Source organism: Erwinia persicina, assembly GCF_014838825.1.
Classification (GTDB): domain Bacteria; phylum Pseudomonadota; class Gammaproteobacteria; order Enterobacterales; family Enterobacteriaceae; genus Erwinia; species Erwinia persicina_A.
On sequence record NZ_JACYMO010000004.1, the window covers coordinates 343,504 to 401,174 of the forward strand.

General features: G+C 54.9%; 53 protein-coding genes (2 of these 53 only partly in view). 10 read left to right on the top strand and 43 right to left on the bottom strand.

The annotated features are described in order from the left end of the window. The 11 genes from IFU29_RS13090 to pmbA all read right to left on the bottom strand — a co-directional run. Nucleotides 1-1,138 carry the 5' portion of a PRD domain-containing protein gene (locus IFU29_RS13090; RefSeq protein ID WP_191934304.1) on the bottom strand. The gene continues 773 nt to the left of window position 1, outside the view, so 1,138 of the gene's 1,911 nt are visible here — the first part of the coding sequence; its start codon is at nt 1,136-1,138; the stop codon falls past the left edge of the window. A gap of 98 nt (nt 1,139-1,236) precedes the next feature. Next, nucleotides 1,237-1,977 carry a 2-dehydro-3-deoxy-phosphogluconate aldolase gene (gene dagF / locus IFU29_RS13095; protein ID WP_191934305.1) on the bottom strand — a complete coding sequence of 247 codons (741 nt, stop codon included), beginning with the start codon at nt 1,975-1,977 and terminating at the stop codon, nt 1,237-1,239. A 2-nt stretch (nt 1,978-1,979) separates the two neighbouring features. Beyond that, entirely contained in the window at nt 1,980-3,095 is a 1,116-nt protein-coding gene (locus tag IFU29_RS13100) for a DgaE family pyridoxal phosphate-dependent ammonia lyase (RefSeq protein WP_191934380.1), read from the bottom strand. Then, on the bottom strand, nt 3,079-4,212 hold the full coding sequence (locus tag IFU29_RS13105) for an amidohydrolase/deacetylase family metallohydrolase (RefSeq protein ID WP_191934306.1): 1,134 nt from the start codon (nt 4,210-4,212) through the stop codon (nt 3,079-3,081). The genes IFU29_RS13100 and IFU29_RS13105 overlap by 17 nt, the downstream gene beginning before the upstream one ends. Nucleotides 4,213-4,257: 45 nt before the next feature. After that, nucleotides 4,258-4,902, bottom strand: coding sequence for a DUF4310 family protein (locus IFU29_RS13110; protein WP_191934307.1), 645 nt, complete (start codon nt 4,900-4,902; stop codon nt 4,258-4,260). Between the two features lie 13 nt (nt 4,903-4,915). After that, on the bottom strand, nt 4,916-5,692 hold the full coding sequence (locus IFU29_RS13115; RefSeq protein ID WP_191934308.1) for a DUF4311 domain-containing protein: 777 nt from the start codon (nt 5,690-5,692) through the stop codon (nt 4,916-4,918). A 91-nt stretch (nt 5,693-5,783) separates the two neighbouring features. Next, nucleotides 5,784-6,083: a DUF4312 family protein gene (locus IFU29_RS13120; RefSeq protein WP_191934309.1), complete on the bottom strand. Its 300-nt coding sequence runs from the start codon at nt 6,081-6,083 to the stop codon at nt 5,784-5,786. Next, nucleotides 6,083-6,442, bottom strand: coding sequence for an SFCGS family glycine-rich protein (locus IFU29_RS13125; RefSeq protein ID WP_062745593.1), 360 nt, complete (start codon nt 6,440-6,442; stop codon nt 6,083-6,085). Before IFU29_RS13125 ends, IFU29_RS13120 begins: the two co-directional genes overlap by 1 nt. Before the next feature lie 83 nt (nt 6,443-6,525). Continuing rightward, nucleotides 6,526-6,867, bottom strand: coding sequence for a glycine dehydrogenase (locus IFU29_RS13130; protein WP_342214472.1), 342 nt, complete (start codon nt 6,865-6,867; stop codon nt 6,526-6,528). Nucleotides 6,868-7,552: 685 nt separating this feature from the next. Beyond that, nucleotides 7,553-7,936: a cytochrome b562 gene (gene cybC / locus IFU29_RS13135; protein ID WP_191934310.1), complete on the bottom strand. Its 384-nt coding sequence runs from the start codon at nt 7,934-7,936 to the stop codon at nt 7,553-7,555. Nucleotides 7,937-8,030: 94 nt separating this feature from the next. Next, nucleotides 8,031-9,371 (bottom strand): metalloprotease PmbA, encoded by a 1,341-nt coding sequence (gene pmbA / locus IFU29_RS13140; RefSeq protein ID WP_191934311.1) that lies wholly within the window; start codon nt 9,369-9,371, stop codon nt 8,031-8,033. 150 nt (nt 9,372-9,521) lie between these two features. Here pmbA and yjgA point away from each other — a divergent pair, with 150 nt between their 5' ends. Further along, entirely contained in the window at nt 9,522-10,067 is a 546-nt protein-coding gene (gene yjgA, locus IFU29_RS13145; RefSeq protein ID WP_191934312.1) for a ribosome biogenesis factor YjgA, read from the top strand. 98 nt (nt 10,068-10,165) lie between these two features. Here the strand turns inward: yjgA and mpl are convergent, their stop codons facing one another. Further along, the gene (mpl, locus tag IFU29_RS13150) at nt 10,166-11,518 is read right to left on the bottom strand and encodes a UDP-N-acetylmuramate:L-alanyl-gamma-D-glutamyl-meso-diaminopimelate ligase (protein ID WP_187509348.1); all 1,353 of its coding nucleotides are present in this window, start codon (nt 11,516-11,518) and stop codon (nt 10,166-10,168) included. A gap of 166 nt (nt 11,519-11,684) precedes the next feature. Between mpl and fbp the strand changes: the two genes are divergently transcribed. Continuing rightward, on the top strand, nt 11,685-12,683 hold the full coding sequence (fbp, locus tag IFU29_RS13155; protein WP_062745606.1) for a class 1 fructose-bisphosphatase: 999 nt from the start codon (nt 11,685-11,687) through the stop codon (nt 12,681-12,683). 69 nt (nt 12,684-12,752) lie between these two features. Here the strand turns inward: fbp and IFU29_RS13160 are convergent, their stop codons facing one another. After that, the gene (locus IFU29_RS13160) at nt 12,753-13,553 is read right to left on the bottom strand and encodes a MoaF C-terminal domain-containing protein (RefSeq protein ID WP_191934313.1); all 801 of its coding nucleotides are present in this window, start codon (nt 13,551-13,553) and stop codon (nt 12,753-12,755) included. 145 nt (nt 13,554-13,698) lie between these two features. On the opposite strand from IFU29_RS13160, the gene IFU29_RS13165 reads away from it, so the two are divergent. Continuing rightward, entirely contained in the window at nt 13,699-14,823 is a 1,125-nt protein-coding gene (locus IFU29_RS13165; RefSeq protein ID WP_191934314.1) for a class II histone deacetylase, read from the top strand. A 19-nt stretch (nt 14,824-14,842) separates the two neighbouring features. Here IFU29_RS13165 and IFU29_RS13170 read toward each other — a convergent pair whose 3' ends face one another. Continuing rightward, nucleotides 14,843-16,408, bottom strand: coding sequence for a methyl-accepting chemotaxis protein (locus IFU29_RS13170; protein ID WP_191934315.1), 1,566 nt, complete (start codon nt 16,406-16,408; stop codon nt 14,843-14,845). A gap of 971 nt (nt 16,409-17,379) precedes the next feature. On the opposite strand from IFU29_RS13170, the gene ppa reads away from it, so the two are divergent. Then, nucleotides 17,380-17,910 carry an inorganic diphosphatase gene (ppa, locus tag IFU29_RS13175; RefSeq protein ID WP_133842529.1) on the top strand — a complete coding sequence of 177 codons (531 nt, stop codon included), beginning with the start codon at nt 17,380-17,382 and terminating at the stop codon, nt 17,908-17,910. A 92-nt stretch (nt 17,911-18,002) separates the two neighbouring features. Here ppa and IFU29_RS13180 read toward each other — a convergent pair whose 3' ends face one another. From IFU29_RS13180 to tamA, 9 genes are all read right to left on the bottom strand, one after another. Further along, the gene (locus IFU29_RS13180) at nt 18,003-18,572 is read right to left on the bottom strand and encodes a hypothetical protein (RefSeq protein ID WP_191934316.1); all 570 of its coding nucleotides are present in this window, start codon (nt 18,570-18,572) and stop codon (nt 18,003-18,005) included. A 37-nt stretch (nt 18,573-18,609) separates the two neighbouring features. Continuing rightward, nucleotides 18,610-19,341 carry a fimbria/pilus chaperone family protein gene (locus IFU29_RS13185; protein ID WP_191934317.1) on the bottom strand — a complete coding sequence of 244 codons (732 nt, stop codon included), beginning with the start codon at nt 19,339-19,341 and terminating at the stop codon, nt 18,610-18,612. Further along, nucleotides 19,341-20,009, bottom strand: a complete 669-nt coding sequence (locus IFU29_RS13190) for a DUF1120 domain-containing protein (RefSeq protein ID WP_191934318.1) — start codon at nt 20,007-20,009, stop codon at nt 19,341-19,343. Before IFU29_RS13190 ends, IFU29_RS13185 begins: the two co-directional genes overlap by 1 nt. Before the next feature lie 33 nt (nt 20,010-20,042). Beyond that, entirely contained in the window at nt 20,043-22,529 is a 2,487-nt protein-coding gene (locus IFU29_RS13195) for a fimbria/pilus outer membrane usher protein (RefSeq protein WP_191934319.1), read from the bottom strand. A gap of 3 nt (nt 22,530-22,532) precedes the next feature. Next, the gene (locus tag IFU29_RS13200) at nt 22,533-23,234 is read right to left on the bottom strand and encodes a fimbria/pilus chaperone family protein (RefSeq protein ID WP_191934320.1); all 702 of its coding nucleotides are present in this window, start codon (nt 23,232-23,234) and stop codon (nt 22,533-22,535) included. 89 nt (nt 23,235-23,323) lie between these two features. Then, nucleotides 23,324-24,010 (bottom strand): hypothetical protein, encoded by a 687-nt coding sequence (locus IFU29_RS13205; protein ID WP_191934321.1) that lies wholly within the window; start codon nt 24,008-24,010, stop codon nt 23,324-23,326. Between the two features lie 594 nt (nt 24,011-24,604). Further along, a complete protein-coding gene (locus tag IFU29_RS13210) occupies nt 24,605-24,949 on the bottom strand; it encodes a gamma-glutamylcyclotransferase family protein (protein WP_191934322.1) in 345 nt (114 codons plus the stop codon). A 2-nt stretch (nt 24,950-24,951) separates the two neighbouring features. Next, nucleotides 24,952-28,725: an autotransporter assembly complex protein TamB gene (tamB, locus tag IFU29_RS13215; RefSeq protein ID WP_191934323.1), complete on the bottom strand. Its 3,774-nt coding sequence runs from the start codon at nt 28,723-28,725 to the stop codon at nt 24,952-24,954. Further along, the gene (tamA, locus tag IFU29_RS13220; RefSeq protein ID WP_191934382.1) at nt 28,722-30,437 is read right to left on the bottom strand and encodes an autotransporter assembly complex protein TamA; all 1,716 of its coding nucleotides are present in this window, start codon (nt 30,435-30,437) and stop codon (nt 28,722-28,724) included. Before tamA ends, tamB begins: the two co-directional genes overlap by 4 nt. 681 nt (nt 30,438-31,118) lie before the next feature. Here tamA and IFU29_RS13225 point away from each other — a divergent pair. Beyond that, nucleotides 31,119-32,447, top strand: a complete 1,329-nt coding sequence (locus IFU29_RS13225) for a hemolysin family protein (protein WP_191934324.1) — start codon at nt 31,119-31,121, stop codon at nt 32,445-32,447. A 62-nt stretch (nt 32,448-32,509) separates the two neighbouring features. Here IFU29_RS13225 and IFU29_RS13230 read toward each other — a convergent pair whose 3' ends face one another. Further along, entirely contained in the window at nt 32,510-32,716 is a 207-nt protein-coding gene (locus tag IFU29_RS13230; protein ID WP_062745632.1) for a DUF1107 domain-containing protein, read from the bottom strand. A gap of 317 nt (nt 32,717-33,033) precedes the next feature. Here IFU29_RS13230 and IFU29_RS13235 point away from each other — a divergent pair, with 317 nt between their 5' ends. After that, nucleotides 33,034-33,594 carry a YtfJ family protein gene (locus IFU29_RS13235; protein ID WP_191934325.1) on the top strand — a complete coding sequence of 187 codons (561 nt, stop codon included), beginning with the start codon at nt 33,034-33,036 and terminating at the stop codon, nt 33,592-33,594. Nucleotides 33,595-33,686: 92 nt separating this feature from the next. On the opposite strand, the gene cysQ is transcribed toward IFU29_RS13235, so the two are convergent. Beyond that, entirely contained in the window at nt 33,687-34,433 is a 747-nt protein-coding gene (cysQ, locus tag IFU29_RS13240) for a 3'(2'),5'-bisphosphate nucleotidase CysQ (RefSeq protein ID WP_191934326.1), read from the bottom strand. 337 nt (nt 34,434-34,770) lie between these two features. Between cysQ and IFU29_RS13245 the strand changes: the two genes are divergently transcribed. After that, on the top strand, nt 34,771-36,705 hold the full coding sequence (locus IFU29_RS13245) for a bifunctional 2',3'-cyclic-nucleotide 2'-phosphodiesterase/3'-nucleotidase (protein WP_191934327.1): 1,935 nt from the start codon (nt 34,771-34,773) through the stop codon (nt 36,703-36,705). Between the two features lie 47 nt (nt 36,706-36,752). Here the strand turns inward: IFU29_RS13245 and fklB are convergent, their stop codons facing one another. After that, on the bottom strand, nt 36,753-37,373 hold the full coding sequence (fklB, locus tag IFU29_RS13250; protein ID WP_191934328.1) for an FKBP-type peptidyl-prolyl cis-trans isomerase: 621 nt from the start codon (nt 37,371-37,373) through the stop codon (nt 36,753-36,755). A 345-nt stretch (nt 37,374-37,718) separates the two neighbouring features. Here fklB and IFU29_RS13255 point away from each other — a divergent pair, with 345 nt between their 5' ends. Continuing rightward, a complete protein-coding gene (locus IFU29_RS13255; protein WP_244633690.1) occupies nt 37,719-38,273 on the top strand; it encodes an OapA family protein in 555 nt (184 codons plus the stop codon). A 102-nt stretch (nt 38,274-38,375) separates the two neighbouring features. Here the strand turns inward: IFU29_RS13255 and rplI are convergent, their stop codons facing one another. The 5 genes from rplI to yjfP form a co-directional block, all read right to left on the bottom strand. Next, complete coding sequence (gene rplI, locus IFU29_RS13260; RefSeq protein WP_191934330.1) at nt 38,376-38,828, bottom strand: 50S ribosomal protein L9; 453 nt, start codon at nt 38,826-38,828, stop codon at nt 38,376-38,378. A 38-nt stretch (nt 38,829-38,866) separates the two neighbouring features. Beyond that, a complete protein-coding gene (rpsR, locus tag IFU29_RS13265) occupies nt 38,867-39,094 on the bottom strand; it encodes a 30S ribosomal protein S18 (protein ID WP_062745644.1) in 228 nt (75 codons plus the stop codon). 4 nt (nt 39,095-39,098) lie between these two features. Beyond that, nucleotides 39,099-39,416: a primosomal replication protein N gene (priB, locus tag IFU29_RS13270; RefSeq protein WP_072277455.1), complete on the bottom strand. Its 318-nt coding sequence runs from the start codon at nt 39,414-39,416 to the stop codon at nt 39,099-39,101. A 5-nt stretch (nt 39,417-39,421) separates the two neighbouring features. Then, nucleotides 39,422-39,817 (bottom strand): 30S ribosomal protein S6, encoded by a 396-nt coding sequence (gene rpsF / locus IFU29_RS13275; protein ID WP_004160104.1) that lies wholly within the window; start codon nt 39,815-39,817, stop codon nt 39,422-39,424. A gap of 245 nt (nt 39,818-40,062) precedes the next feature. Beyond that, nucleotides 40,063-40,812 (bottom strand): esterase, encoded by a 750-nt coding sequence (gene yjfP / locus IFU29_RS13280; RefSeq protein ID WP_191934331.1) that lies wholly within the window; start codon nt 40,810-40,812, stop codon nt 40,063-40,065. 152 nt (nt 40,813-40,964) lie between these two features. Here yjfP and IFU29_RS13285 point away from each other — a divergent pair, with 152 nt between their 5' ends. Further along, nucleotides 40,965-42,902: a methyl-accepting chemotaxis protein gene (locus IFU29_RS13285; RefSeq protein ID WP_191934332.1), complete on the top strand. Its 1,938-nt coding sequence runs from the start codon at nt 40,965-40,967 to the stop codon at nt 42,900-42,902. Between the two features lie 42 nt (nt 42,903-42,944). After that, nucleotides 42,945-43,265 carry a biofilm peroxide resistance protein BsmA gene (gene bsmA / locus IFU29_RS13290; protein WP_191934333.1) on the top strand — a complete coding sequence of 107 codons (321 nt, stop codon included), beginning with the start codon at nt 42,945-42,947 and terminating at the stop codon, nt 43,263-43,265. A 109-nt stretch (nt 43,266-43,374) separates the two neighbouring features. Here the strand turns inward: bsmA and rlmB are convergent, their stop codons facing one another. From rlmB to amiB, 12 genes are all read right to left on the bottom strand, one after another. Further along, nucleotides 43,375-44,112 carry a 23S rRNA (guanosine(2251)-2'-O)-methyltransferase RlmB gene (gene rlmB, locus IFU29_RS13295; RefSeq protein WP_062745656.1) on the bottom strand — a complete coding sequence of 246 codons (738 nt, stop codon included), beginning with the start codon at nt 44,110-44,112 and terminating at the stop codon, nt 43,375-43,377. Between the two features lie 185 nt (nt 44,113-44,297). Further along, nucleotides 44,298-46,745: a ribonuclease R gene (gene rnr / locus IFU29_RS13300; protein ID WP_191934334.1), complete on the bottom strand. Its 2,448-nt coding sequence runs from the start codon at nt 46,743-46,745 to the stop codon at nt 44,298-44,300. Nucleotides 46,746-46,761: 16 nt separating this feature from the next. Beyond that, nucleotides 46,762-47,205 carry a nitric oxide-sensing transcriptional repressor NsrR gene (nsrR, locus tag IFU29_RS13305; RefSeq protein ID WP_191927710.1) on the bottom strand — a complete coding sequence of 148 codons (444 nt, stop codon included), beginning with the start codon at nt 47,203-47,205 and terminating at the stop codon, nt 46,762-46,764. A gap of 186 nt (nt 47,206-47,391) precedes the next feature. Beyond that, nucleotides 47,392-48,690, bottom strand: coding sequence for an adenylosuccinate synthase (locus IFU29_RS13310; protein ID WP_191934335.1), 1,299 nt, complete (start codon nt 48,688-48,690; stop codon nt 47,392-47,394). A gap of 134 nt (nt 48,691-48,824) precedes the next feature. Beyond that, nucleotides 48,825-49,025: a DUF2065 domain-containing protein gene (locus IFU29_RS13315; protein ID WP_062745790.1), complete on the bottom strand. Its 201-nt coding sequence runs from the start codon at nt 49,023-49,025 to the stop codon at nt 48,825-48,827. Between the two features lie 84 nt (nt 49,026-49,109). Beyond that, on the bottom strand, nt 49,110-50,114 hold the full coding sequence (gene hflC / locus IFU29_RS13320) for a protease modulator HflC (protein WP_062745665.1): 1,005 nt from the start codon (nt 50,112-50,114) through the stop codon (nt 49,110-49,112). A gap of 3 nt (nt 50,115-50,117) precedes the next feature. Further along, nucleotides 50,118-51,380, bottom strand: a complete 1,263-nt coding sequence (gene hflK / locus IFU29_RS13325; RefSeq protein ID WP_191934336.1) for an FtsH protease activity modulator HflK — start codon at nt 51,378-51,380, stop codon at nt 50,118-50,120. 54 nt (nt 51,381-51,434) lie between these two features. Then, nucleotides 51,435-52,718, bottom strand: a complete 1,284-nt coding sequence (gene hflX / locus IFU29_RS13330; protein ID WP_191934337.1) for a ribosome rescue GTPase HflX — start codon at nt 52,716-52,718, stop codon at nt 51,435-51,437. Between the two features lie 229 nt (nt 52,719-52,947). Next, nucleotides 52,948-53,259, bottom strand: coding sequence for an RNA chaperone Hfq (hfq, locus tag IFU29_RS13335; RefSeq protein WP_191934338.1), 312 nt, complete (start codon nt 53,257-53,259; stop codon nt 52,948-52,950). Between the two features lie 102 nt (nt 53,260-53,361). Further along, a complete protein-coding gene (gene miaA, locus IFU29_RS13340) occupies nt 53,362-54,312 on the bottom strand; it encodes a tRNA (adenosine(37)-N6)-dimethylallyltransferase MiaA (protein WP_191934339.1) in 951 nt (316 codons plus the stop codon). Further along, nucleotides 54,305-56,173, bottom strand: coding sequence for a DNA mismatch repair endonuclease MutL (mutL, locus tag IFU29_RS13345; protein ID WP_191934340.1), 1,869 nt, complete (start codon nt 56,171-56,173; stop codon nt 54,305-54,307). The genes miaA and mutL overlap by 8 nt, the downstream gene beginning before the upstream one ends. A 93-nt stretch (nt 56,174-56,266) precedes the next feature. After that, nucleotides 56,267-57,671: the 3' portion of an N-acetylmuramoyl-L-alanine amidase AmiB gene (amiB, locus tag IFU29_RS13350; protein WP_191934341.1), read on the bottom strand. It continues 260 nt past the right edge of the window; the window shows 1,405 of its 1,665 coding nt (coding positions 261-1,665); its start codon lies off the right edge, out of view; it ends in the stop codon at nt 56,267-56,269.

Sequence of the window (57,671 nt, forward strand, 5' to 3'; positions counted from 1 at the left end):
AACCGATCTCATTTTCGCTGATGGCATAGGGCGTATATTTCCCCCAGCTGGAGACTGCAGCCAGCGTCACATCCCAGGCCATTGGATAGTGCTGCTTGATGTTGGACAGCAGCGGGTTTGGGATCTGGATCTGATAACGCACCCGGGTGATCATCGTTTTAATATGCGTCAACAGGTCGGCATGGAGTTGGGGATCATCCTGGAGGTTGAAATTATAGTGGGTGTTGATATAGCTGAGGATGTAGTTCACCAGCGAGTCGCCGTCATCGGGGCTGATCACACTGGCCGCGCTGTCCTCCACTCTGCGCGCGGCAATATTAACGCACAGATAAGCCTCCTCTGCCGGTGAGATAGCTTTCCCGGTGATCGGCCTCATCAGGTTAACAATATGACGGGCGGCGCTTCGCACCTCTTCAGCCACATCTTCCGCAGCAAAATCCGTCAGCGGGTAGCCTTCAGTCATGCGGCGTACCGCAACGGCGCAGTAAAGCCGCAGATAGAACTCGCCCTCGTCGGTCAGGCGAATATTAAAACGAGAAAGGCAGTGCTGCAGCAGCGGTTGCAGCGTCTCGAGCATGCCGTGGTTCAGTGCTTCCAGCCGCAGCAGGGGACTGTCGCCGTCCTCTTGTGCGATCTGATACAGCAGGTCAGTGAGGCAGGTACGCATCGCCACTTCCGTGCCAAACAGTTTCATGCCGTAGCGTGGCTTGGTCTCAATCGCCAGCTGATAACGCGCCAGCCATTCTCTGACCTCGGCCATATCGCTTTGCAACGTGGTGCGACTGACAAACCACTCGTCTGCCAGATCTTCCAGTTTCAGGGAAAAAGCCGAGGTAAGAAAACGGGTCAGCAGGTAATGCACCCGCTCGGGCGAAGTGCGCGGCACACGTAAATGGGAGGGCGACTGTTGCAGCAGCAGGGTATAGCGCAGCGCGTCGCTAATTTTTAACTGATAACCAGCCCCGCGGTTTAGCACCAGGCTGGCACCATGATCGGCCAGCAGCTCGTTGAGGACGGTAATGTCAGTACGTACCGTGCGCGTGGAGACGTCAAAACGACGCGCCAGCTCATCCTGCGGCAGCGTTTCGTTTTGCAACAGATCAAACAGCTGCGCCAGGCGTTGGTTAGGGAATCTCACAGGGCACCCTTTTTTAAGCAATTATCCAGAGGAAAACGTAACTTATTTTTTAATGAAAAAATAGTACACCCCGGCATCGCCGGGGTGCAGGGACAACATTAACCCACTAACTTTTTCGTCATGGCCAGCAGCGTTGCCACATCCTCTGGCCGGGTCAGCCCGGATGCGTCATCAATGATTGAGCTGTAAATATGCGGAATAATTTTACTGACGCCCGCATCCAGCGCGATCTGCAGGATCGTTTCAAAATTATCCAGATCGATACCGCCCGTTGGTTCCAGCCAGAAATCATGTTCGGCGCAGGCCTTCGCAACGGCTTTGAACTCGTCAATAAACGTCAGACCGTCCATCGGGAAATATTTAATGGAGCTGCCGCCCATATCTTTCAGCATAGCAATGGCGGTGGCGACCGGAACCACCCCGTCAGCGGCCCGCGAACTCAGTGGCCCGGTGGAGATCTTCACCTGGCCGATCTGACCGCTGGGTGATACCAGCGCATTGACGACGCTCTGAGCCTGTCCAAGCAGCGCCCGGCTGGCTCCCACGCCAGTAAATACCTGGTTAACGTGCTGTGGCTGAACCTGGCCACAAATCGCGCTAACCATATCAGACTGGTTCGGATCGCCCGCGCCCAGCCCGACCGAGAGCGCGTTGTCGATCAGGGCGGCGTATTCACGCATATCCGCGACGGCGCTCGCCACATCGACATAGTTTTTAGATAGCACGCCGACCAGTACGTGGCCCTCTGCGGCTTCCCAGATATCGCGGGCGTTCTGCTTGGACCCGGCAAGCACGTTGAGGCATACCCGGTCGCGGTAAAATTTTGGTGTCAGCGTCATGCTTATTTCTCCTTGGTTAACAGTGCCTGAATACAGACAAATATGGTGTGCAGCTGGTCGGCTGAAACGCTGCGTACATCCACTTCAACAATACCTTCGTTGGCTTTATAGCCGCGGAAATAGATCGCGATGTCACCGGTTTTCAGCGCCTGTACGATCGCTCCGGTGGTATGCCCGATGACGGCTTCATCAAAGTGAATTTCGGCACGGGCAATATCCCGGCCGGCGGCATCCCACACCGTGCGCGCCTGAATGCCCGGCAGCTGGTTAAGGCTGTCGATAAACGGCGTCATTTTTTCCACCATCTGCGCGCCGGTCACCTTCTCCATGCGCAGGTAGTTTTCAATCGCGTGAGTCAGACCGAGGATCCCCTCTTTGCCGACTTTCATCGCACGGCCAATGCCGTTCGACTGGCGTTTGACCCACTCAACGTACTGGGTTTTACCCGTTACCAGCCCGCTGGTCGGGCCTTCAATGGCTTTCGCGCCGCTGTAAATCACCAGATCAGCGCCATAGCCGTAATACACCTGCAAATCTTCCTCAGCGGCGGCATCAACAATCAGCGGCACGCCGTGTTTACGCGCCACCACGGCAGCCTGTTCCACGCTCAGATGGCTCTTCTGCACACTGTGATGGGATTTGATGTAGAGGATCGCCGCCGTTTGCGGGGTGATGGCTGCCGCAAGCTGGTCCGGCGAACACTCGTTGGCGTAGCCCGCCTCCACCAGCCTGCCGCCACCCATCGCTACCATTGTCCCCACCGGGGCACCGTAATTGACGTTGTGCCCCTTCGGCAGGACGATATCATGAGGAACCGTCAGCGGGGCCACATGCAGATTTTCCAGCAGCCAGTCGTTGTCTTTTACGATCACCGCCGCCACCGACTGTGCGATACCGGCTGAGGCGCAGGACACCACCACCGCCGCCTCACAGCCGAGTAGCCCGGCGATGTAGGCACCGGTTTTATTGACCAGATCTTTCATCTCAAAGTAGTGATTCAGGCCATAACTCACCGTATCAACCACATCCGCGCTCGGGGTGGACACACCGAGAATGGTCATGCGGCCGGAGGCATTTATGACCTGCTTTAAGCCATATTTTTCATACACTAAAGTCATCACGTTTTTTCCCTTCGTTAGTCACGAATATGCGGCCATTCACCACGGCGGCCAGCGGTATCAGCTGCGTTTCTCCAGACAGCGTTTGGCCGTCTGAATCACTGAACAGGCAGGTTTCCTGCTTCACGTCAAACAGGGTAAGGTCGGCATCCTGCCCCGGAACAAGCCGCCCTTTGCCCTTCAGACGCAGCCCGTCAGCGGCGTGACGGGTCACGCAGTCAATCACCTGCGGCAGGGTCATACCGATCGATAAAAATTTCGACATCACATGCGCCAGGGAATACACCGGGCCGTTAAGCCGGTTACGGCAGTAGATGTCTGAACTGATGGTTTGCGGAAGAATGCCAAGGGCAATCGCTACCCGGGCGACCTCAAAGCTGAAGCTGGCCGAGCCATGCCCGACGTCGAGGCGGACTCCTCGCTCGAGCGCACGGGTAACAGACGCCCTGAGCTGCCCCTGCGGGGTGAGAATGCGGTTGGGTTTGCCGTTAAAGCAGTGGGTAATGATATCGCCAGAGGTGAGTAAATCTGCGATTTCATCCAGATTCGGCGGATTATTACCAATATGCACCATCAGCGGCAGACCGCCGTTTTCCCGCTGCATCGCCTTAGCGCGCACCAGCGGTTTAATACCGTTTTGTTCCACGACGCTGCTACTGATACGTGCTTTGAGGCCCAGAATAAAATCTGGCAGGCGCTGTACCGCTGCGCTCACCGCTCCGGCGTCAATACGCGCCATATCTGCCAGTTCGTTCTGCGTCAGAATGCCGCTGCGGGCGATATTCAGCAGGGCGTAAACCCGGGTGCTGGCACGGCGGGTCAGCTGGTAAAAATCATCAATATCATCGGCCCCGGTGCTGCCGGCATCCACAACCGTGGTCACCCCGGTCTCCACGCCGATGCGGTCGGCATCATCATGGTAAATGGGCGATTTCGGGTAGCAGTGAACGTGTGAGTCAATCCAGCCCGCACTGAGCCAGTAACGACCCGCCAGATCCCATTCCTGTTTTGCCGGGCCCGCCACCTGGCCTGTCGCAGCAATTTTACCGTTGCTGATGGCAACATCATTCAGCGTCCCGTCGCTAAGACGGGCCTGCCGGATAATCAAATCAAACATTGCAGACTCCTCTGCGTGGCGACGTCCTGCCGCCACGAAAGTCAGTTACAGCGCCACAGGGAACATCGCCCCCAGCGCCATCGCACCCAGAATGGCCCCGCCGGTAATCGGCTTGTTCCACAGATAAAACAGCAGGGAACCGACCAGCGATCCGAGGCCAATCGGAATGGACGCTGCCATAGCAGACAGGATAATCAACGGTCCCAGGAAGCGGCCGGAGGTGTTACCCGCGCCCATCATGACGTCGGCACCGTACGTGGAGTCGCTGTTGCTGATGGTGAATTTGCGTGCGAGGATAATCAGGTATCCCACTGCCAGGCCCAGCGCCAGTCCGGTGACCAGTGAGGCCGCGAAGTTCGCAACCGGGAAGATAAACCCCGCCCCCAACAGCAGCGCCGGCACGCCCAGGCCAATCCCGGTCTGGATCGCCCCACCAATATCAAGGATCCCCACCAGCGAACCTTCAATAATGCGTGCAAACAGGAAGCTGGCACCAAAGGCTGCTACCGCACCGTACACGCCCGTTTCCATCCCCGCACGCAGCATGGAGACAAAGGCCACTTCGTTAAATGCCCCCAGTCCGTACACGTAATACATATGCGTACCGGCAAAGACGCCCGAAGAGAGCAGGCCGACAAAGATTGGAAATGACCAGTCGGCATACCAGAAACCACTTTTTGACTCTTCCATTACCCTCGTCCTCTTATTTGCCACTCAGGGAGTTGTGGATCATTTCCAGCCAGCCAGGCACACCCAGCTGGAAGGATTCCAGGAGCTTCATATCAAAGCCACGGAAGAAGCCGCTGAGAACGAACAGCAGGACGATGGCCACCATCATCACTTTCGTTACCCGGTTCCAGCCCGCTTCCTCTACGCCCTTACCAATCAGGATTCCCAGCACCAGACCCGGTACGGCGTTCCCCATAATCAACTGCGCCAGACCGCCAAAAATGGTCGCCCAGAAACCCGATTTCTTACCGGCATCGATCGCTGCCAGCCAGAAGATCACCGGCATCACGGTATTCACCAGCAGGTTAGCCGCCGGTACCAGCACTTTTACCGCCGTCACCTGCAGGGCTGCCGGTACGGCAGATGCGGTGGAGTTGAGAAATGCGACCACGATCATGCCGATGATGCCGCAGGCAATCGCCATCTTCTTCGGGTTATGCAGCGTGTCGGCGACATTACGGTTTTTCACCATCAGGGCCGCTGCGCCCCAGTTGGGGATAATGCGGTGGTCTACGTCCTGAGTGAATGACCCCGCCGCCACGGAGGAAGCCCAGGCGTTAAAGAAGAAGCCAAGGCCGAAGGAGAAGTGAGAGGCCGGATCGCCCTCACAGGAGTTCAGTTCACCCAGTGTACGAAATGCGCCCATGCCCTGCGTGGTGGGTGCATGGAACATACGTGCTGCCCCGGCCCCCACACCGACGCCAACCAGACCGCCAATAATCAATGATTTAAATAAGATGATTAGGAACATCAGCCTTTCCTTTTGTTATAACCTCTGCGTCTTTCAGACGACGGAAGCATCGCTGCTGCCCGAGGGCGTGGAGGTCTGTCCCCGACGATTTTTATCCGGAAACAGTGAAATCCACTTTATCGGTATCCACCACCACGACGTTGACGGTGATCTCCAGGTCGACGCTGTACAACCGTCTTTCACGCGCCAGAAAAAAGAACAGAAACTTTTCCGTTTTGACCCGCACGTTCGCCCGCAGCACCTTGACCTCAACGGGCTCAATACGCAGGAGAATTTTGCTGGTGGATTTCAGCACGGTGTTCTGCACCCGGCTCAGGGCATCGGCAAAGGCTTTGCCTTTACTGTCGCCTTTTCCGCTCACGCTCACCGTGGTGGTGAATTGTTCTTTCATCAGCCGTGCTTCTTCTGCCACGCCTGCACCAGACGCTCACCCAGTTCTTCTTTATCCATAAAGCCGAATCCAAGCACGTTAGCCCCTTCATTGATGGCGGTAACACCTTCATCAATTGAGCGCATACCGTGTTTTGCTTTATAGCCATATTTGTTCTGCGCGGTAATCGCACCGGCACCGCCGCTGCCACAGAAAGAGATACCGAAGCTGGCATTTTCTGCTTTCATCACATCACCCAATTTCATATCTGCCGCCACGCCCGGCACCACGATAGCCTTACCGCCGGCTTTCTCAATCCCTGCTGCGACTTTCTGGCCTTTACCTAAACGATCGCCAATGACTACGATAATTTGAGACATGTTGTTTTCCTTTTTTAATGGCTTCAGACGGGACATGTCCCGCTCCTGGGTATTTTGTCGGGGTCGGGCAAGCCGACCCGAATTTAGGCATTTTCTTTTGCGACTTCGAAATGAACAGAGAGCAGCCAGGCCTCTTCTTTCGGCAGATTGCCAAACAGGTCGACAACCTGCTGCGCCAGCGTCATCGACTGTGACGAAATATCCTCAAACAGTTCGGCCTCGACGTCAGGTAAGCCCTCGCCAGTGACCGAGCGGAGCGCCATCGCCCGCACATGCGAGGTCAGCATCTGTTGCTGTACAGGGTTAGGATGAATATTTCTGGCGGAAAACAGATGGGCAATCTTCCCCATAACCTGCGCAGCCAGCGCCTGAATCGCGTCATCCTGTTGTGTTGCCGCGCCCGCTGGCGCTGTCCCGTTACTCACATTCGTCCCCTTTTAATAAGCTCAGGAGTAAACTACCTGCCCCCTGCCTTTCTGTGTAGAACGACTTTTTCCACATGGAAGTGGAAATAAACGCACAGCGCTGGTTTGATGTCGCAAAAACGTTGAAACGCGCACGCTGGGTTTTAAAATGAGAGATAAATCACATACAGATGGAGTATTTGCATAAAAGACGCAGCGGGGGTGAAATAGAAGGAAAATTTTGGCCCGGGTAATGACGAAAATAGAAGTAAAGCTTATGACCCGCTCCCCAAAGCAGAGGGAAATAGTTTTTCAGAAAACAGAGAAGCCCGTTTTTTATCACGGGCTGATTTATCGCCATGCGATCGTTCTGCTGGGTGAGTAACAACAAGAGTGAACCTAAAAATAACGTCAATGACATACGAAAAATGGCTGCTACACGGGATTTCGTCAGAGTAAAATGGCCGTTGAGACAAAGAAAAATACCACAACCACTAATTGAAAATATTATAGATCACTGCCTGTGGTGATAACTGTCGCTTTTATTTGTATTACCCAAAAGGTCAGATAAACACGCCAGAAAAATTTAAGGTTGCGATATATTATAATTTCTCTGCCGCATCACCAGAACGCTGTTAAAAGAGGCGATCGCACTGCTATCGCCTCCCACGTTCAGGCCAACCAACTGCCAAACTGGCCGGGTCGGTCAGCGAAACTTTTTATGCCCCTCATCACGTGTCGCAGCAAACTTCTTCGCTTCTTCTTTTGCCCCTGACAGATCCCCTCCGTTTGCCAGCTTCAGGCTGGTATCAATCTGGCCGATCAGTTTATCCAGCTGCGCATGGTAATCCTTCATTTCCGCACTCCCCGCGGCCTGACCTTCCAGCTTGTCTGGGGTCTGGGTTTTGGCGTTTTCCGCCGCAGAGCGCATATCGGTTAATGCTTTAACCATTTCGGCTTTATCGTCGGTTTTCTGCACCGTGCGATATGCGCCTTTCAGGATATCCATATCCCCTTCCAGGCCCTGTGCCAGCAGCGTGGAACTAAACAACAGGGTAGAGCTCAACATTGCAATCAATAATTTACGCATCTCAGATCCTATTTTTATAAATGGGTATCGTTCAGGCATGAAAAAGGCGGCTGTTTTCACCGCCGCCTTTTCAGCATACGCGTAAATCCGGAAATTACTGCCCGGCGATCTTCATTTCTGGTAACAAAACGGATCCGCACTGGATATTGCTGCGCGTTTCAATATCGCTGCCGATGCTGACCATGTTGCGCCACATATCTTTCAGATTACCGGCAATAGTGATCTCACTGACCGGATACTGGATCACGCCATTCTCCACCCAGAAACCGGACGCGCCACGGGAATAATCACCGGTGATCCCGCTCACGCCCTGCCCCATCAGTTCCGTGACCAGCAGTCCGGTTCCCAGCTGTTTCAGCATCTCTTCAAAGCTGTGTCCCTGACCGGCAATGCGCCAGTTGTGAATGCCGCCAGCATGTCCGGTACTCTGCAGACCAAGCTTGCGCGCGGAGTAGCTGGTCAGCAGCCAGGTCTGCAATACACCGTCTTTAATGATGTCGCGGCGCTGGGTGCGGATGCCTTCGCTGTCGAAGGGCGTGGAAGCCAGTCCTTTCAGTAAATGCGGGTGCTCTTCAATGGTCAGCCATTCCGGCAGGATCTGCTGTCCGAGCGAGTCGAGCAGGAACGTGGATTTACGGTACACGCTGCCGCCGCTGATGGCGCCGACCAGGTGGCCAAACAGGCCGGTCGCGACCTCGGCGGCAAACATCACCGGCGCTTTCATCGTGGACAGCTTACGCGGAGAGAGGCGCGACAGCGTGCGGCGTGCGCACGCTTCACCTACGGCTTCCGGAGAGTCGAGATCGCCAATAGCGCGGCCAATGGTGTAAGCGTAATCGCGCTCCATACCGCCGTTCTCTTCCGCGATCACACAGCTGGAAAGGGAGTGCCGGCTGGAGCAGTAGCCCTGAAGCATGCCGTGACTGTTACCGAACACTTTAATCCCTACGTGGCTGTTAAAGCTGCCGCCTTCGGTATTAGTGATGCGCTTATCGGCCTTCAGTGAGGCCTGTTCGGCGCGCGCGGCCAGCTCAATAGCACGATCGGCGTCGATCTCAGCCGGGTGAAACAGATCGAGATCCGGCGCATCAAACGCCAGCAGTTCACGATCCGCCACGCCCGCGTAAGGATCCGGTGAGGTGTAGCGGGCAATGTCTACCGCCGCCTGCACGGTACGCTTAATCGCATCCGGGCTGAGGTCGGTTGAGGAGGCGCTGCCTTTACGGTCCTGGTAGTAAACGGTGATGCCCAGGGCACCATCGCTGTTGAATTCGACATTTTCCACTTCACCATAGCGTGTGCTGACGCTGATGCCAGTGGTTTTGCTTACCGCGACTTCTGCTCCGTCGCTGCTGGCCTTTGCCAGTTCGAGTGCCGTCGCTATCGCCTGTTCCAGGGTTTTACGCTGTTCTGCAACTTGGGAGAGTAATTTCATCGACCTGCCGTATAATAAGTTGATAAATACCTGCTGAGAAAACCGTTCTCAAGGTGGTAAAGATTATTTTGAGTCTAACAGACTCAGAGAACAATTTCGCAGTAGCCTCGTAACCTGATAGCATTAGCCTCTTTTTCAGGAGCCGTACCAATGACCAAGCAGCCCGACGACTGGCTCGATGATGTACCCGATAACGAAGAAGAAGAAGATGATGAGATTATCTGGGTCAGTAAAAGTGAAATAAAACGTGATGCCGAGGAGCTTAAGCGCCTTGGGGGTGAACTGGTGGAACTGGGGAAAAACTCCCTGGACAAGATCCCACTGGATGAAGATCTGCGTGCCGCGATTGAGCTGGCGCAGAAGATTAAGAAAGAAGGCCGCCGTCGCCAGATGCAGCTGATCGGTAAAATGCTGCGTTCGCGTGATGAAGAGCCGATCCGTACGGCACTGGATAAGCTGAAAAACCGTCACAACCAGCAGGTTGCGCTGTTCCACAAGCTGGAAGTGTTGCGTGACCGCCTGGTTGAACAGGGTGATGACGCGATCCCTGAGGTGCTGAACCTCTATCCGGATGCCGACCGCCAGCAGCTGCGTGCCATGATCCGTAACGCACAGAAAGAGAAAGCCACCAACAAGCCACCGAAAGCGTACCGCCAGATTTTCCAGTATCTGCGTGAGCTGGCCACCGCGTTGTAATGACGCACGATCAGGGCAGCCCGAAAAAACGGGTCTGCCCCTGCGCTCAGGGGCCAGTCGTTTTCCGGTCGGCCCTTTCAATCACGCTACAACACGTCTTACGCCAGGCGATCTAACAGCTTCTGATGTATCCCACCAAAACCGCCGTTGCTCATCACCAGGATAGAATCCCCCGGCTGGGCTTTTTTGGCGATCATTTCTACCAGCGTATCAATATCCGCACTCCACTGTGCTGGCTGGATGCAGGCATCAGCCACTTCGGCAACCTGCCAGGGAATATGATGCGGCTGATAGAGGAACACTTCATCTGCACGTCCCAGTGCCGGTGCCAGATCGTCCTTACTGACCCCCATTTTCATGGTGTTCGAGCGAGGCTCCAGCACGGCAAGAATACGTGCCGTACCGCCGACTTTTCCGCGAAGCGCCGCAAGCGTGGCAAGAATAGCCGTCGGGTGATGGGCAAAGTCATCGTACACCTTGATGCCATTGCTCTCCCCACGCAGTTCCAGGCGACGCCGGGCATTAATAAAGTCGTTCAGCGCCCGGCCCGCGTCCTCAGGCTTCACGCCCACGTGACGCGCCGCGGCAATCGCCATCATGCCGTTATGCATGTTGTGTTCACCGACCAGCGACCAGTTCACTTCGGCCACACGCTCACCGTCCAGTAAAACTTCCCAGTGGGAGGCATCCGGTGACAGCTTCTTTGCCAGCCAGTGACCGTTCTCGCCGACGGTTTCCTGCTCGCTCCAGCAGCCCATCGCCATCACCTGCTTAATGTTCGCGTCGTGCTCAGGCAGGATAATTTTGCCCTGCCCCGGTACGATGCGCACCAGATGGTGGAACTGCTTCTGCACGGCGCGCAGATCATCAAAAATATCCGCGTGATCAAATTCGAGATTGTTGAGGATCAGTGTGCGCGGGCAGTAATGTACAAACTTGGAACGTTTGTCGAAGAACGCACAGTCATACTCATCGGCCTCAATAACGAAGAATGGGCTTTTTCCTAAAGTTGCCGATACCTCGAAATTTCCCGGTACGCCACCGATCACATAGCCCGGCTCATAGCCGCAGGCCTGTAAAATCCACGCTGCCATGCCTGCCGTCGTGGTTTTTCCGTGGGTGCCCGCCACCGCCAGCACCCAACGGTCGCGCAGCACAAAATCGTGCAGCCACTGGGGGCCGGACAGATAGGGAATGTTGCGCTCCAGCACGGCTTCCACGCACGGGTTACCCCGGGTCATCGCATTGCCAATGATCACCAAATCCGGGGCGGGGTCGAGCTGTGAAGCGTCATAACCCTGAATTAAATCAATACCCTGCTTTTCAAGCAGCGTACTCATTGGCGGATAAACGTTAGCATCTGAGCCGGTCACTTCATGGCCAAGCTCACGGGCCAGCATCGCCAGTCCACCCATAAAGGTGCCGCAGATACCGAGGATATGAATACGCATAAAAGGTCCGTTTCGTAAAAGTTCTGCCCTAGTGTACCGCCCCCAACGTGCGGAAGAAACGGATTTGCCCTATGTTCTTTCGCGTTCAATCGGCTAAACTGCGTACGCATACGTTGGCAGTTTGTGAATCAAGCTGCTGCTCAACCGCAGATTCAGGGATTGTGTTATGAAAACGTTAGGCGAATTTATCGTCGAGAAACAGCACGACTTTCCGCACGCCACAGGTGAACTGACCGCATTGATCTCCGCGATCAAGCTGGGTGCCAAGATCATCCACCGCGATATCAACAAGGCTGGCCTGGTCGATATTCTGGGTGCCAGCGGCGCTGAGAACATTCAGGGCGAAGAGCAGATGAAGCTCGATCTCTTCGCCAATGAAAAGCTGAAAGCCGCACTGAAGGCACGTGGCATTGTCGCGGGTATCGCGTCTGAAGAAGAAGATGAGATCGTCATCTTCGAAGGCGTAGAAAACGGCAAGTACGTGGTGCTGATGGACCCTCTCGACGGCTCCTCAAACATTGATGTAAACGTTTCTGTCGGAACTATTTTCTCTATCTACCGCCGTATTACCCCACCAGGTACGCCGGTCACGGAAGAAGACTTCCTGCAGCCAGGCAGCCAGCAGGTTGCTGCGGGTTATGTGGTGTATGGTTCATCGACCATGCTGGTTTATACCACCGGCTGTGGCGTACATGCCTTCACCTATGATCCGTCGCTGGGCGTTTTCTGCCTGAGTGCGGAACGTATGACCTTCCCGGAAAAGGGTTACACCTACTCCATCAACGAAGGTAACTACATTCGCTTCCCACAGGGGGTGAAAAAGTACCTGAAATTCTGTCAGGAAGAGGATGCCGCCACGCGCCGTCCTTATACCTCACGCTATATCGGATCGCTGGTGGCTGACTTCCACCGCAACCTGCTGAAAGGCGGGATCTATCTCTATCCAAGCACGGCCAGCCACCCTAAGGGCAAACTGCGCCTGCTGTATGAGTGCAACCCGATGGCATTCCTGGCGGAGCAGGCAGGCGGTAAAGCCTCTGACGGTAAAAACCGTATTCTGGACCTGGTGCCGCAAAGCCTGCATGAGCGCTCGCCGTTCTTTGTCGGCAACGACCACATGGTGGAAGATACCGAACGCTTCCTGCGTGAGTTCCCGGATAACTGATAGCCACGCGCGCGGAGGCCCATCGGCTGTTCAGATGGGCCTTTGAGCAGAACTCGCTGAAAAAAGACGTCATTCCGCAGAACGGGGAGTGACATTTATCACTTTCAGCGCCGCACCCATGGCGAAATTGCTCAACCGCTTAAAATCGTCCTGCTGGTAGCCGAAGATCTTGCCGTCGGTCCGTGCGGCTTGCAGATCAATCAGCACCACGCCCAGCGTGGGTACCACCTTTTCCTGCCAGATAAACAGATACAGACGGTCGTCTATTTTCACGGTCTGACAGCGATCAACATCGGCCAGTCCTTGTTCCCCCCCCTGCAGACAGTGCCAGGCGTAACAGTCAGCGTTCAGATAAAGATGCTCGTAACACTCGTTCGGACTGTAACGATACTGGTTGCGCATCCCGGTCAGTTCATCGCTAAAGGTGTGGCGCACGTTCATATCGCTCCCTCCCTTAAACCAGCCAAAACGCACCTCCGCCTTGACTCCGGTTAGCGGCAAACCCAGTTTGATGCGCTGGAGTGCAGACAGGTGCGCCTGCTGCTGCGTGGGTAACTGACCGCGAACTTCGGTAAAACAGCCGCGATGATGGTCGCAGATCAGCGTCAGCGTCGATGCCGCCCGGCGGTGGTCGATAAAGTCGATAAACTCAATACCGTCACGTAATGAAGTCAGCCGGAACGCGACCGCTGGCTGACTTCCCCACGTCAGCGTTCCGTCCGGATAAAACTGGCACAGCACTTCTTCATCATGATGAAAACAAAACGTCAGTTTGCTCTGCCCGGGCGATGCCGCTGGCAACGTATCGCCGTCCGGGGCGAAGCAGGTGGCCAACTCGCCTACCGGAATATATTTCGCGTTATGACTCATGGGGTACTCCCTGTGCGTGATCAGATCCCCTGAGTGTTAACCGCAGCCGTTGCTGAACACCATCGTTCTTCCGGACGAGGCCATCGGCCGCCCGGAGGAATACAGTAGTCGGATGATCTGCGGTGAGGATGAGGGAGAGAACACAATGAACACTACGGGCTTTTTTTATGATGAACGCTGCTTCTGGCACAGCACCGGGCTTCATGCCACCACGTTACCGGTGGGCGGATGGGTTCAGCCCCCTGCGGGCAGCGGCCACGCGGAGTCACCGGAAAGTAAACGACGCCTGAAGAACCTGCTGGATGTCTCCGGGCTGTCAGCACAGCTGCTGCTGCGTTCAGCGCCGGCAGCCAGTGAAGAGGATTTACTGCGTATCCATCCGGCGCACTACCTGCAACATTTCAGGCAGGTCAGCGACAGCGGCGGCGGGATGCTCGGATTCGATGCGCCAATGGGACCGGGTAGCTATGACTATGCCGCCCTCTCTGCGGGTCTGGTCTGTGCCGCAGTCGGGGCCGTACTGACCGGAGAAATGGACAATGCCTACGCCCTGTCGCGTCCGCCGGGGCATCACTGTCTGCCGGATCAGTCGATGGGCTTCTGCTTTCTGGCCAACATCCCGATTGCCATTGAACACGCCAGAACCCGTTTTGGCTTGCAGCGCGTGGCGGTGGTTGACTGGGATGTGCACCACGGCAACGGTACGCAGCATATCTACTGGCAGCGTAATGATGTTCTGACCTTCTCCCTGCATCAGGACCGCTGTTTTCCGCCGGGGTATTCCGGTGAGAGCGATCGCGGTGCAGGGGCCGGTCTGGGTTATAACATCAATATTCCGCTGCTGGCGGGCAGCGGTCATGATGCGTATCTGTATGCCCTGGATCGGATTGTTATCCCCCAGCTTGAGCAGTTCCAGCCTGAGCTGATCATTATCGCCTGCGGATATGACGCCAATGCGCTGGATCCGCTGGCCCGCATGCAGCTTCACAGCGACAGTTTTCGCGCCATGACGGAGCGCATGATGGCTGCTGCCGCGCAGCTGTGCGGCGGCAGGCTGGTGATGGTCCATGAGGGCGGCTATGCGGAAGCTTACGTGCCCTTCTGCGGGCTGGCAGTTATGGAAACATTAAGCGGGATCCGCACGGCGGTAGAAGACCCGCTGCTGTCGTTTATCTGCCAGCAGCAGCCGCGCGAAGCGTTTATACAGTTCCAGCGCGACGCCCTTGACCAGCTGAGCGCCGAGTGCAGCAGCAGCAGGCGGCCCGGATAAAGCGGGTCCGCCCTCGGCTTTATGCGGTCTGTGCCACCTTAAACACGGCCATGGTGTGAACCAGCTGCTGAGACTGCTCTTCCAGCGACTGAGTCGCCGCAGCGGCCTCTTCCACCAGGGCCGCATTCTGCTGAGCGACTTCGTCCATCTGGGTCACGGCCTGATTTACCTGTTCAATACCGTGGCTCTGTTCCTGGGATGCGCTGGAAATCTCCTTCATCAGCGTGGTCACCCGCATCACTTCCGTTGAGATTTCGTCCATGGTTTCACCGGCTTTGGTGGCCATATCTGAACCTTCACTGACGCGGATTTGTGACTCGCTGATCAGGGTTCGGATTTCTTTCGCCGCTGTTGCGCTTCGCTGGGCAAGGTTGCGCACTTCGGTCGCGACGACGGCAAAGCCACGCCCCTGCTCTCCGGCGCGTGCCGCTTCGACTGACGCATTCAGGGCCAAAATATTGGTCTGGAAGGCAATACCATCAATCACACCGAGAATGTCGCCAATACGCTGCGAACTGTTGGAAATCTCTGTCATCTTCTCCATGACATAGCAGACCACTTCCGCACCACGATCGGCCGTATCCGATACGGCCCTGGCCAGTAAATGCGCCTGCTGGGCGTTATCGGCGTTCTGCTTAACCGTGGCGGTGAGCTGTTCCATGCTGGCCGCCGTCTGTTCCAGAGAGGCAGCAGACTCTTCGGTACGCTGTGAGAGGTTGAGATTGCCGGAGGCCAGTTCACGGCTGCCAATGTCGATCTGAATGCTGGCATCCCGCACCAGGCCCACCGAATGCTGAAGAGACGTTTGCATTGCTCCCAGCGCCGCATTCAGACGCCCCAGTTCATTATCACCGCTTTCCGGCACAGGCTGAGTCAGATCCCCACCGGCAACATGTTCAAGGTGTTTAATCGCACTATCAAGAGGCTTCAGCAGCATGACGCGCAGGATCATCCATGCCAGCGCCACCAGCAACAACGTCAGTACCCCGCTGACGAGGATCAGCACTGTCATCAGCGTTTGGTTATGAGCTGCCTGGGCCATCTGCTGTTCGCTGACCTCATCGGCATACTGGCCGAATGCGCCTACCGCCGTAGAGAATTGCCCCGCGAGATGAGAAAGATCCCCTTCCAGAACGGTGTAGTAATCGTCAGCATTCTGTTTTTTCAGTGCGTCCATGAGAGGGGTAATCCCCCTGGCAACGTAGTCCCGGTGAGTCGTTACTACCGCTTCGGCCAGTACCCTCCCATGCTCTGTCACCGTACCGGCATCAATGAATCGTTTCAGCTCGTTTTCGGACAATGCCACGTAGCTGGCAGAGCGTGTGGCAATGCTACCTGCTTCATCGGGCAGACCCACTTCGAGTTTACGTATCGCCAGCGCCGCGGTAGCACGGGCACGCAGCAGATTGCCGTTACTCATATATAACGCATTTAATTCAATGCCCTGAATGCGATTGATAACATCCAGTGAGCGATTTCCTTTCTGAATGGCGATAATCCCCATCACGCTGACAACCAACAGCAGCATGGTCATCAGGGCGAGTAACGCCAGCAAACCCGTACGTATTGAGATTCTTTTCAACATGATTATTTCCCGATAATGTGAAGTCCGGTCATTTCCTGTGCCTGAAACGACAAGGTTATCGGCAATAACATTACCCAGCTTTAACCATAACAATGATTAAATTGATCCAAAACAGGAAACCCGTAAGCGTGAATTAGGGGCATTTCAACGCTTTTGTTGTGGACAAACGTCAGAAGGGAAATGCACCTGAAGGAAAATACAGACGATGAGGAATTAGAACCCTGTAAAAAAAGAGAAATGATTTAACAATGATCAATAAACCAAATTAATCTCCTGACAGCCCTCGTCTTGTTCGGTGGCGAAAAGAGACTCCTGACAAGTGTCATGTCATCGCACTAAGAAAATCACAGATTGTAGAATTTTTAGCAAAACAGACATTTGCTATGCTGCACGAGAAATAACCACAAATACACCAAGGGATTTGTATGTTTGATAATGATACTAAGAGCGGCAGTCTGCCGCCTGATGACATTGGGCGAGATTGAGATGGCGAAGGAAATTTTTCGCGACACGATCATCTCCCCGTAAGTGTGGATCCATAAAGGCAGTGACTTGCCTTTTGGTCTGCAACTCAAGGGGGTGTCTATGTCACCCAATGGAGAAATGTACTTTCGGGTTGAATACAGCCCTGATTTTTCTAAAGCCGATATAAGAAGGCAGAACTCAGGTGCCAGGCGGGTTGATATCGCTTTACGCTCACCCACTAAGAAGATGAGACGCCGTTATATTGTCTCTGAATTCAACATGGTCAACGGTGAGCCACACCCCTTTGCACCGAGTGAATATTCCATACCCTAGCCCGACGTGGAGGATTAGCCATCATCGTGAGCCGGGCATCGCATAGCGCAGCATTTCACTGTCATTGATGCCCCGGCACGGAGCAATCTGAAAGGCGGAAAAAGGAAGGTACTTTGAAGATGACCTGGCTATAATACCCGGCACTCAACCTAAGATGATTGAAGGAATTCATAATGAGCTTGAACCTGGTACCAGCGGGTAAAGACCTGCCAGACGATATCTATGTCGTCATCGAGATCCCGGCAAATGCCTCTCCAATCAAATACGAAGTCGACAAAGAGACTGGCGCACTGTTCGTTGACCGTTTCATGGCGACAGCGATGTTCTATCCGTGCAACTACGGCTACATCAACCACACCCTGTCTCTGGATGGTGACCCGGTTGACGTCCTGGTGCCAACACCGTACCCGTTACAGCCTGGCTCTGTGATCCGCTGCCGTCCGGTTGGCGTGCTGAAAATGACCGACGAATCTGGCGAAGATGCCAAAGTTGTTGCGGTTCCACACAGCAAACTGAGCAAAGAGTACGAGCACATCCAGGATGTGAACGACCTGCCAGAACTGCTGCGCGGCCAGATCACCCACTTCTTCGAGCAGTACAAGGCGCTGGAAAAAGGCAAATGGGTTAAGGTTGATGGCTGGGAAGGCGTTGAAGCCGCGAAAGCAGAGATCGTCTCTTCCTTCGAGCGCGCGGCGAAGAAGTAATCTTCCAGCACAGCTCGTGCCAGTGAAGGTGCTCTTCCACTGACGCTGAAAAAACACCGCCAAGGCGGTGTTTTTTTTATCCCACTTCTCCGCTATTCGATAATCGATACCGTCATGTCATTCCCCGGCCGATAATCATCCTGGAGAGCAAAGAGCTGGTCTGTAAACACAGGATGCAGCGTCACAATAAAGTTCAAATGGCGCCCCGCGTCGACAATCTCGATCTCACTTCCCGGCAGCAGCGTGCCTGATTGCCGGCTAACGTCACTCTTTTGCCCCGAGAGTGGAGAAAGATCGCGGTAAGCCGTCGCACGATCGTCCAGCATCAGCGCAGAAATTTCTGCATCAAGTTGACCGTCGCGACCAAAGGCGAACTGCCGCTGACTGCCGCTACTGTCACTGAAGGCCAGTCGAATTTTCCGGGGTTCATCGCACTCCACCCTGAATACGGCTGCACGTGACGTCAGGTGATGTTTTCCATCAGGGCCTCGTGTGATCTGGGTATTTATCTGGCCATAATCCAGCATCCCTGTGCCCGTGCTGATGCGACATTCAGCCTGAACCCACCCTGAACATAGCAGTAGACTGACCGCCATCAGACGCATCCTTTGACGGTGGTGCGGGCGCGAACGTTTCCTAAAGTCCATTTTCCGTTCCTTCATGTGTTATCCCGTTAAAGCTGGCGATGCAGCAGATAAGTTAGCCATGATGCTCCAGCGGTTGTATAAACAGACCCGCGACATAGCCATATTTTGACAGGCTCTGGATCTGGATCTGCTTACTGTTTTTCAGAGCAGCGGCATCCTGGCCCTTAACGGTCAGTATTTCACCAGGAAGAATATAGCTTTTACTCAGCATGATATTTTTCATTGAGGGCAGCAGCACAACGGTCTGTGACAGTCGCACCACGTAACAGCTGGGGTTAGCAATGGTCAATACGCCGCTCCTTTCCGAGAATTTCAATGCTTCCCAAGGGTCGGACTTCATTGGCAGACCGGCAGGATGAATAATGATCGGGAGGTCCTGCCTGAGGCTTAAGCCCACCGTATTCTTGCCGCTCAGCGCTTGTACCGGGATCCCTTCCAGGATCACCCGCTTCATATGCTCTGTCTTGAGCGGCCCCCGGCTATGCAGTAAGAAGCGTAGCCGCTGAGTCTGACCCGCCGCCAGCCGGGTCACCGGCTGGGTCACCAGCAGCTGAGGCTGAGGATCGTCTGGCAGACTGTAGATCTTCACATACAGCAACGCCTCATGATCTGCGGTATTGGTGACGTTCAGGCTCCCGCCTTTTGCCTCTTCGTTGATCATTAACATCGAGGTTTCAGGTTTCATCACCGCCCCCGCCGGATGTGCGATGAACAGCGCCAGCAGGCTACACAGTATGTATTGACCCGCAGACCAGGATATACAGTGACGGATGATGACTGCCATCAGAGATACACAATATCGAAGGTTGCACTGCCGGCAATCGTCACTTCATCCGATGTTCCAAGGGCATCAAGGGCGACGATCCAGGGGGTAACATTCATATCAAAGACCACATTTTTTGCCGGTATCGGCACGCGCAGCATATCGGAGGTGAAAGACACAAGTTCCTCTCCCTGATACTTCCACAGCACACTTCCCTTCGCCTCTGCCCAGCTTTTCCCTTCATCGGCCGAGACGGTGATTTTTTGCATGGGATGCCCATCCACCATGGACCTGTCCGCCGGGGTATGAATGCGGTACGCACCGATATTTTTCCCCGCTTCGGTCGCTCCGAGGCTGAAACTGGTCTCTGCAGCCTTTCCGTCAATCTTCGCTTCCCCAGCTTTTTGAGCGATATCTCTGGCTCGCACGGCAAATAGCGTGGGCGTGTCACAGCTAATATTCAGCTTAATGTTTTTTGTCGTCAGAGGGGTGGATTTGGAGGATGAGAGGCTGGCAGCGCTAATCTGCTGCCAGTCGAGTATGCCCCCGCCATCAAAGCGAATATCACAGGAGGCGGGCTGAATAGTACCTCGTATCTGCAACGTGGCCTGGGTGCTGGCGGGAACCACAGTGCTGAGCATCATGCCCGTCAGCAGTGTGATAGCGGAAAGCATTCTTTTCAGTTCCATTGCACAATTCCTTTTTAAGACACAGGTCACAAGCTAAATGCAGACACCGCTCATTTTCTGATAGGGCCCGCCGTCCTCTGGATGATCTTCCAGCCGATAGGTAAAGCTGCAGCGCTTATCGCGCCCTGCCACATCAATCAGCAGCGTGGCTTTCTCCGGTGAGTTATTCAGATAGACCAGCCCATTATCGATAGCTATCGTGAGTAGCGTGCCCTGCTCATCCATCACCTTACTGCCACGCGGTAACGCCGAGCCATCGCTCAGGGTAAGATCCAGCAGTACCCGCCGACTGGTCAACACCGTGTAATTAATGCGCTTCACGCTTCCCCGCGCAAGTGTGACGGTGTGGTGGCCGTTATTAACATCCGTTTTTTTCGGCAGCGTTTCCGTATTCAGATCAAGGTTTCCGGGCCGCCACGCGGGAAGCTGAGGTGCCAACGCCAGCCCCCGCCAATCCGTCCAGGTGGTGCCCCCGGGCGTGCTGATCGCCACGTTTGCCAGCCTTTCATTCATAGCGATCATGCCAAAGGTCTGTCCGACAGGGAGGGGGGAGAACAGGATATTTTTACCCACTATGGCGATGCCACCGCTACCGCTTACGGAGTAGTTGCTGGAATGATTGCCGCTATGCCCTGCCGATGCAGAAAAATTGGTGTAATGCAGGTTGGCACTGAGCCCCCCCTGCACTGACTGGCTATGCTGTTTCAAATCCCGCTCTGTTGACAGGTTGTAACCCACGTCACGGTTAACAGGACCGCTGATCTCGCTGCCTAACTGGCTACGCTTTCTTGAGCTACGGTAATAGCTGTTGACGTATTGCTTGCCTAAAGGAAGGCTGGCGTTAACCGACAGCTGTTTATTGCTTTTATATATGCCCGTACTGTGAGAAAAACTCACCGTCAGTAGCATCTTTTTAATGTTGGTGCCCCAGCTCACCATATTGTAGCGAGTCGTCGGCGAGGCCCTGTCAAAGCTGGTGCTTTCAGAATGGCTGAGGGAAAATGTGCCTAGCAATGGGGTCGCCCAGCTGGCTGATAACGTGTACTGCGTATTATCTTTATCGTAATAATCCTGGTTTGGCATACTGGCTTGGTTAAGTGAGGCAAACGAGGGCGTACTTTTACTGACACTGCCTCCTATCGAAAGTGCTTCGGTGAGCAGGTAATCTGCCGACAGCGACAGCCGCGCACTGCGTGCTCCGTGATAGCGGTCATTGGCTGCCGTTATCTGCGCGGCAAGCTGTAACCCCTGCGACACCTGCTGACCCACCGACAACGCCACAGATTGATATTTATCCGACAGCAGCAGGCCCGTCTGTGCCAATAAACGCCCCAGTGGTCGCCAGTTCTGATTCATGGTGAGCAAGCGCGGTGCCCCCGACCGCCCCACGCCAATAGAGCGAAGCTTGCCGGTGGCCAGAGAAAAGCCCCTTCTGCCGCGAGGGTTTACGCCAATCATTCGGTTAGCCTGGATGGTAAACTGCTGTCGCTGACCGTTGGTTTCCAGCACGGTAATATCCAGATCGCTATTAAGGTTTTTTAGCGGAATTCGGTCTAAGCGAAATGGCCCGGCGGGCACCAGCGTGTTATAAACTAGCATACCGTACTGGCGCACTTCTACCCGTGCCTGAGGGGTGTTCGCAATACCTTCAACAACTCCCTGAGTTTCACTCTCTTGCTGGAATCCCTCATCCGGGATGATCTGAATGCCGTTAATATCACCCAGTTCGAACAGCGTATTGCTGACACCAATTTGCCCAACCTGGAAGCGCTTCTGCCAGCGTTCAAAGGTACGTTCGGCATACAGTGAATTCATATCAGAACTGAGTTTTCCGTTCTGCTGACTAAACTGCTGCCAGCTGCGCACCATCCAGTTGGAGACATTGAAACCGTCTTCCAGCGTGAGAAAACTGTAACGATTATTGCTACCTTTGCTTCGGTTTACCGAACTGAAATAGTTATAGTTCAGCAACGCCCCCAGCCCCCCAGGTTCACCGGTGATCGCCTCATCCTTCGGGAGTAAGCGTTCCTCCGGTACAACGAGACTGGCGGAAAGGTTTTGCGTATCAAAACGGATGCTGATGGCAGGATCGTGCTGCACCCAGTCATAACAGTCTGAATCGGGCAGAGGTTCGCTTTTGGGCAGCTTTAAACCCAGTTGATTAAGCAACTCAGGGGTAAAACACAACCTGCCATCCGGATTAAACTCCACATCGAAAGCGCCACGAAACTCCCCATTGACGCTGATATCCACCAGCGCGGGTCCGGCGGGAAAGAGTGACTGGTTGGCGAGCAGGGTCAGTAAAGCAGGATCAATCCCTCTGGCCTTAAGGATCGTTTCAGTCAGAGAATCACGCGAAGCCAGGGTCGCAGGAGAAACGGAGGAGGCCTGCACTTTTTGCAGCTGCTGAGAATGTTCGGTTTTTTCCTGCGCGCAGAGGTAAGCTGGTGTAAGGACACCCACCGTGAGCAGCGCACAGTGGCATAATTTATTTGAGTTAAAACGGTAAGAGCACGACACAGGTTAATCCCCATGGCTGATGGGGAGCTCGACATTACCAACCTCATACCCAAACTGTGAAACGGTATTAATACGAACGTTGATGGCTTTTGCCAGCGCTTGTTTATCAGAAAACGCCACGGATATTGTTTCCCCCGGGAGGATGTAGCTTTTGCCGAGAGCCACTTTTTTATTACCGGGCAGGAGGGTGAAGTTGGGTGCTAATCTGACCACCCAGGCACCAGGATTGTGTATCGTCAGCTTTTCCTTTTTGACCAGCCACTGTAAGTTTTTCCAGGGCGTGTTATTCCTCGCCAGTCCTTCAGGATGGATAATCACGGGCAGATTCTGCCGTATACTGATGTTTACGCTATTATTGCCCCCGGTGGTGAGAGGAATACCTTCAAACGTTACACGCTTTATATGTTCGGTGGTGAGCGGACGATCGCTGGTTAAGACAAAACGTACTCGCTGAGTCTGGCCTGCCGCCACGCGCATAACAGGTTGAGTCACAATCAGCTGGGGAAGTTTATCGTCTGACAGATCAATGACCTTAACATACAGCAATGCATCCTTATCATCGGTATTGGTCACGTTAATACTGCCGCCACCTGCCTCCTCCTGAATTAATACCAATGACGTTTTCGGCTGCATCACCGCACAGGAAGGGAATGTAACGACTAAAGAAAATATTGACAGACATAGCCGAAAAAGTTTGATCAACATAGTATTCATCCATGAATTCTATAAAAAAGCCACCGGCATGACACACTCTGGCTTGTTACAAGGAACCGTACTGCCGGTGGCAACTTCAATTAAATATAAACAACTTCAAACGTGGTGCTGCCTTTCAATTCGACGTCATTTCCCCACGCTGGTCCAGCAACTGGGGCTATCCAAGGATGAATTTCTAATGCAAATGATTTATTCATTGCGCTATCACGAAGATATTTAGTCTGACTATCGCTGGTGCTAATATCCAGTGCAGCATCATTCCCGAGAGCGGAAGAAGGGAAGTAGGCGTAATCTGCATTAGCAGGCTTTTCATTCCACTTGCCATTTTTGAAGGTTACTAATGCAGTTGCTTTGCCTTTATCAGCGGTGCTGCCCGCGGTCAGCGCTTTAATGCTATAGCCGCCAACAGGAGCATTTTTCTCAGAGGTTGACGTGAAGTTAAAATAGCTGTCCCTCAGTGATGGATCGGGACCCAACGGTGCAACACCCTTCGTTGCATTATCAATGGCTTTAACAGCGAACATCATTTTTGCCGGACAATTTACGTTCAGCGTCAGCTGCTTCGCAGGTAACTCAGTGAACAGCTCATGGTGCAGCGATGTAGGGTCAATATTATCCCACTCCAATGAGGCGTTAGGAAGTTCGACATTACAAGCACCAGGCACGATGGTAGCTTTAAGGTTAAGCGTTGCGCTTCCACCCGCCAGCGCCTGCCCTGAAGCAATGAAACCCATAACCAATGCGGCAAGAGCGTTAATCTTTTTCATTTAATAATCCCTTATATAACAAAAACCTAGGTCAATACCCCACTCAATAGTGGCAGACATGACCGTCTTTACAAACGATGGCAAAAAATGCTCTTTTCGCCACGTTTATTCTTTGAATGCTCCGTTTCCTGTAAATGAAAAGACATTAAAAAATCGTTCATCAACTCATTATAATTGCTTAAGCAAACGTCAGTTAGTTCTTATCATAACGCAATCCATTAACGATTAAAGAAAGAAACAAAACAACAACGAGAGTATGCATAATAAACAAAAAACCCGAGATGACAATAATATAACTACGAAAAAAAACCAAAAAAACATTACTCCACATGACAGTGAGAATTCAGGAATAAAAACCACGAAGACACCTCATCCCAGCAAATGGAATAATCCCAACCAAAAAAAAATAAGATATTACTTAGAGGGTGTGCGCTTATTATTTCTCATAAGTGAACGCGTGATAGCATAAACAAAGCATGACATAAGGGAAGGGTTAACCGCTAGGATTTAAACAATCTTTTTTTCGTCATAAAAAATCAAAGCCGCCTTCTAAGAAGGCGGCTTGTTTAGTGTGAACGACAGAAAAATCGGCAACTACTCTGCATCTCGCAGCAGCCAGTCACCGCTGGAGATGCGCTTTTTACCGGTGACCGAACGCTGATACACGTACAGCCAGGCACTACCGTAAGGGGTGGATAACAGCTCACGCTTATACTCACCGCCTTTGGTCCTGAGCGCATCCAGTTCGCCCAGCGTGGAGGCATCAATTCGGTACACTTCACAATAAACCTGGCCCTCACCCGCTACAACGCCCGGGTAATGACCAAGATTGTAGAGCACGTAGCCGTCGATCTGATGATCGCCCAACCACTGCCCGTTCGTCATCCAGTGACTGTTACCTTGCTTACGCCGCAGGCTACCATAGACAATTATTCGCATTGCTAAAACTCAAACTGATAGAGCACATCCAGTGCCTGATCGATACCAGACACGGCTTCCAAATAGAGTTTGGGCATCAGGCGGTAACGCAGCGTTAACGTCGCCAGTGAATCAAATATGCCAACACCGTATTTTACCTGTAGACCCGGCAGTACATAGCCACTGACCTGCACCTGCTGACTATCGCCAACCCCTGCAGTATCCAGCGCCAGATTACTGACCCCGAAGGTCTCACCGATTTTACCCACAACCTGACCACTTTGTGCAACCCCCAATCCTACCAGAGCGGAAGTTAATGCATCACTATCGCTACCAGAAGCGCCTAATCCCTGTCCGCGAAGCAGATAGGATAGCGCTTCCTGTTGCGATTTCGCCGGGTCAGAGAAGATCTCCACCTTGGGTTCATCCGCCAGTCCGGTCACGCGCACACCTGCGGTGACATCATCTTCAGTGGCTTCCGGGTTTCGTATCGCTTCGATATTAACGTAGGGTTGATCGGGCGGGCCGGAGAATTGCAGCTCACCTTTACGCACAATCAGGTCCTGACCGTAAGCGTGGAAACGACCCGACGGGATATTAATCTGGCCATTCAGTCCCAACCCTCGTTTATCCTGAGCCAGCTTCAGGTCGCCGTTCAGCTTTGCTTTCAGACCGAAGGCGCTCAGACGGACATCATTACCGACGTGAATAATCAGGTTGCTGTTAATGGGAATACCGCTGGTTTTGGGTGCCACCGGCTTCAGATCTTTATCAAGCATCACCTCGTCAGAAGAGACACCCACCGCACTTTCCGGGACCTCCTGCACCGTAATACGGGCCCACGGGATATCCACACGTCCGTCCAGATTAAACAGCTCTGGCGTCGCTTCAAATACCAGGTCTGGCGAAACATCCATCCTGACCATCGGTGGTACCGTGACGCGGACCCTGCTCCCTTTCGCCGCAATACGGGCACGCCATGCTTCCAGCTGGTTCCAGTCTGCATCGCCGTTTAAGGCAATCTGCCCCTGTGATGTCTGGATGGCGCCCTCCAGGGTAGAACTCATACCGTTAAACACCATCGACAGGTTAGCGGCTGTCAGGTCCACCGGCATGAAGCTACCGTCAACGTCAACATTGCGCAACCCAAGCTGACCGTACACCTGCGGCCGTTGCAGATCGCCCCCCAGACGCAGATTGCTGTTGAGCATCCCGGTGATTTTCTCTCCTTTCATCAGCGCAGGGTTCAGCATTGCCAGCGACAGGCTGGTGATGTTGACGTTACCGGACAATGTCCGCCGCCCTTCGGGATCGGCAATCTGCACGTTACCATCAAGCTGACCGTTGTTGGCAATGCGGATCAACCAGTCAAGTTGCGCCCGGCCATTTTTCAGGGCGGCGTTCAGGTTGAGCGTGCTGAACGCGATCGGCAGGGTATTGCCCTGCACATCCTGCTCCACTTTTACACCGTTGCCTTTCAGGGAAACCCGTCCGGTCGGCAGCGCGCCATCGGCAGTCCAGCTGACGTCCGCATCGCCGCTGAACACGCCGGTCAGTTGGGTAGCTTCCGGCATAAACGGCTTGATCATCGCCAGATTGAAGCGGCTGAGGACGACGCGCGCACGGCCCGATGGCCCGGCTTCGATGGTTTGCGGCACACAAAGTTCTGCGTTAGGATTCTGCCAGCAGTGAGGTCCGATGCTGACCGTCTGTTTCGCATTCAGGTAGTCCAGCGCGATGGCGCGGGTTAAGCGCCACTCCCCCACCGGCGTATCAAAGCGGGTGTTGTTAAGATTACCCTGCCAGCGCTGTGTCGCACGATCAAAGCTGCCGTTTAGCGCTAACTGCCCTGAGACCGGTTCCCCCTGGACGACGAGCTTCATCTGATGCTGCTTTTCAGTGCCGCTGGCATCCAGCGTCAGCAGATTGACCGCCAGTGCGTCCTGCTTAAGCTGTTCAACGCGCAGTTTAAGCTTGCCCTGGATCTGCTCGCCCGAACTGACGTCACCATCGAGTTTAATACGCCCAATGCGCATTGCCTGCCAGCGCAGTCCGGTCGCCGTCAGGTCGGCCAGCAGCTGCGGGGTTGTCAGGTCGCCACGGGCGCGGATGGTGCCTTTCGCTACACCGCCGAGGCCCGGCAGTGCATTGTCCAGGTGCTGAGCATCAATATCAGCATCCAGGTTCAGCTTATCACCCAGCGATCCTTTCAGATTGACGTTGTTACGCCCCAGCACCAGCTTAATCCCGGGGATATCCCACTGATTGTAACTGTTACCGTACAGCGTACCGTCAGCGCTGACCGCATTATTCCGCACGTTACCCTTAAGTTTCAGCTCCGGGACGCGCATCTGCCAGCTACCGCCGTACAGGCTGCCACGCGTGGAGATTTTGCCATCCAGCTTCGCCGGCCAGTCAGGATACTGTTTCGCGGTGTTAATGCCTGACAGCGTAAGCTCGCTGCGCCAACTTATCGCTTTCCGCCAGTCCACCAGCGCCGTCAGATCGGTATTGCCCTGCAGGGCCGCCAGCCGCAGTTTATCCAGCGAAAACTGTTCAACGTTGCCTTTACCGTCCAGTGTCAGCGTCGCTGGTGGCAGATCCTGTCCTTTCAGCGCGGCTTTCAGGGACATCACGTAGTCTGTCGCCTGACCTTTGAACGTAAAGTTAACATTGTCGGCCTGATACTGTGCCTGCCCATCTAACGGCCAGCGCAACTGAGGGCTTTGTAAGGTCATATTCAGCGGTAAGCCCACTTCAGCCAGCCTCGTATCCGCATCAAGCTGTGCGCGCACCGGACCGGAAAGGTTCAGTCCCAGCGTCAGCGTATCGCGCAGCCCACCGCCCAGCGTCATTTTGATCTTCTCACCTTTGATCGGATCAACGTTGATCTGGCTGTAAAGCGTGAAACTCACCGGCCAGTCACCGCTGAGTGTCGCCTGCCCCTGAGCGTTAAGCTGTCCCTGCGGTGAGTCGACATCCAGCGTCTGCAACTGCAGCTGATTATTTTCGGTTTTGGCCTTCACCAGCAGTCGCTGTACAGCGATATCGGTATCCCCCGTAATCCGCAGCTGCTCGCCGAGGATCTCCTGCACGTCGACATCCAGCGGCAGGGTAAACGCCGGCAGATCCGGCAGCACAGGTTTAGCAAACATCGCCGTGAGTGTTTCACCCAGCGAGGGTTCACCAGCAGCAGGCCGCTGCACTTTCGGCTGAACAACCTGCTCATCGGCGACTTTCGCCGCCTTCGGCAGCGCAATCAGTAAACCCTGAATATGCGTCGGCGTCAGCGTCATAGAACGCCCCTGCCAGTGCAGCCCGCTGGTGAAGTCGGCCAGCGAAATGGCCGTATCATCAATTTTTATATTGATGTTATGCAGCGCCAGCCGGCTGAGGGTGAGGGGATAAGGGGTGCTGATGTCACCGCCGCTGCTCTCTTCCTCTACCGGCGGGTTGGCGGGTGGCGGCATCTTTTTGCTGTCCACAACCACGTTGACGTCTTTCAGCGCCAGGTCATTGACGCAGAACGCGCTCTGCTTCAGGCAGCCGAGCTTCAGGGAAAGATGAAGCTCACCCGCATTGACGGTAACGCCCGGCATTTCATACTTCACGCCAGCGATCGTCAGGTCACGCCAGCCGCCTTTGACCTGCTGGATATCCAGCCCCGGAACCCAGCGGGCCGCTCCGTTCAGTACCATATGCAGGCCGCTGGTCGTGCCAATGAGAAATGCGATGCCGCCAAACAACAGCACAATAAAAATCAAAATGCCAATCAGGCCCTTTTTCCACCACTTCATAGTTCAGGCCCCAGTCCAATGTAAAACTGAATATCGCGATCGTCCCGATCGCCAATCGGCCGGGCTATGTCCAGCTTGATCGGCCCGACGGGGGACTGCCAGCGCACGCCAAAACCGGCACCGGTTTTAAAATTACTCTGCTTGATATCATTGACCGCCTCACCGGAATCAACAAACACCGCCCCCCACCACTTTCCGGTGACGTTATATTGATACTCCAGCGATCCGGTGGCCAGCTTGGAGGCACCGGTCAGCTTTCCTTCGTCATCCCGGGGGGAAATACCTTTGTACTTATAGCCGCGGATGCTGCGGTCACCCCCGGCAAAGAAACGCAGATCGGGTGGCACTTTTTCAAAATTATTGGTTTCAATCCAGCCGAGGTTGCCCCGCACCACAAACCGGTGTTTGTCTTCCAGCGTGCGGATCCAGACGTTTTGTGCCTGCATCACCGCAAAGTCGATATCTGAGCCCCAGGTGGTGTCAGAAACATCGACTGAGTAGCGCTGCGAGTCACCCCACGTCGGCATCAGACCGCCGCGCGAGCGCGTACGGTTAACGCTGACACCCGGGTAGATCAGCATCGTGGTGTTGGTGACACTGCCCTGAGTAAAGTGGTCAAGACTCCAGCGCAGATTGACGGCGCGTTGCCAGCCGCTGGAGCTGTCCCAGTAGCGTGACGCGGCCAGCGTGGTGGAGTCGGCCTTGGTGTCATTAAGATCGGTACGTTTGAGTCCCCCCTGCAGCAGGTAATACTGCTCCAGCGGGCTTTTGCGCAATGGCATCTTATAGCTGAAATCTAACTGCTGTTCCGGTGCCGAAATATTGGCACTGGTACTGAAGCTGTGCCCACGGTCATTGACCCAGGGCTTCTTCCAGGTGGCCTTGACGCGCGGGCCGACGTCCGTCGAGTAACCGACACCGGTTTCAATCGTGTTCTCGGTGCGCGGCGAAACGACGCCATGCAGCGGCAGCACCTTGCTGTCACGTCCTTTATCAAATTCGGGGGCAATCACCACCGAATTAAACCAGCCGGTTGCGGATAAGCGGCGGTTAAGCTCTGCCAGATCGCGGGAAGTGTAGTAATCCCCCTTTTTGAAGGGCACCAGATTTTGCAGATAATCATCACGGATTTGTGAACCTTCGAAGCTGACATCGCCAAAGCGATAGCGCTGGCCGCTGTCATAATCGAGATCCCAGAACGCCTCACGACGTTCCACCGACACGCCCAGCTGACTTTTGCGGTAGTCACCGTCAAAGTAGCCTTTACGTAACGCCATATTGCTCAGCGAACTTTTGAACTTCTCGTAATCACCGTGGTTAAGTATCGTACCCAGCTTGGGTTTTCCGTTACGCACCAGTGCCTGATAATCTTCATCCGTGCGGGCTCCGCCGCGCAGGATCACCGTTTCTCCGGCGATTTTCACCGGCTTCCCCGGCGTGACCCGGGCCAGCAGCACCTGGCGTTTGCCGCCCTCAGGCGGTGGCAGCAGCTCGAAATCGATCTGCGGTTCATAGTAACCGAGCGCTTTAAGCCCTTCTTTTACGGCATCGCTGACGCGCGAACGAAACCGCCCGTCGGAGGTGACTTCATCATTGGTGATGGTGGATAAACGTGCCCTGACGTTCTTTTGTAATTCCCCGGATAACCCTGTTACCTGCAAACGAACATTCGCAGCCTGGGCGACAGGCGCGACGATCAGCAGGCAAGACATGCAGTACACATGAATTCGTGGCACGCTTACTCCCGTTTTTATTGCCAGCCCGCAATCCAAAGGGCTTAATCTGGTAAAAAATAATTTGCCTGGCGTTTAAAAAACGTGCAATGAGTATCACCCTACCCACTCTTCCGCTTCGGTCAATCGGAACCTAAGGCAAATTTTGTGCTTATTCTCTGCAAAGTCACGCCACGTTACAACCCGACATCGCAATTAGGTTTAAATGGAGTGTAACGTGCTATCAGTATGAGACAAGTCACAAACCCTCACACTGGCATAAACGCCCCCCTTTTGGTCAGACAGGCAGGCTGTCAGGCGGCGTCGGGTAATAAAAAAGAGCAGTCAGTGCATCCGTCGATAAACCCGATGTTTTTTGTGCCTTTATAATGAATCCACGTCTGATCACTGCCGCAATTGTAAGCGCCCGACACCACAGCTATAATCACCCCACAGGACGCACCGCGACCTGATTACCCTTCTGCCCCGGCACACGGCCGAACCGCAGACATTTTTGGCACGGATAGCCCTGAATCGCTGAACTCCCTGATGTGATGTACGCAGAACCAAAACGCTGCGCGCTGCCCAGGCCAAAAATGACAAGTGATTAACCCGGCCTTCTCTTTTCGCGCGATTGCTTTCCTGATTGCCCACTGAGCCGAGCCAAATAATGGATGTTTTATGTTAGACAGCTTCCTTGTCATCGTACTGCTGATCGCCATCAGCTCATTTTTTTCTCTTTCAGAAATCTCGCTGGCGGCCGCTCGCAAAATAAAACTTAAGCTGCTGGCCGACGAAGGCAATATCAACGCACAACGCGTACTGAAGATGCAGGAAACGCCTGGCATGTTCTTTACTGTGGTGCAGATTGGCCTGAATGCCGTGGCGATCCTCGGGGGTATTGTCGGTGATTCCGCGTTTTCCCCCGCCTTCCGAACGCTATTCGAACGTGTGACAACACCGGAAATGGCGGAGAGCATCAGCTTTGTCTGTTCTTTCACGCTGGTCACCAGCTTGTTTATCCTGTTTGCCGATCTGTTCCCCAAGCGTCTGGGCATGATCGCGCCGGAAACCATGGCGCTCAAAATCATCAACCCGATGCGCTTCTGTCTGTTCCTGTTCCGCCCGCTGGTGTGGTTCTTTAACGGTGGGGCCAACATCCTTTTCCGCCTGTTTAAAATCCCGCTGGTGCGTAAAGACGACATCACCTCTGACGATATCTATGCGGTAGTCGAAGCCGGTGCGCTGGCCGGGGTACTGCGTAAGCAAGAGCATGAGTTGATTGAAAACGTCTTTGAGCTGGAATCACGAACCGTGCCCTCTTCCATGACCTCCCGTGAGAACGTGGTGTGGTTCGATCTGCACGAAGATGAGAGCAGCCTGAAAGAAAAGATTGCCCGCCATCCGCACTCGAAGTTCCTGGTCTGTAATGAAGATATTGACCATATCGTGGGCTACGTCGACTCTAAAGAGCTGCTGCTGCGCGTGCTGGGTAACCAGAGCATGACGCTGAACAGCGGCCTGCAGATCCGTTCGGCGCTGATCGTTCCCGATACGCTGACGCTGTCCGAAGCGCTGGAGAGCTTTAAAGCCGCCGGAGAAGACTTCGCGGTGATCATGAACGAATATGCCCTGGTGGTCGGTATCATTACCCTTAACGACGTGATGACGACGCTGATGGGCGATCTGGTCGGTCAGGGAATGGAAGAGCAGATTGTGGCCCGTGATGAAAACTCATGGCTGGTGGAGGGCGGCACGCCAATTGATGATGTCATGCGCGTACTGCATATCGATGAATTCCCGCAGTCCGGTAACTACGAAACGATTGGCGGCTTTATGATGTTTATGCTGCGCAAGATCCCGAAACGTACCGACTTCGTAAAATTCCACGGCTTTAAGTTTGAAGTGGTGGATATCGACAGTTACCGCATCGACCAGCTGCTGGTGACCCGCATTGATGCGCGTCCGACCACGCCGGTATTGCCGAAAGATCCTGAAGAACAGCCGTAAGGTCACTGGCGTCCCGGCTGGCTAATCTCACCCACAAAAAAGGCGCTAAAAGCGCCTTTTTTTCAGTTAAATTCGGTCTGTAACCGCAGAACCTGCCGGTTCACTTCCGACATTACACTGTAATGCTGCTTATCTTTAACGCGCGGGATGAGGATTTTACCCTTATCAAACTCAAACGCGCCGACATCCTTGATATACAACCTCCCGCGAAACAACGTCTTAACGTATTTCGCAACCTGCAACGGGTTATATTTTTGGAAGATTTTCATTTTGAATCCACTCCTGAAACATTAACTACGCCTCGTCGTGGCCAAGCCGGACACGAACCGGTGAAACGCAAAGTGCCATAACTATAGAACATCGTTTGCTTCCAATGTTCCTAAAATTGAATTTTTTTACTGTGTTTACACATCATGACAGAACTCTCTGTTACCTGACCGTACACACGCAGTATAAACCTTCAATATGCAGGGATTTGTGCGATGTGTTGCAAAGATGTTATTTCGATGCGACAGCAGCATCATCCGCGCTTATTATTTCAGTAGCATGACTAACTGATCAGACCACTTACACTACTGGAGCCACCATGAAACTCGCCCGTCATCTCGCGATAATGATTTCCCTGCTGCTGCCCTTCAGCGTCGCCGCCAGTAACATCCGGGTTGACCAGCGCCTGGCCCCCGTCGGCGTGGAAGATAAGGGAGAACTTGTCTATCAGAAGGATCAGTTTAGCTATAAAAACTGGAACAGTGCCCGGCTGAGCGGAAAAGTGCGGGTCATCCAGCACATTGCCGGCCGCTCATCCGCGAAAGAGCAAAATGCCGCGTTGATTGAAGTGATTAAAGCGGCGAAGCTGCCGCACGATCGCTATCAGACCACCACTATTGTGAACACCGACGATGCGATCCCGGGCACCGGCATGTTTGTGCGCAGCAGTATCGAAACGAATAAACAGCAGTTCCCATGGTCGCAGTTTATTGTCGACAGTCAGGGGGCAGTGCATCGGGCATGGCAGCTGGAAAGCGGCGGCTCGGCGATTATTGTGCTGGATAAAGAGGGGCGGGTGCGCTTTATCAAAGAAGGTGCATTGACGCAGGATGAGGTGAAGAAGGTGATGGCGCTGTTAACGACATTACTTCAGCGGTAAGCGTTAGCGGCCGACCCGTGCTTCGATCGGCCCTGCGGCCGCTATGTTGAACCTATCCGGGCCGATCCGCTTTTCCGGCCGGCCCCTGAAGATCAATAAATGGACACGCGGAAGCCTGGGTTAAGGAAGGACTCACGCGGCGTATAGTCAAGGGTTTTACCCTGCCAGTCATGCACATGAGCGCCAGCCGCCAGGGCTACCGCATGACCTGCGCCGGTATCCCAGATATTGGTTGGCCCAAAGCGTGGATAGAGCTGCGCCTTTCCTTCTGCCACGAGGCAGAACTTCAGCGATGAGCCTATTGCGGTCGTCTGGTGCTCACCCATCTGCGCCAGATACTCTTTCAGTTCTTCATCTGAGCTGGCATGCGAACGGCTGATCACCACCAACGGCGGACGCGCGTCCTGCACCTGGATCGGCACCTTATGTCCGCCCTCGTCCTTCCAGGCTTTGCCTCCGGCCGCAGAGTACATGACGGCCAGCACCGGGGCATAAACCACCCCCAGCACGGGTTTTCCCTCACGGATCAGCGCAATATTCACGGTGAATTCACCGTTACGCTTAATAAACTCTTTTGTGCCGTCCAGCGGGTCAACCAGCCAGTACTCCTGCCAGTGCTGGCGGACGTTCCAGTCAGCCGGATCTTCTTCGGACAGCACCGGGATATCGGGAGTGAGCGCCGTCAGACCGGCAACAATCACCTTATGTGCGGCAATATCAGCCGCAGTGACGGGAGAATCATCTGCTTTATGCGCCACATCCAGCGGTGCCTGGCCGTCGTATACCTGCATAATGGCATCACCGGCTTCACGGGCTATCTGGCAAATTTGATCTAACACTGTCCACCTCCTGAAAGTCGGGCGTAATTATGGCCCCAGCCTGTATCCTGAAGTCTCTGTAATGAGGATAGCAGCTTGCCGCGTGGGGCGATTTATCCTGATCGATGCGCCAGGCAGCTATTACATTTCAACAGCATAACGTACCCGCCGCTGACGGACACGGTTTCCTGTTATTTTCTGCCTTTTTCCTCTCGTTCCTTACCCCGGAGTAGCACTCAGGCAACGGACAGGGTTAAATCCGCGACTTTCATCACAATTTCCTGTAATGACACGACACAATTTCACACTATTCTGAGATGGTGACGAAAGTTTAAACCGGAACATAAAGGGAGCACGCATGTTCAAGTCTTGCCTTACGCTGACCGCACTGCTGGTCAGCCATTCACTGGCCGCCGCCACGGTGGATTTCCGTCTGCTGGAAACCACCGACCTGCACAGTAATATGATGGATTTTGATTACTACAAAGATCAGCCCACCGAAAAGTATGGGCTGGTGCGTACCGCCTCGCTGATCGCCAGCGCCCGTCAGCAGGCGACGAACAGCGTACTGGTCGACAACGGGGATGTGATACAGGGCAGCCCGCTGGGTGACTACATGGCGGCGAAAGGACTCAGCGAGGGCGATATTCATCCGGTCTACAAAGCGATGAACACCCTTGATTACACCGTGGGCAATCTGGGTAATCACGAGTTCAACTATGGCCTGGATTATCTGAAAAAAGCCCTTCACGGAGCGCGCTTCCCCTATATTAATGCCAATGTCATTGACGCAGGTACCGGCAAACCGCTGTTTACGCCCTATCTGATTAAAGCCGTTGAGGTACGTGACCGTGACGGCAAAACGCACAGCCTGAAGGTCGGCTACATCGGCTTTGTCCCACCGCAGATTATGACCTGGGATAAAACCAATCTGACCGGCAAAGTGACCGTTGACGATATCACTGCCACCGCGAAAAAGTGGGTTCCTAAGATGCGAAAAGAGGGGGCTGACCTGATTGTGGCTATTCCTCACTCCGGGCTCTCCAGTGAGCCTTACCACGCGATGGCCGAGAACTCCGTGTATTACTTAAGCCAGGTACCGGGCATTGATGCGATTATGTTCGGCCATGCTCACGCGGTCTTCCCCAGTGCCGATTTTGCTGACATCCCGGGCGCGGATATTAAACAGGGTACGTTGAACGGTATTCCGGCGGTCATGCCGGGCATGTGGGGCGACCATCTGGGGGTGATTGATCTGGTGCTGAATAATGACAGCGGAGGCTGGCAGGTAGGCAGCGCCCGTGCGGAAGCCCGTCCGGTGTATGACAAAGCAGGCAAAAAATCGCTGGCGGCAGAGGACCCAGCTCTGGTGAAGGTGCTGGCGGACGATCATGCCGCCACGCGTGAGTTTGTCAGCCAGCCGATTGGCAAATCAGCGGATGTGATGGCCAGCTATCTGTCGCTGGTGCAGGATGACCCGACGGTACAAATCGTTAATAACGCCCAGCGTGCCTACACCAGGCACTTTATTCAGGGCGATCCTGATCTTTCCCGCCTGCCCGTGCTGGCAGCCGCGGCCCCGTTTAAAGCCGGTGGCCGTAAAAACGATCCGGCAAGCTATGTCGAAGTGGAGAAAGGACAGCTGACCTTCCGCAATGCAGCCGATCTTTATCTCTATCCTAATACCCTGGTGGTGGTCAAAGCCAGCGGTGAGCAGGTTAAACAGTGGCTGGAGTGTTCCGCCGGGCAGTTTAATCAGATTGATGTCCACAGCAGCAAACCGCAGTCGCTGATCAACTGGGATTTCCGTACCTATAACTTTGACGTGATTGATGGCGTTGACTATCAGATCGACGTCACTCAGCCTGCCCGCTATGACGCGGAGTGCGGACTGATCAATGAAAAGGCCTCGCGCATTCGCCATCTGACCTTTAACGGCAAGCCGATTGACCCGAACGCCCTTTTCCTGGTCGCCACCAATAACTATCGCGCCTATGGCGGTAAATTTGCCGGAACCGGGGATAAGCAGATTGCCTTTGCTTCACCGGACGAAAACCGGTCAGTGCTGGCCGCCTATATTGGCGCGCAGACAAAGGAACAAGGCGAGGTGAAACCGCAGGCAGATAATAACTGGCGGCTGGCACCAATCCACAGCAGCACGCCGCTGGATATTCGCTTCGAAACTGCACCGGGAGAAAAGGCCGCCGCATTTATTCGCAGCCACGCGCAGTACCCGATGAAACAGGTGGGAACGGATGAGATTGGATTTGCTATCTATCAGTTAAAACCGTAACGGTAAAAGACGCCCGGCCGCATTAAGCACCGGGCGTGTGCAGGGCGTTACAGGATTTCCAGCAGTTCCACTTCAAACACCAGAGTGCTGAAAGGAGGAATGGATGCACCGGCACCACGCTCGCCGTAAGCGAGGTTGTGAGGGATCACCAGTTCCCATTTGGAACCCACCGGCATCAGGGTCAGGGCTTCGATCCAGCCAGGGATCACACCGCTGACCGGGAACTCGGCCGGTTCGCCGCGCTGTACGGAGCTGTCGAACACGCTGCCGTCAATCAGCTTACCGGTATAGTGGACGCGTACGCGATCCTGACGGGACGGGATAGCCCCTTCACCCTGCGTCAGGACGCTGAACTGCAGACCGGTCTCGGTGCTGCTGACGCCTTCACGCTGTGCGTAATCTTCCAGGAACTTCTGACCTTCAACTGCCATGGCCTTCTGACGCTCCTGACGCACCGCTTCAGCACGCTCGTGAACTTCACGCAGGGCGCGATGAACGACATCAACAGGAACGGACGGGGCATTCCCTTCCAGCGCATCGCGCAGACCTGCCAGCAGTGCTTCCGGCAGCAGACCCTGCAAGCCAGATTCCTGCAACTGTTGACCGACCTGTAAACCGATACCGTAACTTGCTTGCGCTTCAACGCTGTCAAAAGAAGGGGTTGTCATGGATTTTCCTTTCATCATTGATAAAACCGAAGACGAAGCATAACAGCGCAGACAACGGGCGTAAAATCCCATCTTCCCCTGGTGACTTTTCCCCGGGAAACGGAAACAATAACGCCACTCACTATTAGCACCTGACAGGGTGCTTAAGCCTATACTGGGTAACATTCGGGCACAAAGACAGCCCGGAGGGATAACCCGTATTGGCTCAGCCAGATGTATTCAGAGGTTTAAATGGGCCAGATTGCCCGCAGGCGAAGGAATAAGCCGCTTTTTGTTGCCAGAATCAAACAGTGGTTGATGAAAAGCTCACCGTTCGCGCGAGTATCGCGCCAGGAGGAAGAGACCATGCCAAACGCATCGCTCACATCACGCTTATCGCCGTGGTTCAGCCGCCTCTGGCACCTGCCAGATGAGGTTCGCTGGATGGACCCGCTTCCCCCGCGCCACCGTCGTGGGATTATCGCTGCAGTACTGGTGATTCTGCTGGCCTTCCTGTGGCCCGCCCCCCAGCGCAGCGTGGCCCCGGTAACGCCAATCCAAAGTGGTTCCGGTACTGAGGTACCGCTCCAGGCGGAGATCAGCGAAACTCCCGCACCGACGCCTGCTCCGGTCGAAACCACACCGCAGCCGGACGCCCAGGGCGAGTGGCGTGATTTCACCATTGCATCCGGGCAGACGCTGGCCCAGCTGTTCCGCGATAATAATCTGCCGGTCAATGATGTCTTTGCCATGGCGCAGGTGGAGGGCGACGATAAACCGCTCAGTACCTTACATGCGGGGCAGGCGGTGAAAATCCGACAGAATGCACAGGGCGTGGTGACGGGATTAACGCTGGAAGGGACGAACGGAGAGATTCTGTTTACCCGACAGGCGGACGGGACATTCTTAAAAGCACAGTAAAATCGATTGCCGGATATCCGGCGACGAAAACAGTAACATTTCAGGCTATAAACAAAAACGCCGCCCCGAGGGGCGGCGTTCTTTCATCTGAAACGTCAGCGATTAAGCTTCAGCAACGATGTTTACAGTCAGTTTAGCGAAGACTTCGCTGTGAACCTGGAAGTCCACTTCGTGCTCACCGGTAGTGCGCAGAACGCCGTTCGGCAGACGAACTTCGCTCTTAGACACTTCAACGCCAGCTGCAGTAACTGCATCAGCGATGTCGCGGGTACCGATGGAACCGAACAGTTTACCTTCGTCGCCTGATTTAGACGCGATGGTAACGGTGCCCAGTGCATTGATTTTCTCAGCACGTGCATTAGCTGCGGACAGAACGTCAGCCAGTTTGGCTTCCAGTTCTGCACGGCGCGCTTCGAAGAATTCAACGTTTTTCTTGGTAGCAGGAACAGCTTTGCCCTGTGGTACCAGGAAGTTACGAGCGTAGCCCGCTTTAACGTTGACCTGATCACCCAGGCTGCCCAGGTTTGCTACTTTATCAAGCAGAATAACTTGCATTACCTTATCCTCTTAAAGTCGTTAATGGACAGTTGCCGTTACTGATGACGATCAGTGTACGGCAGCAGGGACAGGTAACGCGCGCGCTTGATAGCACGAGCCAGCTGACGCTGGTATTTTGCGCGAGTACCGGTGATACGGCTCGGTACGATCTTACCGCTTTCAGTGACATAATTTTTCAGCGTTGCGATATCTTTATAATCGATCTCTTGAACGCCTTCCGCTGTGAAACGGCAGAACTTGCGACGACGGAAATAACGTGCCATTTGGCTAGTCTCCAGAATCTATCAATTCAATCTGCTCGGCATGCAGTACGAGTTTGTTCAGACCGTTGCGCCCTTGATGGCTGCAAATAAAACCCTGAACAGTAAGCTGCGTGCCGACCGTTATACTTTGAGTAATGGCCTGATGGGCTTTGCCGCTGATAATCACCGGCATCCGACACCAGGCTTGCCGGTTAAAACCGGCTTCCACCTGCTCTGAACGATGCTCAAGCACGAACTGGCAGTGTGGAATTCCTGACGGGCTGACTTTTCGCGTTGGTGCCTTGCACACAGTGCCAGACAGCGTCAGTCGGTTAGCCGTCACGGAAATTACTCTTCAGAATCCCCAGCATCTGCATCATCAGAGGTTTCGTTAGCAAAATCTTCACGACGCTCACGGCGCTCGTCTTTCGCTTTAACCATCGGAGATGCTTCAGTTACCGCGTGCTTAACGCGCATAACCATGCTGCGGATAACGGCGTCGTTGAAGCGGAAGTTAGTTTCCAGCTCATCGATCGCTTCCTGCGGAGCTTCAACGTTCAGCAGAACGTAGTGGGCTTTGTGCAGTTTGTTGATCGGGTAAGCCAGCTGACGGCGGCCCCAGTCTTCCAGGCGGTGGATCGTACCTTCTGCACCAGTGATGGTCGCAGAGTAGCGCTCGATCATGCCAGGAACCTGTTCGCTCTGGTCAGGGTGAACCATAAATACGATTTCGTAATGACGCATCGAATTTGCTCCTTACGGATTATTCAGCCTCCTGTCGGGGTCAACCGCGGCCCATGGAAGCAAGGAACGTTATAAGCCATGACCTGATAACTATCGGGTCACAACCTGAGAATGCGGCTGAAAAATTGACGCGTAATCATACTTGCGAGGGGTGACGAACACAAGGTAAAGATCGGTCTTTAGCCCACTATTTTGGGCAGCACGAAAAATGACCGACCTCCCGGGCCGATCGTCTTTCCCACCGATTACAGATGCTGTTTAAAAAACGTCGTCATCGCCGTTAATGCCGGGGGGGTGATACGGTGCCCGACACCTTTTTCAGTCAGAAAGGTCAGGTTACTATCCTGACCGCTGTCACGCAGCGCTTTTTCCAGCCGCACGCTTTCTGCTGCCGGAACCACCTCATCGGCTTCCCCGTGCCACACCAGCAGCGGCCGGCTGGCGAGCTTGTCTAACTGATGGCTGACTTCGTACTCCGCCAGCGGTGCCAGCCGGGCGGCCAGCGCGTGACGCTCGTCAGGCGTCTGTGCCACCAGCGGCGGAAACAGCGTCTGCGCCAGCTGGCTGAAATAACCGGAACCCATCATGCAGGCGGCACTGTGTAGCTGGGGATAGCGTGCCAGCGAGCCCAGCGCCGTCATCCCCCCCATGGATGCCCCGGCCACCGCCAGCCGCGAACCGTCTACCCACTGCCGTTCACGCAGCGCCTGTTCAATCGCCGGCAGTTCATCGATATTGCTGCGCAGGATCTCCCAGAAATGGGTTAACCGCCGTTCAGCGTCACCATCATAACGGGCACCGTGCATAGCGGCGTCGGGCAGTATGGCCCGTAATCCCGCCTGTGCCAGCGCGACCGCAAAATACGCGTAGACCTCTTTTGAAGAGGTATAGCCATGCCAGAACAGCACGGTGGGTAACGGCGTGTCCCGCAGTCCCGCCGGGGACGCATGTAAGCATTCAATACCGGCGAAACACTCTGTGTTCACTTCAATCATTCCCTCTCCTTGCCATTGCCAGTGGGCGTACGCTCCATAACGAGCGACGGTTAAGCGGGTGAAGGTCAATTTATCCCCTAAGTTTATGGGGTAAATTTTCCCGATGTGCTGCCGTTAACCCGTACCAGACCCTAACGATTAAAGGCACAACAATGAAACGTCTCTCTCTCAAGACATGGAGTCTGGGCGTAAAACTTTCGGTACTGACCTCGGCGAGCGTCGCGGTACTGTTTATCATTTTAACTCTGACACTGAGCCACAATGCAGCAAAACAGGTGCATACACTGACGCAGGCAGATATGGAAAACCAGGTGAACGGCATTGGCGATATGGCCAGCATGTTTAACACCACCCTCAGTGAAGAAGTCAGCAATTACACGGCTCTCTTCCAGAGCTTCCTGCCGAAGCGCTTCACACTGGATTCATCCCAGCAGATTACCGTGGGCGATCAGCAGACGCCAACGCTGCGTGCCGGACTGCGCACGTTAAACCTCGACCAGGTGCTGGTCGATGATTTTAAAGATCGCACCGGGGCCATTGCCACGATTTTTGTCCGTACCCAGGGCGATAAGTTTGTCCGTGTTTCCACCTCGCTGCGTAAAGAGGATGGCGAACGGGCCATCGGCACCCAGCTTGACCCTAACAGCCCCGCCTGGCAGCCGGTACAGAAAGGTGAGATTTATCGCGGCGTTGCGCTGCTGTTTGGCAAACGTTACATCACCCAGTATCAACCGGTGCGTGATGAGACAGGACAGGTCATTGCCATTCTGTTTGTTGGGGTGGATATCAGTAAACAGTATGCGGTGATCCGGGAAAAAGTGCTGGCGAAGCATCTGGGCGACAGCGGGGACTTCTACGTCCTGAACCGCACAGCGGGCAAGCAGCACGGCCACTACCTGTTCCATCGCAGTCTGGAGGGCAAGCTCCCCGGGTTGCCCCAGGCGGTGCTACAGCAGCTGCTGACGCAGCCACAGGGCAAGCTGGAGGTCACTGACGATAAAGGGACGGAGAAAATCCTCGCCTGGCAGTACCTGCCGGAGTGGAACTGGGTAGTGGTCGGTGACGTCGACAAAGCCAGCCTGCTGGCCCCGGTACAGCAAACCCGCAACCTGTTCCTGCTGATTGGCGCGGCCCTGGTCGCTGTTTTCGCCGTGATGTTCGTCTGGATCACCCGTCGCTGGCTGAGTCAGCCCCTGCAGCAGGTCATTACCCTGGCGCGGCAGTATGCGGCGGGCAACCTGCTGGCAACGCTGGAGACACGGCGTCAGGATGAAGTGGGCCAGCTGATTGTGGCGATTAACGGCATCGGCGACGGGCTGGAGCGCGTCGTTGCCCAAGTGCGTCACGCCGCCGATGAGATCGCCAGCGGCACGGAGGCGATTGTCACCAGCAGCGGTAATATCAGCGAGCAGATTACCCGTCAGGCCAGCAGCGTGGAAGAGACATCGGCCAGTATGGAGCAACTGGGGGCAACGGTAGAGCAGAACGCTGGCAACGTCACGCAGGCGCTGCGGCTGGTGAGTGAAGCGGCAGACGCGGTCAGTCACGGCGCAACGACCGTGGGCCAGTCGGTGCTGACCATGTCCGATATCAGGACCGCCTCACAAGCGATTGCCGATATCACCCAGGTGATCGAATCCATCGCCTTCCAGACCAATATTCTGGCTCTGAATGCCGCGGTGGAAGCTGCACGTGCTGGTGAAAACGGTAAAGGCTTTGCGGTGGTCGCCGCCGAAGTGCGGGCGCTGGCGCAGCGCAGTGCACACGCCGCGAAAGAGATCGACCACCTGATTGCCGACTCGCTGCAGAAAGTGGTGCAAGGACACGATCTCTCAGAGCAGACCCGCCAGGCAATGGATAACATCACCGGGCGCATAGACCAGGTTAAGGCGCTAATGAGTGAAATTAACGTGGCATCACACGAGCAGTCGACCGGCATCAGCCACGTCAACCTTGCCATGGCGCAAATTGGCCAGGCCACGCATCAGAACAGTGAACTGGTCGTGCATTCTGAGCAGACCGCTCAGGAACTGAGCCGTAAAGGGCATCACCTCAGCGAGCTGGTACAGGTGTTTAGCGTCAAGTCATAAACTGGCTTACACTGGATATCAGCGTTTTTTGAGGTGATGACCATGCGCCCACTGATTGCCCTGCTGACCGTCCTGCTGTTGAGCAGCTGTGGTGTGCTGAACAGCACGCCACAGCCCCCACCACCACCCGCCTCTCAGGCGGTGGAAATTAACCGCGCACAGAGCGCGAATCTGCCGCGTCTGGGAACCGCCAGCGTTACCGTGCGTGGTTCCCCGGACGATGCCGGGCGCGCACTGGCAGCGAAAGCCAATGCTGCCGGGGCCCGCTACTATCAAATTGTGATGATCAGTGAGACTGTCGCCCCGGGCCTGTGGTATGCCTCAGCGATCTTCTACGGCGCTTCAGCCACTGGCGCGCAGTAGCCTTCGCTGATCTGTATTTCCAGAGGGGATAAAGCCCGCATCCGACGCCAGCAACACCAGACATCGTGGGGGTGGGGAATGACGGGGCGCAGGTCACGCCCCGGGAGATTTACTTCGCGCTGCGCTGGCGTACCGCTTCAAACAGACAGACACCGGTCGCCACCGAGACGTTAAGCGAAGAAACGCTTCCTGCCATCGGAATGCTGATCAGCTCATCACAGTGCTCACGGGTCAGGCGACGCATCCCCTCCCCTTCAGCCCCCATCACCAGCGCCATCGGGCCGGTCATTTTGCTCTGGTACAGAGTATGGTCAGCTTCACCAGCCGTGCCGACAATCCATACGTTAGCCTCCTGCAGTACGCGCATGGTGCGTGCCAGGTTAGTGACGCGGATCAGCGGGATATGCTCGGCCGCCCCGCTGGCCACTTTTTTGGCCGTCGCATTCAGCTGGGCTGAACGGTCTTTAGGCAAGATAATCGCGTGGACCCCGGCGGCATCGGCGCTGCGCATGCAGGCACCAAGATTGTGCGGGTCGGTCACGCCGTCCAGAATCAGCAGGAACGGACTGTCCAGGCTGGCCAGCAGGTCCGGCAGGTCGCCTTCCTGATACTGACGGCCCGGTTTCACCCGGGCGATAATGCCCTGATGCACAGCACCTTCTGATTTGCTATCCAGCACCTGCTTGCTCGCCACCTGAATGACAATGCCCTGCGCTTCCAGCGCTTTAACCAGCGTTTGCAGACGACGATCGTCACGCCCTTTCAGGATAAACACTTCCTGGAAACGCTGGGGATCGCTGTCAAGCAGCGCCTGCACGGCGTGGATACCAAAAACAATTTCACTCATGATTCAGTTACTCAACTTTCATATTCAGTAAGCGGGCTGACCGGAAAAGAAGGTCAGCCCCTAAGCTAATGATGACGAATATTACAGGCTGACCGAAGGCCAGCCTCTACGAGAAACAGGTTGCCCTGAACCGCAGGAGTCGACCCTTTTTCGGGTCGACCCGTATCGACAATGTGCTGTTGCCGTTATTGTGCGGCGTCGGTTTTTTTCGCCCGCTTCGCGCGGGTGGCAGCCCCGATTTTACGGGTCTTGTCCGACGGTTTGCGGGGTTTTTTCTCTTTCGCTGCAGCAGGCGCCGCGCCGTCAGCGGCTTTCGCCGGGCGGAAAGCACTGTCCGGCTCAAAGTTGGCGCCTTTGCGCGGAGCTCGACGGCGGCTGCCGCTGTTCTTCGGCGCTGCACGCTTTTCGCGTTCGCGTTCGGTTTTCCCTTCACCACGCGGCTTACGGCTGCTTGAGATCAGCGCGAAGTCTATCTTGCGCTCGTCCATATGCACTGCGTCAACGCGTACTTCCACCGTATCGCCAAGGCGATAGGTGCGGCCACCGGATTCACCAATCAGGCGCTGACCCACGGCATCAAAGCGGTAGTAGTCATTATCCAGCGTCGACACGTGTACCAGCCCGTCGATAAACAGATCGGTCAGACGCACGAAGAAGCCAAAGCCGGTGACGCTGGAGATCACGCCGGTAAAGGTTTCGCCAACCTGATCCTGCATGAAGTCACACTTCAGCCAGTCGGCCACATCTCGTGTGGCTTCGTCCGCACGGCGTTCCGTCAGGGAACAGTGCTGACCCAGCTGCAGCATCTGCGGCATCTCATAATGGTAACCACCGTTTGGCGTGGTGTTACCCTGCAACGTCCCCGCCTCCTTCGCCAGCAGGTACTTAATTGCACGATGCAGTAACAGGTCAGGGTAACGACGGATCGGCGAGGTAAAGTGTGCGTATGACGCCAGCGCCAGGCCGAAGTGGCCCCGGTTTTCCGGGTCGTAAACCGCCTGCTTCATGGAACGCAGCAGCATGGTTTGCAGCATTTCGTGATCCTGACGGCCCGCGATCTGACTCAGCAGTGCTGAATAATCCACCGGCTGCGGCTTATCACCACCCGGAAGGGTCAGGCCCAGCTCGTTCAGCACCGAGCGGAAGCTCTTAATGCTCTCATCACCCGGACGGTCATGATCGCGGAACAGCGCAGGCTCGTTGTTTTTCTCAACGTAGCGCGCTGAAGCGATGTTCGCGAGGATCATGCACTCTTCGATCAGCTTGTGGGCATCGTTACGGGAAACCTGCTCCACGCGCTCAATGCGGCGATCGGCGTTGAAGATAAACTTCGCTTCATCCGTTTCAAACGAAATGCCACCGCGCTGCTCACGCGCTTTTTCCAGCGCCAGATACATGCGGTGCAGCTCTTCCAGATCCTTCACCAGCGGCTCGTACTGCTGACGCAGTTCCTGATGCCCCTGCAGAATGTTCCACACTTTGTTGTAAGTCAGACGCGCGAAGGAGTTCATCACCGCTTCGTAGTGCTTGTAACCTGTCAGTTTACCGGTCGAGGAGATGGTCATCTCACACACCATACACAGGCGGTCCACTTCCGGGTTCAGGGAACACAGACCGTTAGACAGCACTTCCGGCAGCATCGGGATCACCTGGGACGGGAAGTAAACCGATGTACCACGGTTAACCGCCTCATCATCCAGCGGCGTGCCCGGGCGCACGTAATAGCTTACGTCAGCAATGGCTACCCACAGGCGCCAGCCGCCGCCGCGTTTGCGTTCACAGAACACGGCGTCATCGAAGTCACGGGCATCTTCGCCATCAATGGTGACCAGCGGCAGATCGCGCAGGTCGACGCGGCCCTGTTTCGCCTCTTCCGGCACTTCTTCGCTCAGATGGGCAATCTGTTTTTCCAGCGCTTCTGGCCACTCGTGCGGAATATCATGCGTACGCAGCGCCATATCAACGGCCATGCTGGTCCCCATGTTATCGCCCAGCACTTCAACGACTTTACCCACGGCCTTGCTGCGGCGGGTCGGACGCTGAGTCAGCTCCACCACCACCACATAGCCCATACGCGCGCCCATCAGCTCGTCAGCCGGGATAAGAATGTCAAAGCTCAGACGGCTGTCATCCGGCACCACAAAGCCGACGCCGGAGTCGGTGAAATAGCGGCCAACGATCTGGGCATTACGTGGCTCAACCACGCGTACCACGCGTGCCTCACGGCGGCCTTTACGATCGGCACCCATTGCCTGCGCGAGGATCATGTCCCCGTGCATGCACATTTTCATCTGTTCCGCAGAAAGATAGAGATCGTCCTTGCTGCCTTCAATGCGCAGGAAGCCAAAGCCGTCGCGATGGCCGATCACTTTGCCTTTCAGCAGGTCCAGACGCTCCGGCAGCGCATAGCATTGACGGCGGGTGAACAATAACTGCCCGTCACGCTCCATGGCGCGCAGACGGCGGCGCAGCGCTTCAGTCTGCTCTTCTCCACTGATGGAGAGTTCTTCTGCCAGCTCTTCACGGCTGGCCGGTTTTTCACGTTTATCCAGGTGGGCAAGAATGAACTCGCGGCTGGGAATAGGGTTTTCGTACTTTTCAGCTTCTCGTTCCTGAAAGGGATCGTGTGACATCGAGGTTCCTCCGTTGTCAGCTGCTCAGTGAAGGTCGTTCACTCAGCAAAATTTGGTAGAGCGGATTGTTGTCTTCAACCAGGTCGGCCAGGGTGTATTGGTCAAGCTCATGCAGAAAACTCTGCAGAGCATCATGCAGCGCTTTCTTCAGGCGGCAGGCTGAGGTGATGTGACAAAAGTCACTGTGGCAGTTCACCAACTGCAGCGGTTCCAGCGCGCGAACCACCTGACCAATCACAATGTCTCCGGCGGGTTGCCCCAGACGGATGCCACCATTTTTACCTCGTACGGCAGCAATGTACCCGGCACGACTAAGGTGATTGATAATTTTGACCATATGATTACGTGACACACCATAAGTGTCTGTCACTTCACTGATACTGGTCATCTGGCCTGCCGGTAGCGAAGCGAGATAGATCAGCGCGCGTAAGCCGTAATCGGTAAAACTGGTTAGCTGCACGATAACCTCAAAGATACAACCGCAGGTGAAGTTGTGATCCGCTCAAGAATTTGTATGGTTAACAATGATAATAAACCAGCCGGGGCTAGCCGGGCCATTTTATTTAAGGTGAGAACGGCAGAAGGGAACGGCAGGAAACCGGTACTGACTAAGAGCTGGCCGGGCAACGCCCGGCCTGAAACGACATTATGCGTCAAACGGGTCGCGCAGAATCATGGTTTCACTACGGTCCGGGCCGGTAGAAATAATATCAATCGGCACACCGGTTACGTCTTCAACGCGCTTGATATAGTCAAGCGCTGCCTGCGGCAGACCGTCCAGCGTTTTCACACCAAACGTGGTCTCAGACCAGCCTGGCATGGTTTCATAAATCGGTTCAATACCTTCCCAGCCTTCTGCTGCCAGCGGGGTAGTGGTCACTTCGCGGCCGTCTGGCATGCGGTAAGCAACGCAGATTTTCACCTCTTTCAGGCCATCCAGCACGTCCAGTTTGGTCATGCAGAAGCCGGAAAGGGAGTTAATCTGAACGGCACGGCGCACGGCAACCGCATCCAGCCAGCCGGTACGACGACGACGACCCGTGGTGGCTCCGAACTCGTTCCCCTGCTTGCACAGGAATTCACCGGTTTCATCAAACAGTTCGGTCGGGAACGGACCTGCACCCACACGAGTGGAGTACGCTTTGACGATCCCCAGCACGTAGTCAACATAACGGGGACCAATGCCTGACCCCGTTGCTACGCCACCGGCGGTGGTGTTGGACGAGGTGACATACGGATAAGTACCGTGGTCGATATCCAGCAGTGTGCCCTGTGCGCCTTCGAACATAATCAGGTCGCCACGCTTGCGCGCGCCGTCCAGCAGTTCGGAAACGTCAACCACCATCCCGGTGAGGATGTCGGCAATCGCCAGAGTATCCGCCAGCACTTTGTCGTAGTCTACTGCGTCAACTTTGTAATAATTCACCAGCTGGAAGTTATGGAATTCCATCACTTCTTTCAGCTTCGCCGCGAAGGTTTCTTTGTTGAACAGATCGCCCACACGCAGGCCACGACGGGCTACTTTATCTTCATAAGCCGGCCCGATACCACGACCGGTGGTGCCGATGGCTTTTGCGCCGCGCGCTTTTTCACGTGCCACGTCCAGCGCGACATGATACTCAAGGATCAGCGGGCAGGCTTCGGAAATGAACAGACGCTCGCGTACCGGGAAGCCGCGATCTTCCAAACCCTTCATCTCTTTCATCAGCGCAGCCGGAGACAGCACAACACCGTTGCCGATGATGCTGGTCACGTTCTCACGCAGGATGCCAGAGGGAATTAAGTGGAGGACGGTTTTCTCACCGTTGATGACTAGCGTATGGCCAGCGTTATGGCCTCCCTGGTAGCGCACTACGTATTTAGCACGTTCAGTCAGGAGGTCAACTATCTTACCTTTACCTTCGTCACCCCATTGGGTGCCCAGTACGACGACGTTCTTACCCATTTTTCAAAATCACCGATTGCTTAAAAAAGGATTCTACCATCGTCATTTCCCTCTTTCAGCAGTTTTAGCATACGATTGCGTACTTTTTTGCCAGCGAGGGAAATGTACACCCCGGTTTGCCGGGTATTTTTGATTCAACCCGCGCCACCACGATTAAGCATGTAGTAGATCACCGCACCGGCAACGACCAGCCCACCCCCTACCCGGCGCAGCAGGCCATCCGGCATCTGCGCCATCGAAAGAATCATCCGCCGCCAGAGCTTCGGATAGAGCATCGGGCCTAGCCCTTCGAATACCAGCACTAAGCCCAACGCCATCCACACCGTTCCATTCATCTCTTTCACTCACTGTCTGGTTTTAACAGAAACATAAAAAAAGGGCCGGAAGCAATCCGGCCCTTTCGATCTTTTTACAACGGGTTAGCGCGTCGTGGTTGACGGACTCTTCATAAAGCGGAAGAAGTCGCTGTCCGGACTTAACACCATGACATCCTGATTGCTCTTGAAGCTGTTTTCATAAGCACGCAGGCTACGGATAAAGGCATAGAAGTCGGGATCCTGGCTGAAGGCATTCGCAAACAGTTTTGCCACTTCCGCATCACCTTCACCCTGAGTAATCAGCGCCTGACGGCGCGCTTCTGCCAGGGTACGTTCCACTTCATAATCGGCCTGAGCTCTGACTTTTGCTGCTTCTTCCGCACCCTGAGCACGCTGGCTACGGGCAACGGATTCACGCTCTGCACGCATACGTGCATAGATAGCGTCAGACACTTCTGTTGGCAGGTTAATCTGCTTAATACGCACATCCACTACCTGGATACCCAGCGCCGCCATACTGTTCGGGTTGATAGGCGGTTCATTGCTGTTGGTCTCGCTCTCTACGCGCTTGGCAACAGAGGCAATGGCATCATCGGCAGCTGGCGTAGCAACTTCATCATCCTGGCCTGCACTACCGGTGTTCAGGGCATCGCGGACGTCTGTGGTCAGACGACCACGAGAGTCTGTCACGATATCTTTCACATCCAGGCGGCCAATCTCAGAACGCAGACGGTCACTGAACTTACGTTTCAGCAGCACTTCCGCCTGAGAAATATCCCCCCCGCCAGTGGCAAGGTAGTAACGGCTGAAGTCGCTTACACGCCATTTGATATAGGAATCAACGATCAGGTCTTTCTTCTCTTTGGTGACGAAGCGGTCGGCCTGGTTGTCCATGGTCTGGATACGCGCATCAAGTGACTTTACCGACTCCAGGAACGGGATCTTAAAGTGCAGACCTGGCGCATAGACCAGCGGTTTATTATCTGAATCACGCAGAACCTTGCCAAAGCGCATCACAATGCCACGCTGGCCTTCCTGCACAACAAACAGTGACGCGTACAGCACCACCAGCACAACAATCAATACTACGATTAATGGCTTACGCATCGCTTATTCTCTCCCTTCGCGCTGGGTATCGTTACGCTGAGCATTCACCCGGCGCTGATCCATAATGTCGTCCGGACTGAACGACGAACTGCCGCTGGCGCGTTCGTTACTGCCTGATGCCGGTGGCAGACGCAGCAGCCCACCGCTGGCATCCTGGCTGTTGGCAGAAGCCCCCTGGCCACGCATCAGCTGGTCCAGTGGCAGTACCATCAGGTTGCTGCCTTTATCGTTAACCAGCACCTTGCGGGTATGACCCAGCACGCGCTCCATGGTTTCGATATACAGACGCTCACGGGTGATCTGTGGTGCCGCTTTGTATTCCGGCAGGATACGCGCAAAGCTATCCACTTCACCCTGTGCTTCCAGCGTCACGCGAGACTTGTAGGCACGCGCTTTTTCCAGAATGCCCTGCGCATCACCACGGGCACGTGGCAGTTTGTCATTGGCATAGGCTTCAGCTTCACGCACTGCCTGCTCACGGTTTTCACGCGCGGCGATCGCATCATCGAAGGAGGCTTTCACATCTTCCGGTGGGCGTGCCGTCTGGAAGTTGACGTCAAGCAGGGTGATGCCCATGTCGTACGGACGAATGGTTTCTTCCAGCTCACGCTGCGTTTCGCTACGCACGACGGTACGGCCTTCGGTCAGGATACGATCCATGGTCGAACGGCCAATAACGCCACGCAGCGCGCTGTCGGTTGCCTGACGCAGGCTGTCATCAGCACTGGTCACCGCAAACAGATAGCGCTCTGGGTTTGTCACGCGGTACTGCACGTTCATTTCAACGCGCACAACGTTCTCATCCGAGGTCAGCATGGTGCCTGAAGCAGACAGCTCACGAACGGCCTCCACGTTCACCGCGCGAACCTGATCGACAAAGGTCGGCTTCCAGTTCAGACCCGGTTCAACCAGATGGCTGAATTTACCGAAGCGTGTTACCACGCCGCGTTCGGCCTCTTTGATGGTGTAGAAGCCGCTGGCCGCCCAGATCACGACCGCAGCCACGGCCACGATACCTACCAGACGCCCGGCATTGCCCGGCTTGCGCTGCGCGCCGCCGTTGCCGCTACCTGACCCGTCACCGCCGCTTTTTTTACCACCGCCCAGTCCGCCGAGCTTATTGCTCAGTTTACGGAAGATATCATCTAAATCAGGAGGCCCTTTATCGCGCCCTCCTTTATTTCCCCCAGAGTTGCCGCCTTGATTATTGCTGCTTCCCCACGGGTCGCGGTCCTGTCCGTTATTCCCGGGCTGATTCCACGCCATGTTTATACTCCATTAATTGTGTGTGCGGTGGTATCCCAGGCCGGGATACACGTGTCAGGCAACTATGTAATCGACCAGCGAAGGTTCCTGCTTGCACAGGCGTCGCCAGTCAACGATCGGCATACGCACCTGTAACCCTACGCTGCCATCGTCTTCATTCCACTCTTTCTCTATCGCCTGCAATTGGTAAAAGCGGCTGCGTAGCCGCCCGGCTGCTGCTGGCAAACGCAGATCGTACTGAGCAATTTCACCAGCCAGACGCTCGGTCAGCGCCTGAAACAGCAGCGGAATCCCCTCACCGGTCTGCGCTGAAAGCCAGACGCGAATGGGCAGATTCTCTTCATCACGATCGATACGCGGAACGAAATCGTCCAGCATATCGATTTTATTCATCACCAGCAGGCTGGGAATATCATCGGACTCAATTTCTTCCAGCACGACATTGACAGCATTGATGTTGTCCTCGATGCGCGCATCGGCAGCATCAATCACATGCAGCAGCAGTGCGGCCTCGCGGGTTTCCTGCAGCGTGGCTTTAAACGCCGCCACCAGGTCATGAGGCAGGTGGCGGATAAAACCGACGGTATCGGCCAGTACCACCTCCCCCACATCCACCACGTCGACACGACGTAACGTCGGGTCAAGAGTGGCGAACAGCTGGTCAGCCACATAGACCTCAGAAGTGGTAAGGCGGTTAAACAGCGTAGACTTGCCGGCGTTGGTATACCCCACCAGCGACACGGTAGGCACATCAGCCTTGTTACGCGCCTGCCTGCCCTGTTCACGCTGTTTCGACACGCGCTCCAGGCGCGAGAGGATCAGCGTGATACGGTTACGCAGAAGACGACGGTCCGTCTCCAGCTGGGTTTCACCCGGGCCGCGCAGGCCGATCCCGCCTTTCTGGCGCTCAAGGTGCGTCCAGCCGCGAACGAGGCGCGTGGCAAGGTGGCGGAGCTGGGCCAGCTCAACCTGCAGTTTACCTTCATGGGTACGGGCGCGTTGGGCGAAGATATCCAGAATCAGTCCGGTGCGGTCAATGACCCGGCACTCGCAGAGCGCTTCAAGATTGCGCTCCTGCGCCGGACTGAGGGCATGATCGAACAGTACCACGCTGGCACCGCTCTCTTTTACCGCTTCGGCTATTTCAACAGCTTTTCCTTCACCGACAAAATATTTGGGGTGTGGCGATTTGCGGCTGCCAGTAACAACACGCAGCGCTTCTACGCCAGCAGAAGACACCAGGGTTTCAAACTCCTGTAAGTCTTCAGTATCTCTGTCTTGCGAGAAATAGATGTGCACCAGTACGGCCTGCTCACCGGCATCATAACGGTCAAACAAACTTTAGACCTCTCAATACTTTGTTAAACCTGCTGCGCGTTGGCCATACTGCGTCAAAACCAGATTCAAAATGCGCGTTCAGCTCACTAAACGGCGTTTTTTGCATGGATTCTCTTAATGACTTAAGCGCAATAAGGAAGCCAGGCGATAAATTCGTTGCCATAAAAACATTGCCAGGACGGGGAACCGGTAACAAAAGACCCCCGTCCAGGAGGGACAGTCACGCTACTTATTCAGCGTCATCACTGTCTTGCTGAGGCTGAGAAGACGCCCCCTGGTTACTGCCGCTATGATGATAGTTGCTGCTTCCGCCACCCGCATTGTTGCTGTGGTGGGAGACCGGACGGGACGGAACAACGGTAGAGATCGCGTGCTTATACACCATCTGGCTAACCGTGTTCTTTAAAAGAATAACAAATTGATCAAACGACTCGATCTGGCCCTGAAGTTTGATGCCGTTTACCAAATAAATCGAAACCGGAACACGTTCGCGACGCAGTGCGTTCAAGAACGGATCTTGCAATGATTGCCCCTTAGCCATTCTATCTTTTCCTTATATGCTTGTTGTTTGTAACTTAAGAACCATACGGTTCGAAATATGACGTAAAAAATTTGCGCAAGATAACGCACCAATTGTACACAATCACCCAGGCTTCGCACTAAGAACCTGTAACACGCGGGCATAGGCCGCATCAGGCTGTTCACTGTCAAGCCAGTGAACATCTTTCCAGCCACGTAACCATGTTATCTGGCGTTTAGCCAACTGCCGGGTTGCGCAAATTCCCCGATAAACCATGTCATCGTAATCAATTTCACCGGATAAAAATGACCACATCTGGCGATAACCAACACAACGAATGGAAGGCATATCCGTATGCAAATCACCTCGTGCAAAGAGCGCCCGAGCCTCCGCTTCAAACCCTGACGTTAACATCTGATGAAACCGCTGCTCAATACGCTGATGAATTAATTCGCGATTCGCGGGTGCGATGGCGAACTGTGCAACATCGTACGGCAGTGGGTCGCCCGAGGTTTTAGTCAGTTCCGTTAAAGTTTTACCCGAAATGAAAAAAACTTCCAGTGCTCGCGAGAGTCTCTGGGGATCATTCGGATGAATACGACGTCCAGCAACGGGATCAACATCACATAACTGACGGTGAAGCGCTTCCCAGCCCTCTTCACGCGCCATCTGCTCTATACGCTGACGTACCTCTGGATCCGCCGAGGGCAACGGCGATAATCCTTCCAGTAATGCCTTGTAATAAAGCATGGTGCCACCAACAAGCAACGGAATTTTACCCTGTCGGGTAATTTCCGCCATTTCAGCCAGTGCATCGCGCCGAAACTCCGCGGCCGAATAGGCCTCAGCAGGATCGCGAATGTCCAGCAAACGATGGGGCGCAAGACGCCTTTCTTCCGCGGTAGGTTTGGCAGTACCAATATCCATTCCGCGATAGATCAGCGCCGAATCAACACTGATCAGCTCTACCGGTAACGCCTGGCGCAGGGCAATTGCCAGGGCGGTTTTACCGGAGGCCGTCGGCCCCATCAAAAATATTGCCTTAGGCAGGCCAGCCGTGGATTGTTCACTCATGCTTCAGGGCGTTCATCGCCGTTTCAATATCGATGTATTGCAGTAATCCAGAAGGTGGCGATTTCACTAAGTGCGGGCAAAGTCGTTCGACTTCTGCCAGCAAGGTAATCGCCTGCGAGTGATTCCAGTGCTGATATTCAGAAACTGACTGACGCGCTAACCACTGCGCCGTCTGGCTTGCTGAAACATCCTGCTGCCGGGCCAGATACCCTAACATTTCTGGAATCAAGTTTTGTAAATTTTGTTGGCGTAATGGTAAAGGCACGGCGCGTAACATCACATGATGGGCGTCAAACAGCAGGTCAATCCCCATCAGCGTTAGCAGGTCCGACTGCCGCTGACCCGCTTCACGCTCTGCTTTTTCCAGTTTAAGCCGGACCGGAATGAGCAATGGCTGGGGCTTCAACCCTTCACTACCGGGTTCCAGCTGCATCTGCTTCAACCAGCGTTCTGCCACCGCCAGTGCGATCAATGCCACACCCGAACTGCCGTCAACCAGCGCATACTGCTCGTGTACGACGGTCAGCACGCGACCAAAACTGTGCACGTGCCCGGACAGCGGGGCAGGCTTTTCATCTTTTACCCGCCTTTCCGGGCGCGGATCATCACGAACAGCCGGTGCAGATGGCGCGGGCGGGGTAGTCAACAGCTGTTGATAGACCGTGCCCTCGCGTTTCTGATACTGCGGTTCCTGCCGCGGCCAGCTGTTTCCAGCACCACCGCGTTGCCCCTGGTCGGTGGAAGCAGATCGCGGCGCAGCAGCAGGGGCCGGTTCAGAGAAGTGATTGCCCCCCGCCGCCTGACGGTTCTCCGGCTGCCAGCGTTCAGCAGGTGCAGATGGCACATCCGGCAGCACTTCCGCTCCGGTCTCCTGTAAAACGCTGATCACGCCCTGATAAATAAAATCATGTACCAGCCGTGACTGATGGAAGCGCACCTCATGTTTTGCCGGGTGAACATTGACATCGACCTGGTAGGGATCAATATCCAGATACAGCACATACGCGGGCTGATGCTGATCACCCAGCTTATCCTGATACGCCTGACGGATAGCGTGGTTAATTAACCGGTCACGCATCATGCGGCCGTTAACGTAACAGTACTGCAAATCGCTAAGCGCTTTCGACCCCACAGGGTCAGCCACCCAGCCGCGCAGGCTCAAATCACCGTGCTGCCACTCAATGTTCAGAGCATGAGCCATAAATGCCGTGCCGCAGATGGCCGCCACGCGCCGCTCACGCTGGGTGTTGTCACTCACGCCACGATACTGACGCACCAGCTTGCCGTTATGACTGAGAGAGATAGCCACGTCAAATCGTGCCAGCGCGATGCGGCGGATGACTTCATCAATATGGGTAAATTCGGTTTTTTCGGTGCGCATAAACTTGCGCCGCGCCGGGGTATTGTAGAAAAGATCCAGCACTTCCAGCGTGGTACCAACCGGGTGTGCCGCCGGTTTGACGGTGACCGCCTGGTCGCGCCCTTCCGCATAGGCCTGCCAGGCTTCACTTTGTGCTTCAGTGCGGGACGTCAGGATCAAACGCGATACGGAACTGATGCTGGCCAGCGCCTCACCACGAAACCCGAGGCTGATAATCGCCTCCAGGTCATCCAGCGAGGCAATCTTACTGGTCGCATGGCGGGCCAGTGCCATCGCCAGTTCGTCTTTATTGATACCAGAGCCGTTATCTCGAATGCGGATCAGCTTTGCGCCGCCTTTCTCAATATCGATGTCAATGCGCGTAGCCCCCGCATCCAGACTATTCTCCACCAGCTCTTTTACCACCGATGCCGGGCGCTCAACCACTTCTCCTGCGGCAATCTGGTTAGCAAGCTGTGGCGGTAATACCTGAATGGGCATGATCTATCCTCTGGAACAGTTTGGCACGGCGCGACCGGGTATTTATCGGGGCGACTGCAAAAAAATGATCGCCCCGATATTATCCGTCCATAGTTATGACGCCGGGATTTTTAACGTCTGCCCCAGCATCACATTCTGCGACTTCATCTTATTCGCCTGCTGGATTGCCTGCGGACTGACACCGTATTTCACGGCAATCGCCGTCAGCGAATCACCGCGTACGACTTTATGCCTGGCGGGCTTGCGGCTGCTCACCGCCGCCGCAGAAGCCGTTTTACTCCCGGCAGGAACCTTCAGTCGCTGCCCTACCCACACCACATCTTTTTTTAACGTGTTCATGGCGCGCAGTGTCGACATACTGACACCATAGCTTTCGGCGATACCGGAAAGTGTCTCTCCGCGTTTCACCACATGGCGCTGAACCGCACCGGTATATTCTGTGCTGGCAGGAGCCGGGTTAGCCTGGACTTCAACCGCCGTTGCGGCCTGCAACGGTCGGTTTTCCTCCTTTGGGATGGATTGTAGCGGGTGCGCCAGGAAGTAGTTGCGCAGGCCTTTATAAATCGACTCGGCAATCTTCTGCTGGTAAGCACTGCTGCCCAGCAGCCGCTCCTCCGAAGGGTTACTGATAAAGCCGGTTTCCACCAGCAGAGAAGGAATATCCGGCGAGCGGAGTACGCCCAGGCTGGCATGTTCCGGCCGGCGCTTGTGCAGCGCACCGACGCGCTGTAGCTGCGCAATCACTTTGACGGCAACATCATAGCCCACGCGCTGCGAATGCCCGAACTGCAGATCCAGCACCGCCTGACTCAGATAGGGATCCGCCTGGCTGTTGGCCAGCAAATCGCCCGCACCGCCTAACAGTTCTGACTGCTTCTCATGCTGCTCCAGCCAGCCTGCCATTTCACTGTTAGCACGGCGGTTCGACAGCACCCACACCGAAGCCCCGGAAGCACTGCGGTTAGGGGCAGCATCCGCGTGAATGGACACCAAAAGATTAGCGTTCTGCTTGCGTGCCACATCGGAGCGACCCATGACGGAGATAAAATAGTCGCCATCACGGGTCATTACACCTTTAAACATCGGATCGGCGTTCAGCAGCGCTTTCAGCTTCCGCGCTATGGCAATGGTGACGTTTTTCTCTTTCAGACCGCCACCGCCAATCGCACCCGGATCCTGTCCGCCGTGACCGGCATCGATCGCCACAATCACGGTATCATTACTGCTGCGGGCACTGCGTGGACGCGCCACCTCGTTGCCGCTGCTGACCGAAGTCACCGGATTGGCATCAAACGGACTTTTGGGTGGAGGGCTGACCGGACGGGAAGGAGACACAGTGCTCACCGCGGCCTGTCGGCTTGCCTGGGCTGGCTGCGTGCCGGAAATGGTGAACACCACATTGTAGCTACTGCCGTTACGCTGCGTGACCGCCCGGGTCTTACCCCGCTGAGTCAGCTCAAACACCAGCCGGATACTCTGACTGTCTTTGGCGGTACTG

Coding starts and splice junctions, on each gene's coding strand:
- dagF (WP_191934305.1), bottom strand. CDS start 1,977: ATGACGCTGACACCAAAATTTTACCGCGACCGGGTATGCCTCAACGTG.
- IFU29_RS13100 (WP_191934380.1), bottom strand. CDS start 3,095: ATGACTTTAGTGTATGAAAAATATGGCTTAAAGCAGGTCATAAATGCC.
- IFU29_RS13105 (WP_191934306.1), bottom strand. CDS start 4,212: ATGTTTGATTTGATTATCCGGCAGGCCCGTCTTAGCGACGGGACGCTG.
- IFU29_RS13110 (WP_191934307.1), bottom strand. CDS start 4,902: ATGGAAGAGTCAAAAAGTGGTTTCTGGTATGCCGACTGGTCATTTCCA.
- IFU29_RS13115 (WP_191934308.1), bottom strand. CDS start 5,692: ATGTTCCTAATCATCTTATTTAAATCATTGATTATTGGCGGTCTGGTT.
- IFU29_RS13120 (WP_191934309.1), bottom strand. CDS start 6,083: ATGAAAGAACAATTCACCACCACGGTGAGCGTGAGCGGAAAAGGCGAC.
- IFU29_RS13125 (WP_062745593.1), bottom strand. CDS start 6,442: ATGTCTCAAATTATCGTAGTCATTGGCGATCGTTTAGGTAAAGGCCAG.
- cybC (WP_191934310.1), bottom strand. CDS start 7,936: ATGCGTAAATTATTGATTGCAATGTTGAGCTCTACCCTGTTGTTTAGT.
- pmbA (WP_191934311.1), bottom strand. CDS start 9,371: ATGAAATTACTCTCCCAAGTTGCAGAACAGCGTAAAACCCTGGAACAG.
- yjgA (WP_191934312.1), top strand. CDS start 9,522: ATGACCAAGCAGCCCGACGACTGGCTCGATGATGTACCCGATAACGAA.
- mpl (WP_187509348.1), bottom strand. CDS start 11,518: ATGCGTATTCATATCCTCGGTATCTGCGGCACCTTTATGGGTGGACTG.
- fbp (WP_062745606.1), top strand. CDS start 11,685: ATGAAAACGTTAGGCGAATTTATCGTCGAGAAACAGCACGACTTTCCG.
- IFU29_RS13160 (WP_191934313.1), bottom strand. CDS start 13,553: ATGAGTCATAACGCGAAATATATTCCGGTAGGCGAGTTGGCCACCTGC.
- IFU29_RS13165 (WP_191934314.1), top strand. CDS start 13,699: ATGAACACTACGGGCTTTTTTTATGATGAACGCTGCTTCTGGCACAGC.
- IFU29_RS13170 (WP_191934315.1), bottom strand. CDS start 16,408: ATGTTGAAAAGAATCTCAATACGTACGGGTTTGCTGGCGTTACTCGCC.
- ppa (WP_133842529.1), top strand. CDS start 17,380: ATGAGCTTGAACCTGGTACCAGCGGGTAAAGACCTGCCAGACGATATC.
- IFU29_RS13180 (WP_191934316.1), bottom strand. CDS start 18,572: ATGAAGGAACGGAAAATGGACTTTAGGAAACGTTCGCGCCCGCACCAC.
- IFU29_RS13185 (WP_191934317.1), bottom strand. CDS start 19,341: ATGGCAGTCATCATCCGTCACTGTATATCCTGGTCTGCGGGTCAATAC.
- IFU29_RS13190 (WP_191934318.1), bottom strand. CDS start 20,009: ATGGAACTGAAAAGAATGCTTTCCGCTATCACACTGCTGACGGGCATG.
- IFU29_RS13200 (WP_191934320.1), bottom strand. CDS start 23,234: ATGTTGATCAAACTTTTTCGGCTATGTCTGTCAATATTTTCTTTAGTC.
- IFU29_RS13205 (WP_191934321.1), bottom strand. CDS start 24,010: ATGAAAAAGATTAACGCTCTTGCCGCATTGGTTATGGGTTTCATTGCT.
- IFU29_RS13210 (WP_191934322.1), bottom strand. CDS start 24,949: ATGCGAATAATTGTCTATGGTAGCCTGCGGCGTAAGCAAGGTAACAGT.
- tamB (WP_191934323.1), bottom strand. CDS start 28,725: ATGAAGTGGTGGAAAAAGGGCCTGATTGGCATTTTGATTTTTATTGTG.
- tamA (WP_191934382.1), bottom strand. CDS start 30,437: ATGTCTTGCCTGCTGATCGTCGCGCCTGTCGCCCAGGCTGCGAATGTT.
- IFU29_RS13225 (WP_191934324.1), top strand. CDS start 31,119: ATGTTAGACAGCTTCCTTGTCATCGTACTGCTGATCGCCATCAGCTCA.
- IFU29_RS13230 (WP_062745632.1), bottom strand. CDS start 32,716: ATGAAAATCTTCCAAAAATATAACCCGTTGCAGGTTGCGAAATACGTT.
- IFU29_RS13235 (WP_191934325.1), top strand. CDS start 33,034: ATGAAACTCGCCCGTCATCTCGCGATAATGATTTCCCTGCTGCTGCCC.
- IFU29_RS13245 (WP_191934327.1), top strand. CDS start 34,771: ATGTTCAAGTCTTGCCTTACGCTGACCGCACTGCTGGTCAGCCATTCA.
- fklB (WP_191934328.1), bottom strand. CDS start 37,373: ATGACAACCCCTTCTTTTGACAGCGTTGAAGCGCAAGCAAGTTACGGT.
- IFU29_RS13255 (WP_244633690.1), top strand. CDS start 37,719: ATGCCAAACGCATCGCTCACATCACGCTTATCGCCGTGGTTCAGCCGC.
- rplI (WP_191934330.1), bottom strand. CDS start 38,828: ATGCAAGTTATTCTGCTTGATAAAGTAGCAAACCTGGGCAGCCTGGGT.
- rpsR (WP_062745644.1), bottom strand. CDS start 39,094: ATGGCACGTTATTTCCGTCGTCGCAAGTTCTGCCGTTTCACAGCGGAA.
- rpsF (WP_004160104.1), bottom strand. CDS start 39,817: ATGCGTCATTACGAAATCGTATTTATGGTTCACCCTGACCAGAGCGAA.
- yjfP (WP_191934331.1), bottom strand. CDS start 40,812: ATGATTGAAGTGAACACAGAGTGTTTCGCCGGTATTGAATGCTTACAT.
- IFU29_RS13285 (WP_191934332.1), top strand. CDS start 40,965: ATGAAACGTCTCTCTCTCAAGACATGGAGTCTGGGCGTAAAACTTTCG.
- bsmA (WP_191934333.1), top strand. CDS start 42,945: ATGCGCCCACTGATTGCCCTGCTGACCGTCCTGCTGTTGAGCAGCTGT.
- rlmB (WP_062745656.1), bottom strand. CDS start 44,112: ATGAGTGAAATTGTTTTTGGTATCCACGCCGTGCAGGCGCTGCTTGAC.
- rnr (WP_191934334.1), bottom strand. CDS start 46,745: ATGTCACACGATCCCTTTCAGGAACGAGAAGCTGAAAAGTACGAAAAC.
- IFU29_RS13310 (WP_191934335.1), bottom strand. CDS start 48,690: ATGGGTAAGAACGTCGTCGTACTGGGCACCCAATGGGGTGACGAAGGT.
- IFU29_RS13315 (WP_062745790.1), bottom strand. CDS start 49,025: ATGAATGGAACGGTGTGGATGGCGTTGGGCTTAGTGCTGGTATTCGAA.
- hflC (WP_062745665.1), bottom strand. CDS start 50,114: ATGCGTAAGCCATTAATCGTAGTATTGATTGTTGTGCTGGTGGTGCTG.
- hflK (WP_191934336.1), bottom strand. CDS start 51,380: ATGGCGTGGAATCAGCCCGGGAATAACGGACAGGACCGCGACCCGTGG.
- hfq (WP_191934338.1), bottom strand. CDS start 53,259: ATGGCTAAGGGGCAATCATTGCAAGATCCGTTCTTGAACGCACTGCGT.
- miaA (WP_191934339.1), bottom strand. CDS start 54,312: ATGAGTGAACAATCCACGGCTGGCCTGCCTAAGGCAATATTTTTGATG.
- mutL (WP_191934340.1), bottom strand. CDS start 56,173: ATGCCCATTCAGGTATTACCGCCACAGCTTGCTAACCAGATTGCCGCA.